Raw genomic sequence first — 56,789 nt, forward strand, 5'->3', positions numbered from 1 at the left:
CACCGGGCACCGCTTCCGCCACGGCCTTGGCGATCGCCGCAGCCAGGGACGGGTACAAGGATGCCACCGCCTTGGCTATGGCTGCCGCGGCATCGGGAACAGCCAAGGCTACGGCCTTGGCGATGGCGACGGCTGCTGCGGGCACCGCCGACGCGACTGACGCGGCAATATCAGCGGCAGCGCCGGGATTGGCCAGAGCGGCCGCGGCCGCGATGGATGCCGCCTGTTCCGGATTGCCAGCGGCAAGCGAAGCGACCGCATCCGGATCTTTGGCAGCATTGGCTACGGCTTGCGCAAGCGTCGGTGACAGCTCCTGCGCATAGGCAACGGTCGGTATCAAGATAGTTGCAGAGGCCAATAGCGAAAAGCAGATGGCCAGCGAAACCAAGGTCTTGCGAATATGCCTCATCGGGGGGGGCCTCATCTAGCAGCGCTTTTCAAAAAATGAACTTCAGCCCAATTTATCAACACCGCCCTGAGGGGTGCATGAAATAACCTGCCACCGTACACTAGCGTTATGCCGTATAGCACAACTCATGTTGCGGCGCGAAGCGAAACCTTGATTCCGCTGCCAGAATCTCGCGGCATTGTCAGGTCTCTTTTGATATCCCGGTAGAATTCACGTCAAACTGTCAGAGTCTGAAATATTCCGGGATCGGCCGGAGGCGATTGCTTGGAGTAACGCGCAAGCGGTCAACCCGATGGATTGCAGCCCGCACAGATGATAAATGCTTGTTCGAATGAATGAATGAAGCATAATTCATAGTATTGCGCTATGAATTATGAACAACCCAGAGGCGGTGACCCCGCGGAAAGATGTGATTCAGTTTTTTCGGCGGCCGGACCGCGGTCGCGCAGCAAGTGCCACGGCAATCGAGGCGGTGGCACTGCAGGCCCATGGGCGAGTAGTGGTGCGAGCTACGGCTACAGCGCGCAGGACGGCCTTGACCCGCAGGGTGCCGGCGCAGCCAGCACCCAATCTGTCGATCCCGCCCTACCGGCAGGCCGTCTGTCAGTTGACCCAGCCGCCATCGATGATGTGCATCTGGCCGGTCGTGTAGGTGGCGGTGGCGAGGTAGATGGCGAGGTCGGCGATTTCTTCCGGGGTACCGATGCGCCCGATCGGCTGGCGGGCGATGAAGGCGGCGCGAGCGGCTTCATAGTCGCCCTGGGCCTTGAGTCGCTCCTGCAGGGAGGGGCTTTCGACCGTGCCCGGGCAGATTCCATTGCAGCGGATGCCCTTGGTCACATAATCGGCCGCGACCGACTTGGTGAGGCCGACCGTAGCGGCCTTGGTCACGCCATAGGCAAAGCGGTTCGGCACGCCCTTGATGCTGCCGGCGACGGAACAGATGTTGACGATCGAGCCGTCGCCCTGCGCCAGCATGCCGGGCAGCGCGGCCCTGATCGTGCGCCACATCGATTTGACGTTGAGGTCATAGGCGAAGTCGAGATCGGCCTCTGTCGCCTGCTCGATCGTGCCGGCATGGACGATGCCCGCGCAATTGAACAGCACGTCGATCGTACCGATCTCGGCGACGAGCGCGTCGACATCTTCGGCCTTCAACACGTTGAGCGGACGGGTCGTGATCCGGTCGACACCGGTCAGTTCGGCAAGCTTGGCTTCATTGACGTCCGTAGCCCAGACCGTTGCGCCGGCGGCCGCGGCCTGCTCGGCGATCGCGCGTCCGATGCCCTGTGCCGCCGCCGTGACCAGCGCGACCTTGCCTTCGAGCTTTCCGCTCATCGTCACTTCCTTCACTTTCCAACCGCAAATGTGGAGCCATCGACCGTCTGGCGGTCGATGGCCTCGAAATCCCAGGCAATGCCGAGCCCTGGTTCGGCGCTCGGCACGGCATGGCCATCCTCGATGGTCATTCCCTTCGTCGTGAGGCTGTCCAACTGCGGGATATATTCAACCCAGCGCGCATTGGGCACGGCCGAACAGAGGGCGACGTGGAGTTCCATGAGGAAATGCGGGCAGACCGAAACGTTGAACGTCTCGGCGAGGTGCGCGACCTTGAGCCAGGGGGTGATGCCGCCGATCCGCGCGACGTCGACCTGCACGATGGAGCAGGCGCGCCGCTGCAGATAGTCGCGGAAATGCGGTGGTGAATAGAGGCTCTCGCCGACGGCGATCGGGATCGATGTCGAAGCCGACAGGCGGATATGGCCGTCAACATCGTCGGCCGTCAGCGGCTCTTCCAGCCAGCCTATATCGACGGCTTCATAATGGCGGGCGCGCCGGATCGCCTCGTCGACGGAAAAGGCCTGGTTGGCGTCGGTGAAGATCTCGAAGCCGGCGCCGACGGCGTCGCGCACGGCGGTGAGCCGGGCCACATCCTCATGGATCGGCCGGCCGACCTTCATCTTGGCGCCGCCGAAGCCGCTTTCCTTGGCCTTGAGCGTGTCCTCGACGATCGCCGCGGTGGGCAGGTGCAACCAGCCCCCTTCGGTGGTGTAGAGGCGGATCTTCTCCTGCGCGCCGCCGGCCAGAACATGCAGCGGCAGGGCCGCCTTGCGCGCCTTCAGGTCCCACAGCGCCGTATCGATCGCGGCGAGCGCCAGCGAGGTGATGGCGCCGACCGAGGTGGCGTGGGTGAGGAACAGCAGGTCGCGCCAGATCTGCTCGATCATGCCGGCTTCGCGGCCGATCAGGGCCGGTGCCAGGGTCCGCTCGATCAGCGACATGATCGCCGGCCCGCCGGTCCCGATCGTGTAGCTGTAGCCGGTGCCGACCGCGCCATCAGCGTCGATGATGCGGATGATTGGCGTTTCCTGGCTGACGAAGGACTGGATCGCGTCGACCCGCTTCACCTTCGGCTTCAGATCGACCATCAACCCTTCGACGCGAACGATTTTCGCCATGCTTTCCTCCCTCCCTGTCACGGAGCGCGTGGCGACCCGGACCGGGCGACAGCCCAGGTCCCGGGAACGGCATCGATACCCCCGGTCCACACCCTAGCGGGCCTCCTCCGAGACGCCCCGCCAACAAAATCGGATTGGAGCCCTCAGCATCCACTATTGAATGGAGTATTCGTATATAAGCGAATTTGACTGAATCAAGTCAACGTCTAACTTGCCGGAACGGCCCGGGAGGACAAGGGACGATCATGCTCGACGACAATAACGACCGCTACCGCGCGCCTGCCCTCGACAAGGGGCTCGACATACTGGAACTGCTCGCGGCCACCGACCAGAGCATGACGCAGGCGGAGATCGCCAAGGCGCTCAATCGCTCGCCTAACGAGATTTATCGCATGCTCGACCGGCTGGTGCGGCGCGGCTATGTCGCGCGCGTCCTCGGCGATCGCTACGAGCTAACCCTACGGCTGTTTGCCCTCGCCCATCAGCATGCCCCGGTGCGTCGTCTGGTCAGCCAGGCGCTGCCGGTCATGCGCAATTTCTCCAAGGATGCCGAGCAGGCCTGCCATCTCGCCGTCTATGATCGGGGACGCGTCGTCGTCGTGGCCCAGATGGATGCACCGAGCTATTGGAGCTATTCGATCCGCGTCGGCGCGCATGTGGGGCTCTATAACACCGGCTCGGGTCACGTGTTGCTGGCCTTCGCCACCCCGGCGCTCCGCGCCATGATGGAGGCTGAGCGGGAGCGGGAGGGGCGCATGGATGACGAGGCGCGCCCTGACGGGCTGGACGAGCGCCTCGCCCTCATCCGGCTGCAGGGCTACGAACTCATGCCGAGCCTGCAATCCGAGGCGGTCTATAATCTCTCCGTCCCCGTGCTGGGCGCCAACGATACCGCGCTTGGCGCGCTCACATGCCCGTTCCTGCCGCGTATCGATCGATCGAACGTGCCCGACATGATGGAAGCGCTCGGCATATTGCGCGGCGCGAGCCGGGAACTGTCCCAGGTGCTTGGTCGGGGCGACGAGCAGGCTCCAGACTGATCAGCGCCGATCGCAGCGTCTGCTGCTGGACCAATCGGCCTCTTGCGCCTGCCGTGCTTATATGAATGATACGCTCACCTGTGAACGGACTGCATGACTCGGTGTGGGGGACAAATCTTGCGGATCATCGATACTCACCTGCATCTCGTCTATCAGGAGCGCCTTCGCTATCCCTGGCTTGCGGGCGCGCCGGCGCTGAACCGCAATTTCACGCTCGATGATTACCTGCCCCAGGCCGAGGCGCTCGGCATCAGCGCGATGCTCCATATGGAGGTCGATGTCGCCGAGGAGGACATGGAGGTCGAAACGGCGTTCGTGACCGGTCTCGGCCGTGGCGTGGTTGGCGCCATCGCCGCCTGTCGTCCCGAAAGCCCCGATTTTCCGGCCTTGCTGGAGCGCTATGCGCAGAATCCCAAGGTGAAGGGGCTGCGGCGCATTTTGCATCAATCGCCGGATGAACTCGGCCAACGGCCGATCTTCACGGAAAATCTGAAGCGCCTCGCCGCCTATCCCATCAGCTTCGATTTCTGCGTGTTGCCGCACCAGATTCCGATCGCCATCGCGATCGCCAAGGCGGCACCCGATGTTCAGTTCATCATCGATCATTGCGGCGTGCCGAACGTCAAGGACGAGGCTTTCGAGCCATGGCGGACAAACATGTCGGCGATTGCCGAATTGCCGAATGTCGCGGCGAAGATCTCCGGCGTCATCGCCTATGGCGATCCTGTCAATTGGACGGTCGATGATCTCAGGCCCTTCGTCGAGCATACGATTACGGCCTTCGGCTGGGACCGCGTGGTCTGGGGCTCGGATTACCCGGTCTGCACGCTGACCGCCGATCTCGGACGCTGGGTTGCGGCGACGCATGAGATCATCAAGGGTGCGAGCGAGACCGAGAAGGCCAAGCTTCTGCATCAGAACGCCGAGCGGATCTATCGGCTCGGCTGATCGACAGGCGAGGGGAGGGCGACATGCAGCGCATGGGACAGGTTCTGGCTCTGAAGCCGGACGCAATCGACGAATACAAGCGCCTTCACGCCGATGTCTGGCCGGGCGTCTTGGCCAAGATCGCCGAATGCAATATCCGCAACTATTCGATCTATCTGCGAGAGCCGGAAAACCTGCTCTTTGCCTATTTCGAATATCACGGCAGTGATTTTGCCGCCGACAGCGCGAAAATGGCGGCCGATCCCCTGACGCAGAAATGGTGGTCGGTCTGCGGGCCGTTGCAGCAGCCATTCGAGAGCCGCGCCACGAGCGAGTGGTGGGCGTCGATGGAAGAGGTATTCCATACGGACTGACACCGTCGCCACCACATCACGGCTCGAGCAAGACCGCAGGACGATCGCAAGAAGAAGCGCGCGCATGGCTGATTTTGAATTGCCGCTGGAGGGCCTGCTCGTCGTTGATCTGAGCCAGTTCCTGTCCGGCCCCTATTGTGCGCTGCGCCTGATGGATCTCGGCGCGCGGGTCATCAAGATCGAGCGACCCGATGGCGGCGATCTCTGCCGGCGCCTCTATTTGACCGATACCGAGATCGGCGGCGATTCCACGCTCTTCCACGCGATCAATCGCAACAAGGAGAGCTTCTCGGTCGACATGAAGAACCCGGCCGAACTGGAGCAATTGAAGAAGTTGCTCGCCCGGGCCGATATCGTCATGCAGAATTTCCGCCCCGGCGTGATCGAGCGCCTCGAGCTCGACTATGAGGCCGTCCGGGCGATCAATCCCGATGTCGTCTATGGCTCGATCACGGGCTATGGCCGGGAGGGCCCATGGGTCGGTCGTCCGGGACAGGATCTGCTGGCGCAGGCGCGCTCCGGCATCACATGGCTGAATGGCGATGAAGGGCAGGGGCCGGTGCCGTTCGGGCTCGCCATTGCCGATATGCTCGCCGGTGCCGCCCTCTGCCAGGGCCTCCTGGCGGCGCTGGTCCGGCGCGGGATTTCCGGCAAGGGAGCCCATGTCGAGACCAGCCTGATGGAGGCGCTGATCGACGTCCAGTTCGAGGTGCTGACGACCCATTTCAACGATGGTGGGCGCCGGCCGCGCCGTTCGAGCTCCCGCAGCGCCCACGCCTATCTCGCTGCGCCTTATGGCATCTATCCGACAGCCAATGGCTATCTCGCCATCGCGATGACGCCGATCCCCAGGCTCGCCGATCTGCTCGGCATGCCGGAACTCGATCCCTATCGCGACGAGCCGAAGAGCTGGTTTTCGGAGCGCGACGCCATCAAGGCGCTGCTCGCGGACCGTCTCGCCCTCGAGACGACCGAATACTGGCTGGCGATCCTGGAACCCGCCGACATCTGGTGCGCCAAGGTGCTCGAATGGCCGGAATTGCTGCAGAGCCAGGGCTTCACCGCGCTCGACATGCTGCAGACAGTCGAGCGCGCTGACAATGTGCGGGTGACCACGACGCGCTCGCCCCTTCGTGTCGACGGCCATCGCGCGATCAGCGCCAGCGCGGCGCCGCGGATCGGGGAACATACGGAAGCGATCAAGGCTGAATTCGGACTCTGAAAGGACACCATGCCGACCCATCCGATCACGCTCAAAGGCATGACCTGGAGCCATCCGCGCGGCTATGACCCGGTGGTCGGCTGCGCGGCGATCTATCAGGAGAAGACGGGTATCGCGATCGAATGGGAGCAGCGCTCGCTGCAGGACTTCGAGAGCTTTCCGGTCGAGGATCTGGCGCGGAATTTCGACTTGATCGTCATCGATCACCCCCATGTCGGGCAGGTGACGAAAGAAGGCTGCCTGACGCCGCTCGACGTGCCGGGCCGCGACGATGAACGCCTCGCGCTCGAGGCGGGCTCCGTCGGTCGCTCCTATGAAAGCTATCATTGGCAGGGCCGCCAATGGGCCTTTCCGATCGACTCGGCGACACCTGTGCTGGCATTCCGGCCAGACCTTGTCGCCTCGCCGCCTTCGAGCTGGGACGAGGTCTTCGCGCTTGCCGAGGCAGGCCATGTGCTGGCGCCGCTCCGCTCGCCTCATGCGCTGATGATGTTCTTCACGCTCAGTGCCCATCTCGGCACACCGTGCAGTGTGGTGGGACCAGAGCTGATCGCGATCGATGCGGGTGCGCGCGTTTATGAGCTGATGCATCGGCTGGCGCGGTCCATGCCCTCGGTCGCCTTCGAACTCGATCCGATCGGGGTATTCGAGCGCATGGCGGAGGCGGGCTCGACGGTCGCCGTGGCTCCCTTGCTCTATGGCTATGTGAATTATGCGATCGACGGGTTTCGTCCACATCGCCTGGGCTTTGCCGACATGCCCGTCGTGGATGACCTGCCGCCGCATGGTTCGGCGCTGGGCGGCACGGGGATCGCGGTTTCAGCCTATTCCACGCAGAAGGACGCGGCGATCGATTTCGCCTATTGGCTGGCGAGTGCCGATGTGCAGCGTGGGCCCTATATCGCTCATGGCGGGCAGGCGGGACATGCGGCAGCCTGGGCCGATGATGCGGCCAACCGGCTGACGCATGATTTCTATCGCGCGACACGGGCCACGCTCGAAGGTGCCTGGGTGCGGCCGCGCCACAATGGCTATATGCATTTCCAGGAGGAGGCTTCGCAGCGGATTAGCCTCGGATTGAAGGCCGGCGAGCACGGAGAAACCGTGATCGCCGACCTTAATGCCTTGTTCCGGCGTAGTTTTTCTCACGCCTGACCGGTCTGCTCCCAGACGACCAGCGAACGGCCCGGCATGGTCCAGTGGCCGTTCGCGACCAGCGTCTTGCCCTCGGCCGCCTCGGCCGTATCGAGCACCGCGCGCCAGCGTCCGCCTAAGCCCGGTGCCACGAAATCGACGTCAACATGGGAGGCGTTGAGCATGACGAGCATGGCCGGCTCGTTCTTGCGGGTCGGCGCGAGGCGGACGGCGAGGCATTTCACATGCGGATCGGCCCATTCCTGGTCGGTCATGCGGGCGCCGCCGGTTCCGAACCATTGCACGTCGCGCTGTCCGAGCTTTGTTCGTGCGCCGGTCAGGAACTCCGCCCGGGCAAAGGTGCTGCGTCCCTTGCGGAGCGCGATCACCTTGGCGACGAATGCCGTCAGCTCCGGATCGTCCCGCGTCCAGTCGACCCAGCCGATCTCGTTGTCCTGGCAATAGGCGTTGTTGTTGCCGCCTTGCGAGTTGTCGAGTTCGTCGCCGGCGAGCAGCATGGGGACGCCCTGCGATAACAACAGCGTTGCGATCAGATTGCGTTTCTGGCGCTTTCGCAGTGCCAATATTGCCGGATCGTCGGTCGGGCCTTCGGCGCCGCAGTTCCAGCTGCGATTGTCGTCGGCGCCGTCGCGATTGTCCTCACCATTCGCCTCATTGTGCTTGTCGTTGTAGGAGACGAGGTCCTCGAGCGTGAAGCCGTCATGGGCGGTGACGAAGTTGACGCTCGACCATGGCCGTCGCCGCCCCTCGTTGAAGAGATCGCTCGAGGCCGCGAAGCGGGAGGCGAAGCTCGGCAGCAGGCCTTCCGCGCCCATCCAGAATTCGCGCACGACATCGCGGTAGTCGCCGTTCCATTCGGAGAAGCCGGCCGGGAAATTGCCGAGCTGGTATCCGCCCGGTCCGACATCCCAGGGCTCCGCGATCAGCTTCAGCTGGCCGAGCACGGGATCCTGCAGGATCGCATTGAAGAAGGCGTGGCGCGGATTGAAGCCATCCGGCTCACGCCCGAGCGTCAGCGCGAGGTCGAAGCGGAAGCCGTCGACGCCATAGACATTGGCCCAGAGGCGCAGGCTGTCGAGCACCATCTGCAGTACGCGCGGATGGTTGGTATCGACCGCATTGCCGGTCCCGGTCAGGTCGTCATAGTAGCGCTTGTCGTCCGGCATCAGTCGGTAATAGGAGTAATTGTCGATGCCCTTGAAGGAGAGCGTCGGGCCGAGATGATTGCCTTCGGCGGTATGGTTGTAGACGACGTCGAGGATCACCTCGATACCGGCCTCGTGCAGCCGGTCAATGGCGCCGGCGATCTCCGGCAGCCCGCCGCCATCGATGTAGCGGCTCTCCGGCGCGAAGAAGCCGATCGTGTTGTAGCCCCAGAAATTGGAGAGGCCGCGTTCGAGCAGATGGCGATCCTGCACATAGGCGTGGATCGGCAGGAACTCGACCGTCGTGACGCCGAGCTTCTGCAGATGTTCGATCGCCGCGGGATGGCCGAAGGCCGCGAATGTGCCGCGAATATCCTCGGGGATCAGCTTGTGCCGCATCGTCCAGCCGCGGACATGGCTCTCATAGATCACCGTCTGCGGCCAGGGCGTGCGCGGCCGCTTCGACCTGGTGAAGGGCTCGGGCGAGATGATCCGCGCCTTGGGCATGAACAGCGCGCTGTCGCGCTCGTCGAGCACCAGATCGGCCTCGCCTTCGGCCCCGATTGTGTAGCCGTAGAGCGCATCGTCCCATTTGAGCTCGCCCACCAGCTCGCGGGCATAGGGGTCGAGCAACAGCTTGTTGGCGTTGAAGCGATGGCCGTTCGCGGGGTCCCAGGGCCCGTAAACGCGGTAGCCATAGAGCTGGCCCGCCTTCACGTCGCCGACATGGCCGTGCCAGACGCCGTTGGTGCATTCCTGCAGATCGATGCGCTCCGTCTCCTTCGAGCCGTCGGCCGAGAACAGGCAGAGCGTCACGCCATCGGCATGATCGGAAAAGAGCGCGAAATTGGTGCCCTTGTCGTCCGGCTGGGCGCCAAGGGGAAAAGGTGATCCGACATCCAGTTTGCTCATGCTGCGGAAGCCCTTGCCTCACGCGCCGGCGCCGCCAGCGTCTTGCGGGCCAAAGGGAGCGACACCGGGCGGACGACCGCGATCCCGGTCACCTCCTCATAGAGCCGTTCATAGGCGGCCGCCGGCTCGTCCCAGTCGAACACCTTCCGCATCGCCGTGCGGCGCATCGCATCGAGCCGCCCCTTGTCGGCGAAGGTCTCGAAGGCGCGATTGCAGGCTCCGAGGAAGTTGTCATAGGAGAAATCCTTGAACAGGAAGCCGGTCTCCCCATCCTCGATCGTGTCGGCAAGGCCGCCGGTTGCATGCGCAACTGGCAGAGCGCCGTAGCGTTGCGCCTGCATCTGCGTCAGTCCGCAGGGTTCGAAGCGCGACGGCATCAGGAAAAAGTCGCTCGCCGCAACCAGGCGGTGCGCCATTGTGTCGCTGAAGCCGGCGATGAGGCCGATCGATCCGCGATGGCGGCGCGTCAGGTCGAGCAGCATGCGCTCGACGCCCGGATCGCCGGTGCCGAGGATCGCGATCTGGCCGCCCTGCTCGACGATATGGCCGGCGATCTCGGCGACGAGGTCGAGGCCTTTCTGGTGCACGAGACGGGAGACGACACCGAACAGCGGACCGTCGGAGGCGGAAAGACAGAGCGACGTGCGGATGAAATCCGTGTTCGCCCGCTTGCCCTTCAGGTTTTCGGCCGAGAACGGAAAGGGCAGGTGCTTGTCGGAGCTCGGGTCCCAGCCCTCTTCGAGCCCGTTCACGATGCCCGAAAGCCGCCCCTCGGCGGCGAGGCCGCGCGTGACGCCGTGCAGGCCGGAGCCGAGATGGTCGGAGGTGATCTCGTCGGCATAGGTCGCACTCACGGTTGTCACACGATCCGCGTAAATCAACCCGGCCTTCATGAATGAGATGTAGCCGTGGAACTCGACGCCGTCGGTCCGATACGCATCATGCGGAATGCCGAGCGCGTCCAGCCGGTCGGCGGGAAAGACGCCCTGATGCGCGAGATTATGGATCGTCAGGATGGACGGCATTTCAAGGCCCGTCCATTGCATGTAGCCGGGGGTGAGCGCCGAGGTCCAGTCGTTGACGTGGACCAGATCGGGCTTCCAGTCGAGGCCTTCGATGCCGCGCGCGATCTCGGTCGCGGCGAGGCAGAGGCGGGCAAAGCGAAGATCGTTGTCGCCCCAGTCATAGCCTTCCGGCGTCGTGTAGGGGGTGCCCTGCCGCTGATAGAGCGAGGGTGCCAGCACGAGATAGACGGGGATGCCGTCATGGGTCTGGCTCTCGCCGATCAGGCAGGGCTCGATCGCGGCATGGCCCGGCAGCGAGGCGACTACGGACAGCGAACTGATCTTGTCGAACACACCCTGATAGGCCGGCATCAGGATGCGAACATCGATGCCTCTCTGCTTCAGGGCCCTGGGCAGGGCGGCGGACACGTCGGCCAGTCCACCGGCCTTCGCAAAATCTGCAAACTCGCTTGTTACGAATAGCGCCTTCATGGACCGGCCTGCACCCTTTGAAGATGATCAATTGAGAATGGGTTCGATAGATGATCGGCCGGCCGGTTTCGCCACTGAGGGGACGTCCGCTAGCCTGAACAGCAAACGCAACGTCAAGGGCTTTGGTTGCGGCGTGGTCATGCTCTAATTTGCGCCAGCGCGCGGGTGCCTGCAAAATGGGCGGCATCCTTGTTGCATGGCATTTCGGACTTATCGGCATGGCGCCTTCGCCAGCATGCCGATAACGGGATGAGACAATCGGGCGACCGGGGACGAGGCTTAACGATGAGAGACGCCGCAATGACGACAGAAGCTGTGATCCAGTCGACCCAGCCCACGCCACCCTCGCCGGTGTTCGAGGCCGAGGTCGCCGCCGTGCGCGCGGCGATTACCGCCAAGCTCACCTACTCGGTCGGCAAGAACGCAGTAACCGCCAGCGACCGCGACTGGTTCCTCGCCACCGCGCTCGCCGTGCGCGACAAGATGGTCGATCCCTGGATCGCGTCCTCCAAGGCGACCTATGCCGAGGGACTGAAGCGCGTCTATTACCTGTCGCTCGAATTTCTCATCGGTCGTCTGCTCTTCGACGCGATGAACAATCTCGGCCTGACCGAGAGCTTCCGCGCCGCGCTCGGCGATCTCGGCGTCGATATCGACCGTCTGCGCACCGTCGAGCCCGATGCGGCGCTCGGCAATGGCGGTCTCGGCCGCCTCGCCGCCTGCTTCATGGACTCGATGGCCTCGCTCTCCATCCCAGCCTATGGCTATGGCATCCGCTATGATCACGGCCTCTTCCGGCAGGTGGTGAAGGGCGGCTGGCAGCAGGAATATCCCGAAAACTGGCTCTCCTTCGGCAATCCCTGGCAGTTCGAGCGTCCCGAGGTCGTCTATGACATCCAGTTCGGCGGCTCGGTCGAGGCCCAGATGGGGCCGACCGGCATCGCCCGCTATATCTGGCATCCCTCCGAGACGATCGAGGCGGTTGCCTATGACACGCCGATCCCCGGCTGGCGCGGCCGCCACGTCAACACGCTGCGCCTCTGGTCGGCGCGGGCGGTCGATCCGCTCCGCCTCGACGCGTTCAATTCGGGCGATCACATCGGCGCGCTGGTCGAGCAGGTCCGGGCCGAGGCCATTTCCAAGATCCTCTATCCGAGCGACGAGAGCGCGGCCGGCCAGGAACTGCGCCTGCGCCAGGAGTATTTCTTCGTCTCCGCCTCGCTGCAGGACCTGATCTATCGCCACGTCCGCACCTATGGCGACATCCGCTCGCTGCCGGACAAGGTCGCGATCCATCTGAACGACACGCATCCGGCGATCAGCGTCGCCGAACTGATGCGCATCCTCGTCGACGTCCGCGACATTCCGTGGGACGAGGCCTGGGGCATCACGGTCAGGACGCTCGGCTACACCAATCATACGCTCCTGCCGGAGGCGCTCGAGACATGGCCGGTGCCGCTGCTCGAGCGGCTGCTGCCGCGCCAGATGCAGATCATCTACCTGATCAACGCGATCCATCTCGAAAAGGCCAAGACCGTCTCGCCCGAGGGCTCGTTCCTCTCCTCTGTTTCGCTGATCGACGAGAATGCCGGCCGTCGCGTGCGCATGGGGCATCTCGCCTTTGTCGGCTCGCATTCGATCAACGGCGTCTCGGCGCTGCATTCGGATCTCGTCAAGGAGACGATCTTCCGCGATCTCGACGCGGTCTATCCCGGCCGTATCAACAACAAGACCAACGGCATCACTTTCCGCCGCTGGCTCCACGAGGCCAATCCCGGCCTGACGCGCTTGCTGGTCGAGAATTGCGGGCCGGCCATCCTTGATGATCCGACCGGCCTCGACCGGCTGATGCCGCATGTCGGCGATCCCGGCCTGCATGCCGAATTCGGCGCGGTGCGTCGCCACAACAAGGTCGCGCTCGCCAAGCTGATCCGCGACCGGCTGGATATCCGTGTCAATCCGAACGCGCTGTTCGACGTCCAGATCAAGCGCATCCACGAATACAAGCGCCAGCTCCTCAACATATTGGAGACGATCGCGCTTTATCAGGCGATGAAGGCCCAGCCGCACAAGGACTGGGTGCCGCGCGTCAAGATCTTCGCCGGCAAGGCGGCGGCGAGCTACCATCAGGCCAAGCTGATCATCAAGCTCGCCAATGACGTGGCGCAGGTGGTCAACAGCGATCCGACCGTGCGCGACATGCTCAAGGTCGTCTTCCTGCCGAACTACAATGTGAGCCTCGCGGAAATCATCATTCCGGCCGCCGATCTCTCCGAGCAGATCTCGACCGCCGGCATGGAGGCCTCGGGCACGGGCAACATGAAGCTCGCCCTCAACGGCGCGCTGACGATCGGCACGCTCGACGGCGCCAATGTCGAGATCAAGGAGCATGTCGGCGACGACAACATCTTCATCTTCGGCCTGACGACGGCCGAAGTCGCCGCGCGGCGCGCGCAGGGAATCGACGCGAGCGGCACGATCGCCAATTCGCGCCGCCTGGCCGATGTGCTCGAATCGATCGAGAACGGAATTTTCTCGCCGGGCGAGCCCGCCCGCTTCGCCGCGCTGACCACGGCTTTGCGCCATCACGACTACTTCCTGGTGACGGCGGATTTCGATTCTTACTACGCAGCTCAACGAGACGTTGACGCGTTGTGGTTGGACAGAGCAGCATGGTGGAAAGCGAGCCTCACGAATACGGCTCGGGTCGCCTGGTTCTCCTCCGACCGCACCATTGCGGAATATGCGCGGGAGATCTGGAACGTACCCGTGACGCCGGCGGGATGAGGACGCGTTAGGGAGTTGCAATGAAGAGTTGGCGCGCTGACGAAGCCGATGTTCAGAGTTTGGTAGCAGCTCGCCACGGAGATCCATTCTCCCTTCTTGGTTTGCAGGAGACCCCGGACGGGCTTGCCGTCCGGGCCTTTGTTCCCGATGCCGAGGCCGTCGAGATCGTCGGCCTCGATGGTGCGCGCATCACCGTGCTCGAACGGCGCGGACACACCGATTTCTTCGAGGCGCTGGTCGGCGCAAGGCGGCAGCGCTTTCCCTACCGGGTCAAGGCGCGCAATGCGGGCGGGGAATGGGTTTTCGCCGATCCCTACGCCTTTGGTCCGATTCTCGGGCCGATGGACGATTATCTCCTGGTCGAAGGCACGCACCGCCAGCTCTATGAGCGGCTCGGCGCCCATCCCATGCGGCACGAGAATGTCGAGGGCGTGCATTTTGCGGTGTGGGCTCCCGATGCGTTGCGCGTCTCCGTCGTCGGCGATTTCAACGCCTGGGACGGCCGCCGCCATCAGATGCGCAAGCGCATCGACAGCGGCCTCTGGGAAATCTTCGCGCCCGCTCTTGCCGAGGGCACGATGTACAAATTCGAGATCGTCGGTCCCGACGGCGTCGTGCTGCCGCTGAAGGCCGATCCGTTCGGCTTCGGCAGCGAGATGCGGCCGTCCACGGCGTCCGTCGTGACGCGGACGGACAATTTCAGCTGGAACGACGATGACTATCTCGAGGCGCGGTCGAAGGGCGATCCGCGCCGCAAGCCGATGTCGACCTACGAGGTGCATCTCGCCTCGTGGCAGAAGAACGATGGCTGGAAGTTCCTCACCTATGACGAACTGGCCGACCGCCTCGTGCCCTATGCGGTCGAGATGGGCTTCACCCATATCGAGCTGATGCCGGTCTCCGAGCATCCTCTCGATGCGTCCTGGGGCTATCAGCCGATCGGCCTCTTCGCGCCCACGCGCCGCCATGGCGATCCCGCCGGCTTTGCGCGCTTCGTCGATCGCGCGCATCAGGCCGGGCTCGGCATCATCCTCGATTGGGTGCCGGCGCATTTTCCGACCGACCAGCACGGCCTCGCTCATTTCGACGGCAAACCGCTTTACGAGCACTCCGATCCGCGCCGCGGCTTCCACCCCGACTGGAACACGGCGATCTATGATTTCGGCCGGCGCGAGGTGGCGAATTTCCTGTCGGCGAGCGCGCTCTACTGGCTCGATCGCTATCATGTCGACGGGCTGCGCGTCGATGCGGTCGCCTCGATGCTCTATCTCGATTATTCGCGCAAGCCCGGCGAATGGCTGCCCAATCCCGACGGCTCGAACCAGAACAACGATGCCGTCGCCTTCCTCCAGCGCGTCAACAAGCTCGCCTATGGCGAGCATCCCGGCACCACGACGATTGCCGAGGAATCGACCTCATGGCCGGGCGTCTCGCAACCTGTGCATAGCGGAGGACTCGGCTTCGGCTTCAAGTGGAACATGGGCTGGATGCACGATACGCTCGACTATATGTCGCTCGATCCGGTCTATCGCCGCTATCATCACGACAAGCTGACCTTCGGGCTGCTCTACGCATTTTCCGAGAATTTCGTGCTGCCGCTCAGCCATGACGAAGTGGTGCACGGCAAGCGCTCGATCCTCGGCCGCATGCCGGGCGACGAATGGCAGCAATTCGCCAATCTGCGCGCCTATTACGGGCTGATGTGGGGCCATCCCGGCAAGAAGCTCCTGTTCATGGGGCAGGAGTTCGGTCAGCGGAACGAGTGGAACTTCGACCAGAGCCTCGAATGGCACCTGCTCGACTATCCCCTCCATGCCGGGGTCAAGGATTTCGTTCGCGACCTCAATCGCGCCTATCGCGAGCGGCCGGCGCTGCATGCGCGCGACTGCGAGGGCGACGGCTTCCGCTGGGTGGTAGCCGACGATAAGGACCAGTCGGTCTATGCCTTCCTGCGCTTCGGCGGCCCCGACGATCGGCCGATCGTCGTGATCTGCAATTTCACGCCCATCGTGCGCTATGGCTATCGCATCGGCCTTCCCCATGCCGGGCGCTGGCGCGAGGTGTTGAATTCCGACGCCTCGATCTATGGCGGTTCGGGTCTCGGCAATCTCGGCGCCGTCGAGGCGTCGGCGCTGCCCGCGCACGGATTGCCGGCCTCGGCGGACCTCATCCTGCCGCCGCTCTCCACGCTCTTCCTCGAATATGATCCAGCGGCGAAAGCCGATCTTATCCAGTAGCACCGGCGTTCAAAAAGCGCGTTTGGGAGGAATCAAGGGATGGAACGGTCTGGAACGAATGCGCCGCTCGCGCGCCACGCCATGGCCTTCGTGCTCGCGGGAGGGCGCGGCAGCCGGTTGATGGAATTGACGGATCGGCGCGCCAAGCCGGCCGTCTATTTCGGCGGCAAGTCGCGGATCATCGATTTCGCGCTGTCGAATGCGGTGAATTCCGGCATCCGCCGCATCGGGGTCGCCACGCAGTACAAGGCCCACAGCCTCATCCGCCATCTGCAGCGCGGCTGGAACTTCTTCCGTCCCGAGCGCAACGAGATCTTCGATATCTTCCCGGCCAGCCAGCGCGTCGCCGAGGACCAGTGGTATCAAGGCACCGCCGACGCGGTCTATCAGAACCTCGACATCCTGAAGGACTACGACACGCGCTATTTCGTCGTGCTCGCCGGCGATCACATCTACAAGATGGATTACGAGGGCATGCTGCAGCAGCATGTCGATTCCGGCGCCGATGTGACGATCGGCTGCCTCGAGGTGCCCCGCATGGAGGCGACCGGCTTCGGCGTCATGCATGTCGACGCGACCGACCGTGTCCTCTCCTTCATCGAGAAGCCCAAGGATCCGCCGGCCATGCCGGACAAGCCGGATCGGGCGCTCGCCTCGATGGGCATCTATGTCTTCAGCACCAAGTTCCTGATCGAGGAACTGGAGCGCGACGCCGACGACCCCCATTCGAGCCATGATTTCGGCAAGGACATCATCCCGAACATCGTCAAGAACGGGAAGGCCATCGCCCATCATTTCGAGGATTCCTGCGTCCGCTCGCGCGCGGAATCGATCACCTATTGGCGCGATGTCGGCACGGTCGATGCCTATTGGGAGGCGAACATCGACCTGACCAGCGTGGTGCCGGATCTCGATCTCTATGACCGCGACTGGCCGATCTGGACCTATGGCGAGGTGACGCCGCCGGCCAAGTTTGTCCACAACGAGGAGAACCGCCGCGGCTATGCGCTGTCTTCGCTCGTCTCGGGCGGCTGCATCGTCTCGGGCGCGGCGCTCAACCGGGCGCTGCTCTTCACCGGCGTGCGCTGCAATTCCTATTCGCATGTCGAGAGCAGCGTCATCCTGCCCTATGCGGAGATCGGCCGCTCGGCCCGCCTTCACAACGTCGTCGTCGATTCCAGGGTACAGATCCCCGAGGGGCTGGTCGTCGGCGAGGATCCGGAACTCGATGCGAAGCGCTTCCGCCGCACCGAGAACGGCATTTGCCTGATCACCCAGCCGATGATCGATGCACTCGACAAATGAGGCGTCCGAAGGGAATGAAGGCTCTGAAAGTCCTGTCGGTCGCGTCCGAGATCTACCCCTTCGTCAAGACGGGCGGGCTCGCCGACGTGGTCGGCGCGCTGCCGGCCGCGCTCGCGTCCGAGGGCGTGGCCGTCACGACGCTGGTGCCGGGCTATCCGGCGGTGATGGCGGCGGTCGAATCCTCGACCGAGGTCTATCATTATGCCGATCTCTTCGGCGTCGAGGCCCGCCTGGTGCGGGCCACGGTGCAGGGGCTCGATCTGCTCGTGCTCGACGCGCCGCGCTTCTTCGACCGGGCCGGCAATCCCTATCTCGGCGCGGACGGGCAGGACTGGCACGATAATCCCCAGCGCTTCGCGGCACTCTCCCGCGTCGCCGCCGATCTCGGCCTCGGCCGGGCGCCGCTCTATGTGCCGGATGTCGTCCATACCCATGACTGGCAAACGGGCCTGACCGCCGCCTATCTCCATTATTCCGGCGAGCCGCATGCGCCGACCGTGATGACGGTCCACAATCTCGCCTTCCAGGGCCAGTTTTCCCCGTCGCTCCTCTCCGCGATCGGCCTGCCGCCCTACGCCTTCGGCATGGATGGCGTCGAATATTACGGCACGATCGGCTATCTGAAGGCTGGCCTGCAGCTCTCCGATCGCATCACCACGGTGTCGCCGACCTATGCGGCCGAGATCCGCACGCCCGAGGGCGGCATGGGCTTCGACGGCTTGCTGCGCAGCCGCGCGGCCGTCGTATCCGGCATATTGAACGGCATCGATACGACCACCTGGGATCCGGCGACCGATCCGCTGATCGCGGCGCCCTTCGATCTCAAGCGGATCGAGGCGCGCGCCGCCAACAAGGCGGCCTTGCAGGAACGGCTGGGTCTTGCAATCGACCCGGACGCGCAGCTCTTCGGTGTCGTCAGCCGGCTAACCTGGCAGAAGGGGCTCGACCTGCTCGTCGACCGGCTGGGCATCCTGCTCGGCACGGGCGCGCAGCTCGCCATCCTCGGATCGGGCGATGCCACGATCGCGGAGGGCCTTGCCTATGCCACCGTGCTCAATCCCGGCCGGGTCGCCATGGTCAATGGCTATAATGAAGGCCTCGCCCATCAGATCCAGGCCGGCAGCGACGTGATCCTCGTTCCCTCGCGCTTCGAGCCCTGCGGCCTGACGCAACTCTGCGCGCTGCGCTATGGCGCGATCCCGCTGGTCGCGCGCGTCGGCGGCCTCGCCGATACGATCATCGACGCCAATGAAGTGGCGCGGGCGGCTGGCATCGGCACGGGCATCCAGTTCGGATCGGTGACACCGGCCGGCCTCGAGGCCGCGATCCTGCGGGCGGCCGAGCTCTGGCGCGACAAGCCCTATTGGCAGGCTATGCAGAAGAACGCGATGAAGACGGATGTCTCCTGGAGCCGTCCGGCCGCAACCTATGCCGCGCTCTATCGCTCGATGGTCGCCATTCCGCAGTGAGGGGAGACGAAGCGCTGATGCAGGACGGGGTCGGTATCGGGGCGCCTGGGCCATTGGGTGTCACGCCCGACAATGCCGGGGTCAATGTCGCGGTTCACTCCGCCCATGCCGAGGCGATCCATCTATGCCTTTTCGACGAGAACGGCGCGGAGGAGACCCGGCGCATCCGCCTGCCGGTGCGAACGGGCGATGTCTTTCACGGCCATATTGCCGGCGTGCAGCCAGGCATGCGCTACGGGCTGCGGGCTGAGGGGCCGTGGCGACCGGAGGACGGGCATCGCTTCAACCCCGCCAAGCTGCTCGTCGATCCCTATGCTCTGGCTCTGGATCGGCCGTTCACGCTGGATCACGCGCTGTTCGATGCGCGCCGGCTCGGGCAGCCCTTCGACGCGGTCGACAGCGCGCCCTTCGTGCCGAAGGCGATCGTGACGGCGCCGGCGCCGATCGCCGCGCGCTTGGCCCGCCCGATCACCTGGCGGCGCCAGGTCATCTATGAGCTGCATGTCCGCGGCTTCACCAAGCTCAATCCGGACATTCCGGAAGCGCTGCGCGGCACCTTTGCCGGTCTCGCCCATCCCGCCGCGATCGCCCATCTGAAGGCACTCGGCATCACCATGGTCGAGTTGCTGCCAGTCGCCGCCTGGCTCGACGAGCGCCATCTGCCGCCGCTCGGCCTCAACAATTACTGGGGCTACAACCCGATCGCCTACTGCGCGCCCGATCCGCGCCTGGCGCCGGGCGGATTGGCTGAAATCCGGGATTGCGTCGCGGCGCTGCACGAGGCCGATATCGCGGTGATCCTCGATGTCGTCTTCAACCATTCCGGCGAGAGCGACGAACTAGGGCCGACCGTCTCGATGCGCGGCCTCGACAATGCGAGCTATTACCGGCTGTGGCCGGATGACCGGCGCTACTACACCAACGAGGCCGGCTGCGGCAATGTCCTGGCCGTCGATCGGCCGGCTGTGTTGCGGCTGGTCATGGATGCCTTGCGCATCTGGGTCGAGCGCACCGGCATTGACGGCTTCCGCTTCGACCTCGCGACGACGCTGGCGCGCCGCGCCGATGGCTTCGATCCGGCCGCGCCCTTCCTCGCCGCGATGGAGCAGGATCCGCTGCTGCGCGATCTGATCTTGATCGCCGAGCCCTGGGATGTCGGCATGGGCGGCTATCAGCTCGGCCGGTTTCCGCCGGGCTGGGGCGAGTGGAACGATCGCTACCGCGATACGATGCGCCGTTTCTTCCGCGGTGATGCCGGCATGCTCGGCGAACTGGCGACGCGTGTTGCGGGATCGGCCGATATCTTCGCCGGCCGCCATCGGCCGCTCTCGCGCAGCGTCAATTTCGTGACCGCCCATGACGGCTTCACCCTCGCCGATCTGGTCTCCTATGAGCGCAAGGAGAACCACGCCAATGGCGAGCGCAATCGCGACGGCACCGACGACAACAAGTCATGGAACAATGGCGTCGAGGGGCCGACCGATGATCCGGCCATCATCGCGCGCCGCCGCGCCGACATGGCGGCGCTGCTCGCCGCGCTGATCTTTTCGCGCGGCACGCCGATGCTTTCCATGGGCGACGAACTGGCGCGGAGCCAGAACGGCAACAACAACGCCTACGCCCAGGATGGGCCGATCGCCTGGCTCGACTGGGCGAAGGCCGATCGCGACCTGTTCGACTTTGCGTGCCGGATCATCGAACGCCGCGCCGCCCATCCGGCACTGCACGATCCGCGCCCGCTGACCGGTCGGGCGACCGTGGCCGGTGACGCGCCGGATGTGAGTTGGCTCGATGCGGACGGTGCCGAACTCGACGTGGCGGGCTGGAATGCGGCGGAGGCCCGCACGCTGCTCATCCGTTTCCACGCGGCGGAGGCAGATGATCAGGTGCTCGTCCTGCTCCATGCCGGTGCTGAGGCGAAGCGCGTCACCTTTCCGGTGCCGCGTCCGGGCCGGGCCTGGCATGTCGCGATCGATTCCGCCGTCCTCGTCCCGGTGCCGCGGGAGACCGTGACCAGCCATCTGGCGCAGCCCCGTTCCGTTGTGCTCGTCGAGGAAATCGCGATCCCGCCGATCCTGGCCGGCCCGTGACGGCAAGAGGTCGGGCAAGGCGCCGCACCTTTACCTTAATGCCGCGAATTGTTGGTAATTTCGGTGGAACGGACTTAGTTATCCGGCGACAGATGAAAGGGCCGGGAGAGCCAGATGTCCGACGCCATTCTGCGGAACTGGGATAAGGGCAATGTCGCGCGCTGGGGCAAGGAGCCCCTGCTGATCGAACATGGCTTGCACGAAAATCCGCTCTTCACGCGCCAGGCGCTGGCCGAACTGATCCAGCGTTTCCCCAAGGAACATTATGCCCTCGTCCATACGGGCAATCGCGGCGACGCCAAGAGGACATGGCGCGAGGGCGAAGTCGGCGATCTCAACGGCCAGGAAGTCATCGAGGCGATCGGCGCCGGGCGGATGTGGCTCAACCTGCGCAATGTGAAGACGGTCGATCAGCGCTATGGCGAACTGCTCGATGCGATCTTCGAGGAAATGGCGCGGCGCGTGCCGCGTTTCGACACCTTCAATCGCGGCATGGGCATCCTGATCTCCTCGCCCAACGCGCAGGTCTATTATCACGCCGACCTGCCGGGCCAGTCGCTATGGCAAATCTCCGGCCGCAAGCGCGTCTATCTCTATCCCGCCGCCGAGCCCTATCTGCCGCAGGCGGAGCTCGAGAAGATCGCGCTCTTCGGCGTCGAGGTCGATATGCGCTACGATCCCCTCTATGACCGCGATGCGCTGGTCTTCGACCTGGAGCCGGGGCAGATGCTGACCTGGCCACTCAATGCGCCGCACCGGGTCGAGAATTACGACGTGCTCAATATTTCGGTCACCACCGAGCACTGGACCGACGAGATCCGCCGCTCGCAGATGGTGACGGTCGCCAATGGCATATTGCGCCAGCATTTCGGCATCCAGCCCGGCGGACGGTCGCTTCACGGCCCCGTCTTTCTTGCCAAGGCCGCGTTGCAGGCGGGTTGGCGGCGGAGCCCCTGGATGAAGCGCGAGCGCCGCAAGCGCCGTCCGATCGATTTTCGCCTAGCGCGCGGCGCGCCCGGCACGATCATCGACATCCCCGCTTATGTCGTCCGCTGATCGCGGCCGATGAAGCCAGTCGGTAGAACCGATGCGGGATCGGCGGACTGGCGCGTGAGCATCCATGCGCGCTGGAGCGATGCGGCCGATCTCTGGCGGCCATTGTTCGATGCGCCGCAAGGCTCGCCGTTCCAGTCGGCGCGCTGGCTGGCGCGCTGGTACGAGACCTTCGGCAGCAGGCCGGGCGTCACGCCCGTGCTCGTCCATGTCGCCGATGCGGCGGGCCGGCCGGCGCTCGGTCTGCCGCTCGTCATCCGCAAGGTCGGCGGCCTGCGCCAGCTCGAATTCGCCGATCTGGACGTCTCCGACTACAACGCGCCGCTCGCGGGTATCGCTGCGCCACAGGATCGGCGCGAGGCGTTGGCGCTCTGGGCCGCCATCCGCAAGGCACTGCCGGCGGCAGACTGCGTCCTGTTCGAGAAGATGCTGCCCGAGATGAACGGGCGGCCCAATCCGCTCGCGCTCGCTCTGCCCGTCCGGCCCTCGTCGCTCTTCGGCAGCTATCTGCGCGTCGAGACGGACTGGGAGGGCTGGCTGCGCGCACAGGACAAGCATTTGCGCAAGGAACTCGGCCGTTTCTGGCGTGTCTTCACGCGCGACGAACGCGCCCGCTTCGATGTCATCACCGATCTCGACGAAGCATTGCGCCGCTATGGCCAGCTCGAAATCCAGCAGAGTGCGCGGATCAAGGGGCTCGGTCTGCCCTATCTGCTCGACGATCCGCTCTATGCCGGCTTCTATCGCGCGCTGCTGCGGGACGGCCTCGACGACGGCTCGGTGATTTTCGCCGCGCTGACGGCGGGCGATAAACTCGTGGCGGGCCTGCTCGGTGTCGCCTCCGGCGACCATCTGACCTTCGTGCGCATCTCGGCCGCGCTGGACGAATGGTCGAATTGCTCGCCGGGACGGCTGGTGATCGAGCGCAGCATGGAGGCGCTGTCGCGGGGTGGCTTCCGCACCTTCGATTTCGGGATCGGCGATTATCCCTACAAACGCAGTTTCGGGCCCGAAACCATTCCGCTGGTCGAACTCTATCAGGCGCTTTCCTGGCGCGGGCGGCCGGCCGTGGCCCTTGCCGCGTGCAAGGCGGCGGCGAAGGCCGGCATCAAGCGCCATCCCGCGCTGGAGCGCTTCGTGCGCCGGCTCATGGGGCGCGCCGCCTGATCGGCACGGGGTTTCAGACCGGCGCGGGCATGCGGCGCGACATGAGCCGCATTGCGATGCGGCGGGCATCAGCCTGATAGGCGAGTGCGATCGCGCCGGCATAGATCGCCATGCCGGCGAGGATCGTCGCCACCAGCGCCGCGATCGACTGGGCGGGCGGGATCCAATGGAGGCCGACCGTCATGGCGACGGTCGCGAGCAGGATCTTGCCGATATCGACATACGGGATGACGAAGCCCATCCGCCCGACCGCCAGGGCGGCGCTGACGATCGCCGCGATTGCCGATCCCGCTGCGGCGCCGATCACCGCGCCCACGGGGCCATGGATCAGCAGCCCGGCCGTGGTGAGCGCGACCGTCGCGACGATCTCGACGAGATCGACGATCGTGGCATAGGCGATGCGCTTTTCGAGTACGAAGATCTGGTCCGTGACATGGACATGCAGGAAGCGGATCGCGCCGGCCAGCGCGGAAAGCCCCAAGATGGTTGCCGTCATCTCGCGGTAGAGCGGCGCGATCAGGAGCTGCGTGGCCGGCGCGCCGATCATGATCAGGCCGGCGACGGTGGGCGCCATGACGCCGATCAGCAGGCTCGCATTGGTGCCGAGTTGCTGGAAGGCCTCCTGCCGCCGGCCTTCATTCAGAAGGCGCGCGGCGATCGGGAAGGCGGCCGCCGCAACGAGCATCGCGCCGAATGACGCGCAGCGCCGCCCGAGACCCCAGCCGACCGCCATCAAGCCGAAGGCGGTGGCGCCAGAGACATGCTCGACGATATAGCGGAAATTGTTCTCCGCGATCCATCCGAGCCCGAACAGCATCAGCACGGGGCCGCCATAGGAGAAGGCCGCCCGGACGATCGAGCCGCGCAGGACGCGCGGCAGGACCGCGAAGCCGATCAAGGGTGCGGCCACGAGATGGGCGATCAACTGCGCGATGCCATAGGCGAAGAGCAGCATATTGCTGGTCGGCGCGACCAGCTCGACGAAAGCGAGGCCGAGCGCGAAGCCGAGGATCGGGCCCACGGTCTGCAGGATGGTGTAGGCGCCGATATTCGACTGGGCCCGGGCGCGCTCGGAATAATGGCTGTTGGCGCCACGCGTCACATAGAAGAAGGCGATGATCGCGATCGACTGCCAGTTGAATTCGGCATGGCTCAGCATGAGCGTCGTCGCGAGGGCGGCGACGATGCTGACCGGCACGGAGATGGCGAGGATCGAGGCTTCGGTCTGCAGATAGTCCGCTCGCTCGGCCGCGCCGCGCTCGAACGGCATGAAGCGGAGCGCGTAGATCGAGAACCAGGAAAGCGCGATCAGGTTGACGAATTCCTGCGTCGCGGACACGAGCACATAGGTGCCCATCTCGCCCGGCTGCAGCCAGTAGGTCCACATGATCATGGAGAGCAGCTGGAAGGCCGGCGAGAGCAGTTGGGCCGGCAAGTAGCGTATGGTCTGGCGGATCAGCATGGCAGGAGATGTCCCGCGCCGGCGGGCGCGCGTTGGGGCATGACAGCCGCGATGAAGCGGCGGTCGAGCAGAATGAGCACCATGGCGGTGACGAGCGCGAAGTCGATCGTCTTGTTGGCGATGCCGGTCGAGGTCGAGGAGACGGCGAAATAATAGCCGAGCGGCAGCAGCCCGGCTGGTCCGACGAGGCGCAGGATTTCGGCCACGAAGGCGATGAGCCCGGCGAAGAACAGGACGGTCGTGATCACGCCGTAATAGGCGAAGAAGGCGACGACGAAGCTCTCGATCGCGATGGCGAGGCCGAGCCGGTGCTGGTTGGCACCGATATGGTCGAGATCGGGCGCGAAGATGAAATCGTGCCAGCTCGTGCCGTCAAAGACATGGAACATGGCGACGCGCGTCGCCGCGCTGCCGGAATCATCCTGGAAGCGGCCGATGAAACTGTCGAAGAAGCCGCTCTGGACCATGAACATGCCGAGCAGCCCGACCAGCATGACGGCGACGAGCACTCCGACCATGGAGCGCATGCTGAAACGGCGGCCGGCCAGGATGCCGAGGCCGACAAGGCCGGCCTTCAGCGCCAGGATCGCAAGCAGGCTGACCGTCGCGGCGCGGCCGCCAAAGGCCGTCATGGCGCCGAGATTATAGACGAGCAGGAAGCCGCGCAGCGGCAGCGGAAACCGCCTGCCGCCCGGCCCGGTCAGGATCAGCAGATAGATTCCGGTCAGCATCGCATTGCTCAGCGGATGGCCGAGCAGCGCCGTGGCGCGCCACTCATAGGTCAGGATTTTGCCGTCGTCATAGAAAGGGGTGAGCCGCAGCCCGGTGAAATATTCGAAATAGCCGATGGTCGAATTGAGCAGGAACAGCGCATGCAGGGCGAGCATGAGCCGCTCGGCGATCGGCAATGGCAGGGCCGCGATCGAGATGAACAGCGCCAGCGGGAGCACGAAGGTATCGGCGATCGCGGAAAGCGGCAGGTTCTGCACGGCCGACGCCTGATAGGTCAAAAGTGCGATGGCGAATGCGAAGACGATGAGGCCGGGCCGTTCCAGCGCGATCCGCGCGAGGAGCCGCGAGGGGCCGATCGCCACCGCCCAGAGCGCGAGCGCCGCCAACGCGACGAAAGTCGCGGGATGAAATTTCGCCAGCGCCGACCCACCGCTCGAGGCATAGGGGAGGCCGGCCCATTGCAGCACCTTGGCCGAGATCAGATAGACCAGGGCCACGGCCGCGAGCGTCAGCGCGGTCGCGAGCGTGGCGGCGAGCGGCGTGCGGGCCGCCCTCGGGCGCGGGACGAAGGCGAAATCTTTCGTGGCCGCTCGGATCATGGCGTCGCTGCCTTGGCGGGGAGAGTGGCGGCGACCGGGCGGCCCGGCAGCGGTGCGCGGCGTGGCCGCTTGTCGATGCCGAGCAGCAGCAGTGCTGCCACGCGATGACGGATGACGACCTTGTGCAGTAGGATCGGCAGGCTGATGCCGGCGATCAGGGCAGCGGTGAAGAAGAGGCCGCGCGGCATGTCCGGCCACACGACATGGCCGAGCTTCCGGAGCGCTGCGGTGAAGAAGACGTGAAAGAGATAGATGCTGTAGGAATAGACGCCGATCGCGGCGAGCACCCGCGAGCGCAGCCGCAGGAAGAACAGGAACAGGCAGGCCGTCACGCCGAAGAGGAGGCCGAGGGCCGACTGGCGGGCGAAATCGAGCGTCGCAAGACCTTCAAGCTGCATCAGGTCGAGCACGAACAGCGCCGCGAGCAGCAGGCCGAGCGGCAGCAGGACGCGCCGCCGGCGCGTCTCGACATCGCCGACATGGCTTTCCACGCCCCAGAGCCGCAGCAATTGCCCGAGCAGGAAATAGGGCAGCAGATAGAGCGCCGAGCCGAGCGCGAAGATATCGTAGGGATCGAAGGTCCAGGCCGCGATGAAGACGGCGCAGGCGACCGGGAACAGCACCGTTGCGAAGGCCCGGGCATGATCGCCGATCACGAAATTGCCGACGAGCAGGCTGACCATGATCAGGAGCGTCGCCTGCAGATACCAATAATGCTCATAGGGCAGCAGGTAGATCTGCCACATCGGCGTGGCGAAGCCGCCGCCGGTCAGGCCGAAGAGCAGATAGAACAGGCTCGATACGACCACGAACGGAATGCCGATCCGGCGGAATTTCTTTCCGATCGCGAAATTGAGCGCGGCAAGATCCGGCACGGCGAGCGAAAAGACGTAGCCGGAGAGAAACGAGAAGAGCGGCATGCGGACATGCATGAAGAGCTCGGTGAAGAGCCGCCATGGGCTGCCGTCGCCCACCTGGAGCCCGTGCTCGATATCGTTGCCGATGACGTGATAGGCGACGAGCAGCACGCAGGCGATCCCGCGCAGCGTATCGAGATGCAGTTTTCTGTCGGGAGCGGCGGCGCGCATGCTCATGCGGTGCCACCAAGGCTGATCCGGCGCTGAGGCGCGATGCCGGCAAGAGAAAAGGCGGCGCCCCGGCCGGAAACAGAGGCCAGGACCTGAATAAAATACGACGCGTCTTGGCGCCCGCGCCGGTTCTGGACGTCGAAGGCTTGTCCGGCACTTTTGTTATTGTTGTTGGTCAAAGTAACGTCTCAATATATGTCGAATTCATTGTGTTTAATTTGATCTTAACCGGCAGATCGGGAAGGTTTGCCGCAATCGAACATCGTTTAGGGATCATTAATGCAGTTTCGGCCATATTGGCTCGCCGTTCGGTGCGCCGGCCCATAGACGATGATTGCGCGCCTGTTGACGCCCCCGACGGACCGACATGGCAGCCACGGCCTTCCGCCCGACAGATCGAACGCCGGACCGGGCCGCAGCGCCCGGCGGGCTGTTTGATGCGAGCGCGGATCAGGTCGAGCTTTCCGACGTGCTGGCGCAACTGCGCCGCCAATGGCTCACCATCCTCGTCTGCACGCTGCTGTTTCTGGGTGCCGGCTTTGCCTATGCGACCTTTGCCGACAAGATTTATACCGGCGCCACCCGCGTCCTGCTCGATCCGCGCGACAAGCGCATCGTCGGCACGGACGTCGTGCAGCCGACGCAGGGGACGGATGCCGGCTGGATCGAAACGCAGGTCGATCTCGTCACGGCCTCGGCCACGCTGCGCAAGGTCATCGACCGCGAGCATCTGATCGACGATCCGGAGTTCGGCGGTACGGGCAATGCAAGCGATGCCGATGCCGTGCTGCGTTCCTTTGCCGAGCATGTCCGCGCGGAGCGTTCGGCCGATACCTTCGTGATCGATATCATCGTATCGTCCATGTCGGCCGAAAAGGCCGCCCGGCTCTCCATGGCCGTGGCCGAGGCGTTCATCGAAAGCTCGACCGAGGCCAAGCAGAGCACGGCGCGCCAGGCCAATGCGCTGCTCCTGAAACAGATCGACGAATTGAAGGCGCTGGCGCGCGACGCCGACCAGCGCGTCGAAGCCTATCGCCAGTCGCATGGCATGGTCGATGTCGATGGCCGGCCGCTCGACGAGCAGACGCTGAAGCAGCTGAACGAGGCCTATATCGCGGCGAAGCTGAAGGCCGACAGTGCGGCCGAGCGGCAGAGGACGCTTGCGGCGATCATGCGCTCCGGCGCGGACGGCCTCGCATCGGCGCTCGATACGATCGATTCGCCCGTGCTCGGCCGGCTGAAGCTCGAATATGCGCTCGCCCTGAAGCAGCAGGCCGAACTCGGCCAGACGCTCGGCAACCGACACCCCAAAATGGCGGCGCTTGACGCCGATATCGCCCGCACGCGCAGCCTGATCATGCAGGAGCTGCGCAATCTGGCCGACAAGGCGCGGGTCGATGCCGATCTCGCCACGGCGCAGGCGGCGAGCACGGCTGCGGCCATGGCGGATGCGAAGCGCCGCGTCAGCGACACGAGCGAGGCGAGCGTCGCGCTCCGTGACCTCGAGAGCGAGGCGGGCATGCGGCGCGATGTCTACAAGGCGTTCGTCGCCCGCGCGCAGGAGACCGGACTGCTCGAGAACCTGCAGGTTTCCGATGCGCGCATCGTCTCTCCCGCGCAGGTGCCCCTGGTTCCGACCGCTCCGAAGAAGAAGATCATTCTCGGCCTGGCGCTGATCGGCGGCCTCGGCGTCGGACTTTCGCTCGCGCTCTATCGCGGCCGCGCCCGTATTCTCGCCATGCGGGCCAAGGCCGAGGCGGCCCAAAATGCCGCTGCCGCCGCGCCGCCGCTCGCTCCCGCCGCCGCCGAGGGCGACGATATTCTGGCCGAGTTCGCCATGCCAGTTGGCCTCGTCGAGGGCGACGGCCTGCCGGAGGGCGTTGCGGCCGAGGCGATGCGCGCCTTTGCCGACCAAGCGGCAGACGCGCTGGCGCAGCTTGCCGGCGTGTTGACGCGGCCCGACCAGACGGAAGGGCCTGCTGTCCATGTCGTCTTCGGCACGGCCGCGAGCGGCGCAATCGCCGCCGTGACCTTCGGCCTCGCCCGCGCCATGGCCGAGGGCGGCGTCCAGACGCTGCTGCTCGACGCCAATGACGGTCCCGTCACGGTCGGCGAGGCCTTCATCGACGGCGCGGCGCACGGCATTGTCGATGTCGAGGTCGATGATGCCGACCCGGCCGCGATCGGCACGACCATTCCCGGCACGACGATCGTGCTGCTGCCGGCGGCCTCGGGCGCGCTCAGGCATCGCATCGCCGGATATGGCGCGCGGATCGTCGAGACGATCGATGATGTGGCGGACGGTTTTCAGCATGTGCTCGTCGACCTCGGCCCGTCCTGCCCGCCGGCGCTCTTCCGCTCGCTCGCCGAAATCGCCGACGACATCGTGATGGTGGTCGACGCGGCGGAGGCCAATGCGCCGGAAATCGTCGCCATGTTCGCCGATCTGCGCGATCTCGTGCCCGAACTGCGCGGCATCGTCGCGGCGCGCGCTTTGCCGGCCGGGACGACGGTCGCACGCGACGCGGTTCCCGTCTGATCATGGCCGGCCAGCCGATCATCTATGTCGATGAGAGCCATCTCGGCCGCTTCGTGACGGGGCTCGAACGCATCACGCTCGAACTCTTCTCGCAGGAAGCACTCGCGCCGCTGCCGATCCGCCCGATCCGGGCCAGCGGCACCGCACGGATGATCGCGGCGCAGACGCTCCGCCTTCCCGCGCGGCTCGCCGTCGATCGTCACGCGCTGGCGCTCTGCCCCGGCTTTCCGCCCTCCATCCCGCTGTCGCTCTTCGGCGCCCGCGTCATCCCCTATATTCACGATTGTTTCCTGCTGACGCGGCCGCAGGATCTGAACTGGCGCGCGCGCATCTACATGGCGCCGGCCTTTGCCCATGCTGTGAAGCGCCTGCCCTGGTTCCTCGCCAATTCCGAGACGACGCGCTCCGAGCTGGCGCGCTTCGTCCGGCCCGATGCCGAGATCACACTCTATCGCCCGCGCATCCGCGACGTGTTCGGCGTCGCCGATCCGGCGCGGCCGCCGCGCGTCTGGCGAGCGGGCACGCCCCTCCGCCTGATCGCGATCGGCACGGTCGAGCCGCGCAAGAACCTCGCGGCCTCGGCGGCGATCGTCGCCGCGCTCCGCGCGCGCGGGATCGATGCGCATCTCGACATTGTCGGCCGTTTCGGCTGGGGCGACGAGACGACGGCGCTGCAAGCGGACCCGCATGTGACGCTGCACGGCTATCAGGAGGCTGAGGCCGTCCGCGCGCTGATCGGCTCCGCCCACGCGCTGATTTCCACCTCGCACGATGAAGGGCTCGGCCTGACGCTGCTGGAGGCGCAGCATGGCGGCCTCGATGTCATCGCCTCCGATCTTCCGGTCTTCCGTGAGGTGCTGGGCGCCTCCGGCCTCTTGGTCGATCCGGCCCGGCCCGGCGAGGCGGCGGATGCGATCATCGCCCGGGCGGGCGATCTCGAACGCGCGGCCGCGCTCGCCGCCGCCAATCTGGCGCGCTGGAACGCTTCGGCCGATCAGGATCGGCTGGCGCTGGTCGAGCGGTTGCAGCGGCATTTCCGGGTGCTCGCCTAAGCCGGCCGGCGCGCGGTGAAGGCCGCGCTCATTGCGCCATGCGCGGGCTTCGGCGCGAAATGCGCGTCGAAGGGAAGCGGGCGGGGCAATCGCGTCGCGTCGGGATCGGCTTCCCTCGCCGCGTGATCATACCAGCTCGCGCTGTCGGCGAGCTGCCAGGTGATCACCATCTTGACCGCCGGAACAGCCAGCACGGCCGTGAGGAATTGCCGGTAGTGCTCGGCTACGGCCGCATCCCGCGCGCCGATATCATCGGGAAAGACCGTGTCGTCGACATCGAGTTCGGTGATGTAGATGTCGATCTTGCGGGTCGCGAGCTCGGCGACGAAATCGGCGAAGGCCGCGTCGTCATGGGGCTTTTGCGGCAGCAGATGGCCCTGCAGGCCGACCGCGTCGAGCCGCGCGCCGTCATGCTGCAGCCGGTCGACGAGACCGAGCAGGCTCTTGCGGATCAGCGCGCCGTCCTCGGTCCAGGCCTCCGTCATTGCCTCGTTCAGCACGAGCCGCGCGGCCGGATCGGCGGCTGCGGTCCGCTTGAACGCGCGGGTCACATAGTCCTCGCCAAAGGCATCGAGCCAGGGGCCATCGCGAAAATGGCCGGGCAGGCGGTGGCCGGGCCAGAACGGCTCGTTGACCACGTCCCAGGAATGCAGCTGGCCGGCGAAATAGCCGACCGTCTCGTCGATATGCCGGTCGAGCGCGGCGCGCATCTCGGCAGTCGAAAGCGCCATCAGCCAGTCGGGCCGGCTTTCGTTCCATGCCAGCGTATGGCCGCGCACGGGGATGGCGGAGGCCCGGGCAAAGGCCAGGATCGCGTCGGCCTCGCCGGGCTGGAAGCTGTCCGCCGTGGGACGGAGGAAGCCGAACTTCATCGCATAGTCGACGGTAAAGATCCGCGCCTCGCGCCGGTAGAGCGCGGCCTGCGCCGGATCGGCGAGCGTGTCACTGGCGATGGAGGTTCCGAAGAGGAGCCCTTGCTCCGCCGCAATCGCGCCGAGTGATGCCGGCGCGGCAAAGCCCGGCTGTGCCTTTCCGGCAAGGCCGAGTCCCGCTAAGGCAAAAAGTGTTTCACGACGGGACAGTTTCACGGTGGGGCCTTCGAAGTGTTCCGGTTCTGGCCATGTTTCGCAAGTCCCGGGCCACGGTGCCGGACGGCGGGCCAGATTCACGCTCGATCGCGCGCAGCGTTGATTTTCCATGAGGAATTCGACGCCGGGCCGCTCATGGCTTGCGCCGGCCATGCCATCGGCGGGGCGCGTCGCGCCGTTCCGCCGGTCATGGCACGAGCCTTGCGGCTGGGTGACCCGACACAAAGAAGGGGGCGCCTCGCGCCAACGATCATGCCCCAGTATGGACATAACTCCTATCAGCCCCTGAACGATCTCGTTCGCATGGCCGAAGGCAGGCTCAACATTCGCGACCAGGACGAACTGGTCTCCCATGTCGTCGACGACGCGCTCGCCGGTCGCGGCGGCACGGTCTTCACGCTCAATCTCGATCATCTGGTAAAATTGCGCGACGAGCCGCGCTTTCGCGCCGCCTACCAGCGCGCCTCCTATGTCTCGGCCGATGGCGCGCCCGTCGTCACCATGGCCAAGGGTCTGGGCGAGCCCGTCGACCGCGTAACGGGCGCCGATCTGGTGCTGCCGCTCAGCCGCGCCGCTGCCGCGTCCGGCGTGCCGATCTACCTCTTCGGCACGGCCGACGCGGTGCGTGACAAGGCGGCCGCGCGCCTCATGAAGGAGATTCCGGGGCTCGCGATCGCCGGCTCGGAATCGCCGCCATTCGGCTTCGATCCCGAGGGCGAGGCGGCGCGCGTGGCGGCGGAGCGCATCGCGGCATCCGGCGCGCGGATCTGCTTCGTGGCGCTCGGCGCCCCGAAGCAGGAATACTTCGCCAATCTGGCTGTCTGCCGCGTGCCCGGCGTGATGTTCATCTGTGTCGGCGCGGCGCTGGATTTCATCGCCGGCGAAACCCGCCGTGCCCCCGTCGTCTGGCAGAAAGCCGGTTTCGAATGGGCCTGGCGGCTGCTACAGGAGCCGCGCCGCCTGGTCCGGCGCTATACGCGCTCGCTGCTTTATTTCTTCAACTATCGCCTTCGCGGCGCCGACGATCGTATGCTGAGGGTTGATCGACGACGGAATGGCGACGGTCGGCAGACCGGCTGGTTTGCGTGATTGCGGGATAGATCGATGGTCCATCGCCTCACAATGCTGCACCCGATCGATCCGCGCGGCCGCAAGGTCGGCGGGATCGAGACGCATGTCCGCCTGATGTACGAACGCCGGCCGGCCGATTTCTCCGTCCTGCTGGTCGGCATAGACGAGCGGGGCGATCTGGAGCTCGGCCGTCCCGTCAAGCTGCAGCTCGGCGATCACAGCGTCGATTTCCTGCCCGTCGCCCGCATTCCCGACAGCGAGATCCACACCGCAGCGAAGAAGCTCGGCCAGTCGGTGACGCTGCGCTTCGCGCTTGGCGCCCTGCGCTATCTGCCCACGATCCGCCGCCTCGGCGACGCGCCCGAGGCCACGACCGAATTGCAGCGCTTCGAGCTCGGCCTGATCGGGCGGCTGATCGGCCGGCCAGTCGTGCAGATCGTGCATGGCGAGGGCAGCCGCAAGGACAAGATGGATTCACTGATCCGCCGCTTCTGGTATCTGAATCTTGTCAATGAGCGCATCGCGCTGTCGCTCGCGAGCCGCATCGTCTGCGTCAATGCCAGCATCATCGAGCGCTTCAAGAAGATCGCGCCGCGGCTCCTGTCGAAATCGGAGCTGCTGACCGTTTCCGTCGACATGGACCGATTCACGGCGGCGCCGTTCCCGGACGACGACATATTCCGCATCGTCTTCGCGGGGCGGCTCGACAGCTTCAAGGATCCGGGGCTGATGTTCCAGACCATGCGGCGCCTGCACTGGTCGCTCGGCGGAAAGTTCGAGTTCCACTATGTCGGCACCAGCGATCCGCATCGCTTCCCCGAATTCCAGGCGATCGCACCCTATACGGTGCTGCACGGCTTCCAGGATTCGGCCGGCGTCGCCGCCGTGCTGCGCCACTGCCATGCCGGTGTCCTGACCTCCTATTTCGAGGGCATGCCGTGCTTCCTGCTCGAATTGCTGTCGAGCGGCCGCCCGATCGGTGCTGTCCGCCTGCCGCAGTTCGATTCGCTCGTCATCAATGGCGAGAGTGGGTTCCTGGTCGATCGGTCCGAGAGTGCGGCGGAGACGGCCGAGCGGCTGAGGGAGGGCTTTCTCGCGCTCCGGCAGCAAATGAGCGAGCGCAAGCTCGATCCGGCCGCGATCCGAAAGAAGGTGCTGCCCTATTCGACGCGCACGCAAATGCCGCGACTGTTCGACCGCCACCGCCGCCTCGCCCGCAAGGCGGCGCCGCCACGCACCGAGGCGCTGCGCGACGGTTCGTCCTGAGCGTGTTCAGCGCTGGGCGAGGACTTCGTCGAGCAGGTCCGCCCAAGCGTTGAACCCGGCTTCGACGGAGAAGATGCGCGCGCGCTCGATCCGAGGTGCCGGGTCGCCGGGCATCGCCAGTGCGGCATCGATCGCGCGGGTCATCGCCGCCGTGTCGCCGATCGGCACGATCGTGCCGAAATGGCCGCCATCGACGATTTCGCGCGGGCCGTCGCAATCGGTCACGACCAGCGGCAGGCCGGCGGAGAGAGCTTCCACGGCGACGAGGCCGAACGCCTCGGAGCGCGAGGCGATGACGCAGAGCCTGGCCATTCCATAGAGCGTCGCGGGGTCGACGAAGCCTGCGAGCTCGATGCGGTCGGCGAGGCCGAGACGGTCGATCTGGGCCTGGAGCCGGTCGTGTTCGGCGCCCTTGCCGGCGATGATCAGACGGGCGCCGGGCGTGGACACCGCGCCGAACGCCGTGATGAGGAGGTCGAAGCCCTTGTCGCCCGAGAGGCGTCCCAGCGCGACGACAATGGGCCGGCGGGCCAGAAGTGCCTGCGCGTCGGCCACCGGCTGTTGCGCCGGCACGGGATTATAGATCCGGACGGTCCGCGCGGGATCGGCGCCCCAGCGCTCGATCATGGTGCGGGTGAGCCCGTCGGAAACGCAGACGATCCGGCTCGCGAGCCGGCTGAGCAGCGGCAGGCCGTAATGGCCGGCGGCGGAGAGCATGCCGGTTTTGTATTCGAGGAAGCCATGAAACGAGATGATCAGCGATGTCCGGCTCCCGACGAGAAGCTTCGCCGCGGCGAGCTTGACCGCATTGCCGGTGATCGCCGTCAGCGTGGCGTCTGGCTTGAACGAGCGCAGCAATCGGGCGGCGGCGAGCGTGCTGCGGGCATTGCCCGTGCCGAGAATTTCGAGCCGGACGAGGGGGCTCAGAAGCGCGGACCCGTCGCCTTCCTCGTCGATCGCGAGCACGACTTCGTCGCCGCGCTCGGCAAAGAGCGAGGCGAGCAGCGCCCAGATCGGTTCGGCGCCACCACCGGAGAGGGAGCGCGTATAAAAGAGATACTTACGCTTTTGCATTAGTCGATCAGAGTTCGAGATCGTCTCGGCGTCATTTGGGGCCAGAGCCGTAAAGTCCATCCTAACCGGACGCCGGAATATCATGGCCATGCGCATCGCGGTGAAGCTCGATCCGGCCCGTCTGCGAGCCTGGCAGGTCCATGTGGTGGAAAGCCTCGCCACGGCTGGCCATGCCGTCACGGTCGTTGCTCATTCAGTCCCCGATCCATGGCCGGAAAGCGCCAGCCTGCTCCTGCGGCTTGAGTCATTGCTCTTCGGTATTCCCTCTGACAGCGCCATGGCCGAAAGGGCGTGGTCGGCGCTCGATCGTCCCGGGGGCGATAGCGGGAAAGCCGATCTGGTCGTCGATCTGGCGAATGGTACGGCTGATCCGCCGCAATCGGATCCGACGCTCGGCCTCACCTGCGATGGCGGCCCGTTCGAGACGGGCATCCTCGCCGCCATCCTCGATCGGCGCACGCCTGTGCTCGCGACCTCGCTATCCGATGAAGGCGGCCGGCGCGACCTGACGCAGGCGCGGCCTGCGGTCGAAAGTCCGGATAATGCGGCCGCCGCGCTCGGCATGCTCTATGGCCGGGCCGCTGCCATGCTGCTGCGCGATGTGGCACGGCTGGAGCATGGCATGCCAGCGGGGCTGGCACCGGTGGCCGGGATCTCCGGCGGGCGAGGGCCGGCGGCGTTTCTGGTCGATAGCCTCCGACGGCGCGTCGTCCGCCGGCTCGATCGCCTGCTCGGCCGCGGGCCGACATGGCATGTGGCGCTTCGAACCCGACAAGGCGCAGCGGGCTTTCCCGCCCTCGGCCCGCATGGCTTTCGCAGGCTCGCCGATGACGGCGCCCGCTTCTATGCCGACCCCTTTCTCTGGCAGGCGGAGGGCCGAACCTTCCTGCTGGTGGAGGAGTTCCCCTATGCCACCGGCAAGGGCGTGATCTCCTGCGCCGAGATTTCCTCCGATGGCACGGTCTCGCCGCCACGGATCGTGCTGGAGACGGATTGCCACCTCTCCTATCCCTTCGTCTTCGCCCATGACGGCGCAATCTGGATGATCCCGGAAACGTCGGGCCGGCGGACGGTCGAGCTCTATCGCGCCGACCCGTTTCCCGCCTCCTGGACGCTCCATGCCGTGCTCATGGACGATATCGATCTCTCCGATGTGACGATCGAGCAGATCGGTGATCGCTGGTGGATGTTCGGGGCATCGCGGGCGCGCTGGACGTCGAGCTGGGATGCGCTCTCGCTCTTCCATGCGCCGAGCCCTTTCGGTCCCTGGACGGCGCACCTGGGCAATCCCGTCAAGGTCGATCTCACCGCCGCGCGGCCGGCGGGGCGGCTGATGCGGATCGATGGACAATGGATCCGCCCGGCGCAGGATAGCGCCGGCGGCTATGGCGCAGCGCTCGCCTTTACAGCGATAGAGCGTCTCTCAGAGACGGACTTTGCCGAACGCGTGCTGAGCAGGGTGCGGCCCTGGGGCGACAATACCGGACTGCACAGCTATGACCGGACGGGAGCGGTCGAGGCGATCGACCTGTTTGGTCCGCGATCGGCATAGCGAGCCGCGTCCGCTCCGTGCCCGGCCTACGAAGGAGAAGACGGAAGGCAGAGAGACCTATCCGCCGTGCTTCTCAAGAAAGGCCTCGATCGGCAGCGCGCGGAAATCGGGCAAAGCGAGGCGCAGCCGCTCATGGTCCCAGTCCCACCAGCCGAGCGCCAGCAGCCGCTCCGCGATCGGCTCGGGAAAGCGCCGCTTGACCGGCTTTGCCGCCACGCCGACCGCTATCTCATAGGGGCCGACATCCTTGCTGACGACGGCGCCGGCGCCGATGATCGCGCCGGTTCCGATCGAGATGCCGGCGAGCACCGTCACGCCATGGCCGATCCAGACGTCATGGCCGATCGTGACGTGGTGGTCACGGCGCCATTCGAAAAATGAGTCCTCATCCGCTTCGCCGTCGAAATAATACGAGGCACGGTAGGTGAAGTGGGATTGCGAGGCGCGCCAATGTGGGTGATTGCCGGGATTGATCCTGACCGACGCGGCGATCGAGCAGAACTTGCCGATGGTCGAGTAGATCACGTCGCCATTCTCGGAGATGTAGGAATAATCCCCCATCTCCGTCTCGGTCAGCGACGTGCGCGCGCCGACCTGCGTGTAGCGGCCGAGGGCGGAACGGGTGATCTTGGCTGTCGGGTCGACGGTCGGCGTGAGGCTCAATCGCATGGTTCTATCCGGATCTGATGGGCGCCGGCGAAGGTGCAGAATCGTCATGACGCAATGATGAATGAGCCGGCGAATGAATAATTCGCAGGGCTGACAGGTCCTTACGGGTTTGTCCCCGGATGGTGTGGACTGTCACATCAGATTTGCATGGATCGGGGAGTATCGCCTCGCCCAGGAGATGCTCATGCTCGTTCTGAACGACGTTGCACGTCAGTACAATAACAAGGCCGCTGTTTCGGCCGTCAGCCTCACAGTCGATCGCGGCAGCTTTGTCGGCGTGATCGGACGCTCCGGCGCCGGTAAGTCGACGCTGCTGCGGATGATCAACCGCCTCGTCGATCCGACCGCCGGAACGATCGCCTTCGACGATATCGACGTCACGCGGCTTTCCGGCAAGGCGCTGCGCGATTGGCGCGCGCGCTGCGCCATGATCTTCCAGCAGTTCAATCTCGTCGGTCGTCTCGACGTGCTAACCAATGTGCTGATGGGCCGGCTCAACAAGGTCTCGACGCCCCGCGCCCTGCTGCGGCTCTGGAGCGAGGAGGACCGCGCGATCGCGCTGTCCGCGCTCGAGCAGTTCGACATTGCCGGCCTCGCCGCGCAGCGTGCCGACAGCCTCTCGGGCGGGCAGCAGCAGCGCGTGGCGATCGCGCGTGCACTGGTGCAGGAGCCCGACGTGATCCTGGCGGACGAGCCGATCGCCTCGCTCGATCCGCGCAACACCAAGGTCGTCATGGATGCGCTGCTGCGCATCAACAAGCACTACGGCATCACCGTCATGTGCAACCTCCATTCGCTCGAACTGGCGCGTGGCTATTGCGACCGCCTGATCGGCATGTCGGCCGGACGCGTCGTCTTCGATGGCGCCCCGGAATTGCTGACCGACGACGTCGCGCGCGGCCTTTACGGACTGGAAGCCGACGACGTCATCGAGACGGCGCCTGTCGCCAAACCTGAGCTTTCGCCCGGCGACGCCGTCGCCGTGGCGCTTTGATGCCCGTGCATCGGCATCCCAATCGGCGCCATGACGGCGTCGCCAACCACCGGAGAGACCCCATGTTCAACCGCCGTACCCTGATCGGTGCCGCCGTCGCCACGCTGGCGCTGGCCGGTGTCGCCCATGCCGAAGACTGGAAGGCCCAGTATCCGGAACTGACGATCGCCGTCATCCCGGCCGAGAATGCCTCGACCACCACCGATCGTTATCAGCCGCTGGCCGACTATCTCGGCAAGCAGCTCGGCGTTCCGGTCAAGCTCGCTGTGGCGACCGACTATGCGGCCGTAATCGAGGCGCAGCGCGCCGGCAACGCGCAGATCGCCTTCTACGGCCCGGCCTCCTATGCCCGCGCCGTGCTGACCGGCGTCGCCACCGAGCCGGTTGCCGTCTCGCGTCATTCGAACGGCCTGACCGGCTATTATTCGGTCATCTACACGCTCGCCAACAGCCCGAACAAGTCGATCGACGATCTGAAGGGCAAGAAGCTCGCCCTCGTCGACCCGAACTCCACCTCGGGCAACAATGCGCCGCGCTTCTTCCTGCATCGCGACGGCAAGGATGTCGACACGTTCTTCGGCGAGGCGATCTTCGCCGGCAGCCATGACAACGCCGTTCTCGCGCTCGCCCAGGGCACGGTCGACGCCGCCGCCAATTCCTGGAATTCGGAAGACGATTCCAACCTGACGCGCATGCTGACCAAGGGCATCCTCAAGGACGCCAATGGTAATCCGATGAAGAAGGAAGACTTCCGCATCGTCTTCAAGTCGGACTTCCTGCCCGAGGGCCCGTATTCGGTCCTGTCGTCGCTGCCGGACGATCTGAAGAAGCAGATCACCGAGGCTTTCCTTTCCATGCCGAAGAACGACAAGAAGGCCTTCGACGGCCTGTCGGACGGCAAGGACATCGAGTTCGCGCCGATCACCGCCAAGGACTATCAGCCGATCGTCGACATGGTGAAGTTCAACGACGAGCAGCGCAAGAAGAGCTCGTAAGCTCCTTCTACGCCTGAAATCGGAGGCGGCCGTCCAGCGGCCGCCTCTTCTTCGTGATGCGCGATCGACAGCGATCGGAGGCCCCCTTGGCGACAGCCATTCCCGTTCTGCCGGCCGGCCAGGCCAAGGCTCTCGACGATGCCTACCAGGCCGCCGTCTCCGCGCGCCGGCTGCGCACGCTGATGGTGCTCGGCATCATCGTCGTCCTGATCCTGATCAGCGCCAATCTCGCCCATGTCCGCCCGCTGACGCTCTTCGGCAATATCGGCAATTTCGGCAGCTTCATCGGCAAGACCATTCCGGTCCTGACCTTCGGCAATTTCTTCGCCGACATGCGGGAATGGTACTGGAATTTCCCGAAATGGCTGGGCCTGCTCGGCCAGACGATACTGATCGCCTATCTCGGCACCTTCATGGGCGCGATCGTCGCCTTCTGCCTCTGCTTTCTCGCCTCGGCCAATCTCGCGCAGAGCCGCTGGACGCGCATCGTGGCGCGCCGCTTCCTCGAATTCTGCCGCACGGTGCCGGACATCGTCTTCGCGCTGATCTTCGTCATCGCCTTCGGCCTCGGCCCGATGGCCGGCGTCTTCGCGCTCTCGATCCACACGGTCGGCGCGCTCGGCAAGCTCTTCGCCGAAGTGGTCGAGAATATCGACATGAAGCCCGTCGAGGGCATGTCGGCGGCCGGCGCCAACTGGTTCCAGACGATCCGCTTCGCCGTGCTGCCCCAGGTTCTGCCGGGCTTCGCGTCCTATTCGCTGCTGCGCTTCGAGATCAATGTGCGCGGCGCGGGCGTGATGGGCTTCGTCGGGGCGGGCGGTATCGGCCAGGAGTTCCTCGTTGCGATCCGCAACTTCTATTACACCGACGTCAGCGCGATCCTGTTGATGATCATCGCGACGGTCATCCTGATCGATCTCGGCACGGAGCAGGTCCGGCACAGGCTGATCGGCATCGGAGAGCATCGATGAGCGTCAACGCACCTGAAATCGCTCCGTCCGCCGGGCGGCTGCGTGCCGCGGCCCTCGCCGATCTCGGCGGATTGAGAGACCGTCACGGCGTGCACTTCCGCCCTTCCATGCGCCGGCGCATCCTGGCCATCGGTATCCCGCTGGTCCTGATCGCGCTGGCGATCTTCGCGATGGTCGTGCTGAATTTCTCGCTCGTCCGCATCCTGAACGGCCTGCATCGGCTCGGCCAGTTCGCCATCCTCATGATGCCGCCCGAGCCGCAGGGGCGCTTCGTCGCCTTCTCGATTGCGCTCGGCGAGACGCTCGGCATCGCCTTTCTCGGTACGCTGGTTGCCGCCGTGCTGGCCTTCCCGGTCGCCTTCCTCGCGGCCAAGAACGTCATCCCGAACATATTCGCCCATTTCGCGGTCCGCCGCGCCTTCGACGTGATCCGCTCGGTCGACACGCTGATCTGGGCGCTGATGTGGATCAACGTGGTGGGTCTCGGCCCCTTCGCCGGCGTGCTCGCCATCGCCTGCTCGGATTTCGGCTCGTTCGGCAAGCTGTTCTCGGAGGCGATCGAGGCGACGGACGGCAAGGCGGTCGAAGGCGTCACGGCCTCGGGCGGCAGCAAATTGCATCAGGTCCGCTTTGGCCTGTTGCCGCAGGTGCTGCCCGTCATCGCGAGTCAGGTGCTCTATTTCTTCGAATCGAACACGCGTTCGGCGACCATTATCGGCATTGTCGGTGCCGGCGGCGTCGGCGCCTATCTGACGGAACTGATCCGCGTGCTCGAATTGCAGCAGGTCGCGTTCCTGATCCTGATGATCCTGGTCACGGTCGCCATCATCGATTTCATTTCGTCGAAGCTGCGGCTCGCCATCATCGGCAAGGCCAAGATCGTCTGAGGCGCGAAGGCGCGCCTCAGCTTTCCACGACCAGTTCCGTTCGATCGGCCGAGAACGCCGCGCGCGTGAACTGGATGCGCATGCCGGTGGCATCGACATTGATGCTGTCGACGGTGAGCAACAGCCGACCCGGCGCAAGATCGAGCTTCGCCGCTTCCTCCGCATGGGCCGGTCGCGCGGAAATCCGTGTCTCGAGGCGCCGATAGTCCGAGACACCGCGCGATTCTAGCGCGCGGGTGATCGTGCCATAGGCGCGATAGGCATCGCCCAATCGTTCGAAACGCGGCAGCGGGAAGAAGCCGTGGCCGTAGGAGATCGGCGAGCCGTCGGCGAGGCGGACCGTGTCGAGGCGGATCACCGGCGCGCCGAGGGGAATGGCGAGCGCCGCCGCCACCATGGCATCGGCGGTCATGACGACGGCATCGAGCAGCTTGCCGCTCGCCTCGCGGCCGGCGCGCGAAACATTCTCGGAAAAACGCGTGCGGGCGCTGATCGGATAGGCGAGGGGGCGCGCCTCGACGAAGGTGCCCCGGCCCTGCGTGGCGCGGACGAGGCCGCGGGTCGCGAGTTCGGCCAAAGCGCGGCGGACGGTATGGCGGTTGACCGCGAAGCGCGCCGCGAGCTGGCTCTCGGTCGGTAGCTGCATTCCGGGCGTGAGCGCGCCGGAGGCGATGTCGGCTTCGATATCGTCGGCGATCTGCCGCCAGGCCGCGATGCCGCCGCCGCGCGCGATCTCGGTCACGCCGGCATCGTCGAGAACGCTCATATCATTTGTCATCAAATCGTCACTGGACCTTTTCATCGTATTGTCTATACCATTAGACAAATCGGATGAAAACCCTCCCGGTGAACGGTTCCAGAATGACAGAACCTGCAAGACATCTTCATGACGCCGCCGAGATCGCCGCCCGTCAGGCGTTGATGGCGGCCTGCACGGCGGCCTCGCCCGACGAACTGGCGGCGACGCTGGCGGGCGTGCCGCATCCCTCGGAAATCGTCGATCTGCGCGCCACCGAAAGCGGCCTCGTCATGCTGCGTGGCCGGATGGGCGGCGATGGCCGGCCTTTCAATCTGGGCGAGGCGACGGTGACACGCGCCGCGGTCCGCCTGCCCGATGGGCGCACCGGCTTCGCCTATCAGCTCGGCCGCGACGCCGCCAAGGCGCGCAACGCCGCCATTCTCGATGCGCTGTGGCAGGGTCCCGAGCGCGCGGCCGTCGAAGCCGCGATCGCGCCGGTCCGGGCACGGATCGAGGCCGAAGCCGCCGCCAGGGCGCGGCGCGTCGCCGCCACGCGCGTCAATTTCTTCACCATGGTCCGCGGAGAAGACTGATGTCCGCATCGACTGCGCAAACGTCCACGATCGCCACCGGCTTTGCCGATCCCGTCATCGCGGCGCAGGCTAATTTTCATGCCGCGATGACGGCGCTCTCGCGTCCGGGCACGGTCACGACGCTTTCTGCCGGGCTGATCGCGCCGGAGCCGCTTACGGCCGAACTCGCCGCCGTCGCGCTGACGCTGGCCGATCATGAAACGACGCTCTGGCTCGATCCCGCGCTCGCCGCTTCGGCTGAGGTCGTCGCCTATCTCCGCTTCCATACCGGCGTGCGCATCGTCGCGAAGCCTCGGGATGCGGCCTTCGCGCTGGTGGTCGATCTTGCCGGGATGCCGGCCCTGTCGGCCTTCGCGCAGGGCACGGACGAATATCCCGACCGCTCGACGACCATCATCGCGGCTGTCCAGAGCCTCGATGCTGGACGCCATCTCGAACTGGCCGGCCCCGGCATTGCGGAGCGCGCGTCGCTTTCGCTCGATCCCTGGCCGTCCAACCTGACCGCCGAGCTCGCTGCCAACCGGGCGCAGTTTCCGCGCGGCATCGATCTCGTCTTCGTCAGCGCCGGCCGCGTTGCTGCGCTGCCGCGCACCACAAGCGTCTCGGAGGGTTGAGTCATGTATGTCGCCGTCAAGGGTGGCGAAGGGGCGATCGACAACGCCCACGCCCTGCTCGCCCATGAGCGTCGCGGGCCGACCCATATCGCCGATCTCGCGCCGGAGCAGATCGAAAGCCAGCTGGCGCTCGCCGTCGATCGCGTGATGGCCGAGGGCTCGCTCTACGATCCGGCGCTCGCCGCCCTCGCGATCAAGCAATCGCGCGGGGATCTGATCGAGGCGATCTTCCTCGTCCGCGCCTTCCGCACGACATTGCCGCGCTTCGGCGCCTCGCAGCCGCTCGACACCAGCGCCATGGCGATCGAGCGCCGCATCTCCGCGACCTTCAAGGATCTGCCGGGCGGGCAGGTGCTCGGCCCGACCTTCGACTACACGCACCGCCTGATCGACTTCATGCTCGCGGCCGGTGTCGCGCCGCCTCCGCCGGTGGAAGCGCCGGCCGAGACCGAACCGACGCCGCGCGTGACCGATCTCCTCGACGGCGAGGGTCTGATCGAGGCCGAGACCGCCACCGGGAACGAGGATGTCGGCGATCTGACGCGCACGCCGCTCGATTTTCCGGCGAACCGCGATCTGCGGCTGCAGGCGCTCGCCCGCGGCGATGAGGGCTTCCTGCTCGCGCTCGGCTATTCGACGCAGCGCGGCTATGGCCGCACGCACCCCTTTGTCGGCGAGATCCGCTTTGGCGAGGTCGAGGCCGAATTCGTGCCGGAGGAGCTCGGCTTTGCCGTGCCGCTCGGCCCGGTCGCCGTCACCGAATGCCAGATGGTCAACCAGTTCCATGGTTCGGCCGAGGTGCCGCCGCAATTCACCCGCGGCTATGGCCTCGTCTTCGGCCAGAGCGAGCGCAAGGCGATGTCGATGTCGCTGGTCGATCGCGCGCTTCGGACGCGCGAATTCGGCGAGGACGTGGTCGCGCCGGCGCAGGACGAGGAATTCGTCCTCTCCCATTGCGACAATGTGCAGGCGACCGGCTTCGTCGAGCATCTGAAGCTACCGCATTATGTGGATTTCCAGGCCGAACTCGGTCTCGTCCGCCAGATGCGGACCGAATATTTCGCGCGTCAGGAAGAGTTGAAGGAGGCGGCGGAATGAACGCGGCAGCCAATGCGCAGTCGACCGGCTACAACTTCGCCTATCTCGACGAACAGACCAAACGGATGATCCGCCGCGCGATCCTGAAGGCGATCGCGATCCCCGGCTATCAGGTGCCGTTTGCCAGCCGCGAAATGCCGATGCCCTATGGCTGGGGCACGGGCGGCGTGCAGGTGACGGCCGCGATCATCGGGCCGGACGACGTGCTCAAGGTCATCGACCAGGGTTCGGACGACACGACCAACGCCGTCTCGATCCGCAAGTTCTTCGCCAAGACCGCCGGCGTCGAGACGACGACGGAAACGAAGCGCGCGACGATCATCCAGACGCGCCACCGCATTCCCGAGCGGGAATTGACGGCGAAGCAGACGATCGTGTTCCAGGTGCCGATCCCCGAGCCGCTGCGCTTCCTGGAGCCGCGCGAGACCGAAACGCGCAAGCTCCATGCGCTGGCCGATTACGGCCTCATGCATGTGAAGCTCTATGAGGATATCGCCCGCCACGGCCATATCGCGACGACCTATGATTATCCGGTCGAGGTCGCGGGCCGCTATGTGATGAACCCGTCGCCGACGCCGAAATTCGACAATCCCAAGATGGACATGTCGCCGGCGCTGCAGCTCTTCGGCGCGGGTCGCGAAAAGCGCATCTATGCCGTGCCGCCCTTTACCAAGGTGCGCAGCCTCGATTTCGAGGACCACCCGTTCAAGGTGCAGACCTTCGACACGCCCTGCGCGCTCTGCGGCGTGGAGAATGTCTATCTCGATGAAGTCGTGCTCGATGATCGCGGCGGGCGGATGTTCGTCTGCTCCGACAGCGATTTCTGCGAGGAGCGGCGGGCGGAAGGGCATCGGGGTGAGTTGTCCGGCGAAGAACCGGCCTTCCTGAAGACGGCGCCGGCCGTCGAGGGCGAGGCGACATGAGCGAGCTCTCGATCCGCAAGGCGACGGAGGCCGATCTGCCCGTCCTGCTGGCGCTCTACGGCCAGCCGAGTTTCAACAATGGCCGAGTCGTCACGCTGGACGAGGCCAGGGCGATCTTCGCCCGCATGGCGCTCTATCCCGATTTCGCGGCCTATCTCGCCGAGATCGAGGGCGTGGTCGTCGGCACTTTCGCGCTGATGGTCATCGATAATATCGCCCATTGGGGCACGCCGACCGCGCTCGTTGAAAATGTCGTCGTCGCCGAGGGCCGCCAAGGCGGCGGCATCGGCCGCGCCATGATGCGGGCCGCGTTCCAGATTGCGGAAGCGAAGGGCGCCTACAAGGTGGCGCTGTCGTCGGGCATGCGGAACGAGAAGGCGCACGCCTTCTACGAGAGCCTCGGCTTCGAGAAATATGGCTTCAGTTTCCGGCTCGATCCGCCACCGGCCGCTCAATCGGCCGAGCCGGGTCTGGCCGTGGACCTCATCGAGGAGCGCGCATGATGAGCGCACATCTGAACGATCTTCCGCTTCTCTCCGCCCGCAATCTCGGCAAGCATTATGGCGCGCGGCTCGGCTGCGCCGATGTCTCGTTCGATATCTATGAGGGCGAGGTTCTGGCCGTCGTCGGCGAATCCGGCTCCGGCAAGTCGACACTGCTCGGCCTGCTCTCGACCGAGCTGCCGCCGACCTCCGGCTCGCTCGACTATCGCATGCGCGATGGCGAGACGCGGAACCTCTTCGATCTTTCCGAGGCCGAGCGTCGCTTCCTGCTCAGGACCGATTGGGGCTTCGTGCGCCAGGATGCCCGCGATGGCCTGCGCATGAGCGTTTCGGCCGGCGGCAATGTCGGCGAGCGGTTGATGGCGGTAGGCGCGCGCCATTATGGCCGCATCCGCGATACCGCCACCGACTGGCTGACCCGCGTCGAAATCGAGGCCGAGCGCATCGACGACCTGCCGAAGAGCTTTTCCGGCGGCATGCGCCAGCGGCTCCAGATCGCGCGCAACCTCGTGACGCATCCCCGTCTCGTCTTCATGGACGAGCCGACGTCGAGCCTCGACGTGTCGGTTCAGGCGCGCCTGCTCGACCTGATCCGTGGCCTCGTCGCCGAACTCGGCCTCGCCGTGATCATCGTCACGCACGATCTCGCCGTGGCGCGGCTGTTGTCGCACCGGATCATGGTGATGCGCCATGGCCGCGTGATCGAGACCGGCCTGACCGACCAGGTGCTCGACGATCCGCGCGAAGCCTATACCCAGCTCCTCGTTTCATCGGTGCTCGCAGCATGACCGACCAACCGCGCCTCACGCTCGAAAGCGTTTCCAAGACCTTCACGCTGCATCTGCGCGAGGGCATGAAGATCGGCGTCGTCGAAAATGTCGGCTTCTCCGTCATGCCCGGCGAATGCGTCGTGCTCGGCGGCCCGTCGGGTGCGGGCAAATCGTCGATCCTCAAGATGATCTACGGCAATTATCGCTGCGACGAAGGCCGCATCCTGCTGCGCGACGGCGAGGAGATGGTCGATGTGGCGAGCGCCGCGCCGCGCCGCATCCTCGCGCTCCGCGCGTCCGTCATGGGCTATGTCAGCCAGTTCCTGCGGGTCATCCCGCGCGTCTCCGCGCTCGATATCGTCGCGGGCGCCGCGTCGGAGGGCGGGGTCGGGCAGTGCGAGGCTTGGGCGAAGGCCGAGCGCCTGCTGACCCTGCTCAACGTGCCCGAACGGCTCTGGAGCCTGCCGCCGGCGACTTTTTCCGGTGGCGAGCAGCAGCGCGTGAACATTGCCCGTGGCCTTGCCGCCGAACGCCCTTTATTGCTGCTGGATGAGCCGACCGCCTCGCTCGACGCGGTCAACCGCGCCGTCGTCGTGCGGCTGATCGAAGAGAAGAAGAAGGCCGGCGCGGCGATCGTCGGCATTTTTCACGACGAGGATGTTCGTGACCTTGTTGCGGACCGCATCGTCGATGTGACGCAATTCGCGGGTAAAGAAGCGGCCTGAAGCGCGATTCGGCCGGCCCTTTTGTGCCGCGCAGCCATGCCGAATGTCTGGATGAGAGAGAGAACGATGTACGATCCGCGGGAATATGTCCTGACCAATGCCACCATGGTGCTCCCCGATCTGGTCGTGGAGAATGGGTGGGTTGCCGTCGCGGACGGCAAGATCGTCGAGACCGGCGAGGGCACCGCGCCGGAGCGGGGCTTCGATCTCGAGGGCGACTATCTCGTGCCGGGCCTGGTCGAGCTGCACACGGACCATCTCGAAAGCCATTTCTCGCCGCGCCCGCATGTGCGCTGGCACGCGCTCGCTTCCGTCATGGCCTATGACGCGCAGATTGCTGCGGCCGGCATCACCACCGTGTTCGATTCGCTCCGCGCCGGCTCGGATGTCGACGTCAAGACGATCGGCGCCGATCTGCTGACGCTCGCCGATGCGATCGACGCTGCCCGTGCCACCGGGCATCTGCGCGTCGATCATCGCACCCATATTCGCTGCGAGATCGCGACCCCCGATGTGATCGAGCATCTGGAAGCCTTCACGGCGCGCTATCCTGTCCACCTGATGTCGCTGATGGACCACACGCCCGGCCAGCGCCAGTTCCAGGATCTCGAGACCTGGCGCAAGTTCTACCTGCGCAACAAGGGCGTCACCGAGGCGCAGGCCGAGCGGATGATCAGCGGTCGGCTCGAATTGCACCGGCTGCACGCCAAGGACAATCGCGCGCGGCTGATCGAGATCGCGGAAGAGTTCGGCGCCGTGCTGGCGAGCCATGACGACGCGACCGCGGCCCATGCCGAGGAAGCGGCGGAAAATGGCGTCGCGCTCGCCGAATTCCCCACGACGATTGCAGCCGCCGAGGCGCTGCGCGATGCCGGCATCGACGTGATGATGGGCGGCCCCAATATCGTGCGCGGCGGGTCCCATTCGGGCAATGTCGCGGCTGAGGAGCTGGCGCGCGCCGGCCTGCTCGACATTCTCTCGTCCGATTATGTCCCGGCGAGCCTGCTGATGTCGGCCTTCGAGCTGCCGCGCCGCGCCGCCAATATCGACCTGCCGACGGCGATCCGCACCGTGACGCTGACGCCCGCTGAGGCCACCGGACTCGATGATCGCGGCGCGATCGCTCCGGGCCTGCGCGCCGACCTCGTGCGCGTCAAGCTCGCCGATACCACACCGATCGTGCGCCAGGTCTGGCGCGAGGGCCGCAGGGTTTCGTGAGGCGAATATGGGCACGGGCTGCTTCGTCGCCATTGTCGGGCCAAGCGGCGCCGGCAAGGATACGCTGATCAATCATGCGCGCCGGGCGCTTGCCGGGGAGCAGGAGTTCCTGTTTGTCCGGCGGCTGGTGACGCGGGCGGCCAACGCCTTCGAGGATCACGACACGATCGATCTGGCGCGCTTCGAGGCTGGCGAGGCTTCAGGCGCGTTCGCGCTCTCCTGGCGCGCCCATGGCCTCGGCTATGCGCTGCCGCTGGAGACGATCGCGGCGACGGAGGCGGGCACGATCGCGGTCTGCAACCTGTCGCGCGGCGCGATCCACGCGGCGCGGGCGCGCTTTGCCCGCGTCTTCATCGTGAGCGTCACGGCGCCGGTGGACGTTCTGGCCGCGCGGCTCGCCAAGCGCGGACGCGAGACGGCCGAGGCGGTGGCCGAGCGGCTCGGCCGCGAAGCCGCCTGCATGGATGGAATCGTGCCGGATCTCATCATCCAGAACGATCGCCCGATCGCGGAGACCGGGGCCGCGCTGGTCGATTTCCTGCGCGCCCTGCATGTCGGCTCGCCGGCCGGATAATCCTGCTCAGGGCAGGAAGCGCTTGACCATGATCACCGTGTCCGCTTCTTCGGCGAGCGGATATTCCTGAAGGCCAAGCGCACGATAGAAGGCCTGCGCCTTCTCGTTGGTGCGTCCGACACCGAGATGGACGCCCGGCGAACCGGCATCTTCAAGGCGCTGCATGACGGTTTCAAGCGCCATCCGTCCCCAACCGCCACCGCGCGCCTCGCTCAGCAGGTTGATGTGGACATGCGAGGGGTAGCGCTCAAGGAGCGCCGCGGGCGCGGTGCGACGCTGATGGATCTGCGAGCGACGGCGGTCGCTGCCCTGCCAGAGCGCTTCATCGGTTCCGGGATGACGGATCCGCCCGCGCAGCACCGGAAGCCAGTCCCGCTCCATGCGATGATAGAACGAGACCGTGTCCAGCGCCCCGACCGCATAGCCGACCACGCCGGACGCGCCATCGAGCACGACGGCATGTTCCGGCTCCAGCGCCACATAGGGGCCGACATAGAGATGGCCCGGCGCATCGGGATCATCCTCGATGTCGGTGCCGTCGAGGCCGGAATTCGCGGTCTTCAGGCAGATGCTGTAAACTGCCGGCAGGTCCGAGAGATGGGCCTGCCGGAGGTTGTATGCGCGCGGCGTATCGGTCAACGCCTGCTCCTTCATGCAAAATGTTTCGGCATGCTTTGGAGCGCATCACGGCGTCGGCGTCAATCTCAGGCGAGCGTGCGTCCACCATTGACCGCGATCGTCTGGCCGGTGATGAAATCGGCCTGCGGCGAGGCCAGGAAGCCCACCGTGGCGGCGATCTCCTCCGGCACGCCCATGCGCGCCAGTGGCACATCCCGGCGGTAATCCTCGATATCGTCGGCAGTCGCCGTCGCATGGCGCTCGACCGGAACGAAGCCGGGCGCGACGAGGTTCACATTGATGCCATAGGGGCCGAGCTCGCGCGCCCATGACCGTGTCAGGCCCACCATCGCTGCCTTGGCCGCGACGTAGTGGCCGAAATCCGGATTGCCGATATCGACCACTTCGCTGCCGATATTGATCACCCGTCCGACCTTGCGCGTCTTCCAGTCCGGCAGCACCGTCTGCAGCAGCAGGAGAGGGGCTTTCACGAAGAAACGCAACTGGTCGAGATGATCGTCCCAGCTCTGGTCTTCGATCGGCATCATCGGCTGCGGGCCGGTGGCGTTGTTGACGATCAGCTCCACCGGGGCCAGTTCGTGGGCGATCGTCGCGATGCCGTGGCGCACGCTGGCCTTGTCGGTCACGTCGAACTTGAAGCTGGCCGCCTTGCCGCCGAGCATGGCGATGTCGTCGACGACGCGGGCGGCGCCGGCATCGTCATGGGCATAGTTGACGGCAACGGCCCATCCCGCCGCCGCAAGCGCCTTTGCCATCGCAGCGCCGAGCCCGCGCGATGCGCCCGTGACGAGTGCAGTCTTCATCTGATCCTCCCGATAGCGGTCCTTCTGTGCGAAATGCGCGGACCTTGATCCGATCGAACCATAGCCGCCTTCGATTGTCTCCCCAATTCAAACGGCGGAGAGGATCGGCCGGCGCCTTCCGGCGGCATGGCATGGTTGCGGGACGCGGTCCGTGGGCCTAGCGTCGGCGCAGTGCGGCGCTCGAGACGGAATCAGGGCATGGGGCGATCGAACTGGACCGCGCATTGGCCCTGGCTGAAGCGGGTCATCGGGCCGCTGATCCTCTTCGAGGCCGGCATCGGGCTGGTCATGCTGCTGGTGCTCGACCCGCTGGTCTTCGCGCTCCTGCAGGCAATCATCGCGCTCGCCGACGATCCCTTCACCGGCAATGATGCGCTGATCGGCTTCTTTCTCTCGCCCTTGGGCTTCCTGACGCTGGCGACGGCGGCGATCGTGACAATCGCGTTGCTGGCGGTCGATTATGGCGGCGCCAGCCTGATCGTCAGGGCTGGAATAGAAGGCGAAAGGCTGCGGCCGGCCCGGATCGCAGCACGGCTGGTGCGGCGCCTGCCGGTGCTGATCGGCATCGCGGCAATCCTGTTCATATCGGCGCTCGGTCTGTTCCTGCCCGTTGCCGCGACGGCCTTTGCCGCCAAGGCGCTGCTGCTCTCCGATGCCGATATCTATTTCTACGTGACGGTCTGGCCGCCACGCTTCGTCGTCGCGGTGGCGCTGGTCGGTTTCATCGCGCTCCTGGCCACAGCGGCGGCATTCTGGCTGGCGTTGCGCTGGTGCCTCGCCGTGCCGATCGCGCTCATGCATGACGTTTCGCCGGTGCGCGCGCTCGCGCTCTCCGCCGTGGCCTCGGCCGGCCGGAGGCGGCGTCTCGCTCTGCGCCTTTTGGGCTGGGGCGCGGGCTGGCTCATCGTCTCCATGCTGGTGGCGAGCCTCGTCGCCTTTGTGAATGACCTGATGCTATCGCCGCAGAATTCGCTCGCGTCACTGGCGCGGACCGGCATGGCGCTCGTTCTGGTCAATGCCGTGGCGATCAGCCTGGTGGCGAGCCTCGCGCGCGCCGCGCTCGCCGTGATTGCGACCCATTTCTATCTGGCGGACGGCCGCCGCGCGGTGCCCTCAGCCGAGGACCATGATCCCCTGCCGGCCCGGTTCCGCCCGCTTCGATGGGCGGTCATTGCGGCCCTGTGCCTGGCCTTGCCGGTGATATCCGCTCTGCAACTGGTGTGGACCGTCCGGTTGCTCGATGTCGACAAGCCGGTCAGCGTTACCGCCCACCGCGCGGGCTCGATCGGCGCACCGGAGAACACGCTGGCGGCGCTCGAGAAGGCGATCGCCGCGGGTGCGCAATATGCCGAAATCGACGTGCAGGAAACGCTGGATGGCGAGGTCATCGTGCTGCACGACACGGATCTGCGCCGTGTCGCCGGCCTTCCGCGCTCGATCTGGCAACTGCGCTATGACGAGATACGCGATCTCGATGTCGGATCATGGTTCGATCCCGCCTTTGCCGCCGAGCGCGTTCCGACGCTGCGCGCCTTTGCGCTCGCCGCCAAGGGGCGCATCAAGCTCAATATCGAGATGAAGGCTAATGGGCACGGCGTGGACCTCGCCGGGCGGACAATTGCGGTGCTCCGGGAGACGGGTATGGAGGACGAGGCGGTCGTCTCTTCGCTCGACCTTCGGACGCTGCAGTCGGTCCGCCGCATCGATCCGGTACTCCCCGTCGGCTTCATCGTGGCGACGGGCCTCGGCAATCTCGCCGCGCTCGATGTCGATTTCTACGCGATCGCCCAGCGCTTTGCGACGCCGGGACGGATCAAGGGGCTGAACCAGATCGGCCGCGCCGTGCATGTCTGGAAGCCGGATACGGCGGAGGCGATGGTCTCCGCCATGCTCGATGGCGCCGACAATCTGATCACCGACGATCCCGGACTTGCCATCGAGACGATCCGGGCCTTTCACGCGCTTGGCCCGGCGGAGCAGGCCTTCCTGCGCGTAAGGAGCGCGCTGCTGCGCGGTCGTCAGGTGCTCGATCCCGCCCGCTGGGCGCCAATGGCCGATTATTGAGCGCTCCGCGTGACGGAACGACGCAATCAATGGGCCGATAGTGTTTCAGTGTGCAATGCAGCAAAGTTGATGCTCTCCTGCGGATGAGCAAGATCGAAGTTCGCGCCCATCCGGCTCCTGATCGCCGCTGTGCTGTCTAGCCATGGTCTTTTCGCCCTGAACACTGCCCGATTGTGTCGACTGTTCGTCATGCGATGTCCACTATGCAGCCGAATGATACGATATGCACAGCGTTGAGACGGATAGAATAGGCCAATAGATACAATATTATATCGGTGATTGGCATGTTGATGCATCAATGTTGCTTTATAGGTCGGCTGAAAGGTCTTGTCGGGCATCCCGAATTGAAGCGCCGAAGACGAATTTGCTTGCCTGACATGGTAAATTCATCGACCGTGGCTTATCTGGCTCTGCCCTATGGCGAGAGTGCCAGCAGCCCATGAGGTCCTATGTCGAGCCAAGACGCAGCCCCCGAAGCGGGCGTGAACACCTCATCCACCCGCGAGCCCGTTCTCGTCGATCTCGCACTGCAAGGTGGCGGCTCGCATGGCGCTTTCACCTGGGGCGTGCTCGATCGCCTGCTGGAGGAGCCCTGGCTGAAGATCGACGGCATATCCGGTACATCCGCCGGCGCGATGAATGCCGCCGTCCTGGCCTCCGGCTATGTCAAGGGCGGGGCGGAAGGTGCGCGCGCAGCGCTCGAAACCTATTGGCGGACGGTGTCGGATTCGGCGCGTTTCAGCCCGTTCCAGCGCAGCCCGCTCGATATCCTGCTCGGCGAATGGACCCTCGACAATTCGCCGCTCTTCGTCACCATGGATATCATGTCGCGGCTATTCTCGCCCTATGATCTCAATCCCGCCGGCAAGAACCCGTTGAGCGCCATTCTGGAGAAGACGATCGATTTCGAGTTGCTGAAACAGTCGCCGATCAAGCTCTTCATCACGGCCACCAATGTGCGCACCGGCCGCGTCCGGCTCTTCAAGAACGAGGAGGTCACGCCCGACGTGCTGATGGCGTCTGCATGCCTGCCGACCATGTTCCAGGCGGTCGAGATCGATGGCGAGAGCTATTGGGATGGCGGCTATTCGGGCAATCCGACGATGACGCCGCTGGTGCGCTATCTCGAGTCGGACGATACGATCCTCATCCCGATCAACCCGATCGAGCGGGCCGGCACGCCGAAGACCGCGCGCGACATCCTGAACCGCCTCAATGAGGTGTCGTTCAATGCGGTTCTGCTCAAGGAACTGCGCATGATCGCGCTGTTGCGACAGGTCGCCGATGCCGGCCACACCGAGGGCGCGCAATGGGCGAAGATGCGCATCCACATGGTCCCGAACGAGATCATGGGCAAGCTCGGCTATTCCTCGAAACTCAATGCGGAATGGACCTTCCTGAGCATGCTGCGCGACGAGGGCCGCAAATCGGCAGACACGTTCCTGGCCGAGCACGGCGACAGCATCGGCAAGAAGTCCTCGCTCGACCTCGACCAAATGCTTGAAGGTGTCTGACGCATGGGTCTCCTCGGCATTCTCGTCGGCCTCGGCCTCCTCATCGCGCTCGCCTTTCGCGGCTGGAGCATCCTGCTGCTGGCGCCGATCGGGGCGCTGATCGCGGCGCTGTTTTCAGGCGAACCGCTGCTCGCCCACTGGACGCAGACCTTCATGTCGAGCGCTGCGGGCTTCCTGGCGCAGTTCTTCCCGATCTTCCTGCTCGGTGCGCTGTTCGGCAAGCTGATGGAGGATAGCGGCTCGGTCACGGCGATCGCGAATTTCATGGTCGACAAGCTCGGCGAGCGCCGCGCCATACTGGCGGTCGTCCTCGCCGGCGCGATCGTCACCTATGGCGGCGTCAGCCTGTTCGTCGCCTTTTTCGTGCTGGCGCCGATGGCGATCGCGCTGTTCCGCGCCGCCGGCGTGCCGCGGCGGCTGATGCCGGCCGCGATCGCGCTCGGCACATCCACCTTCACCATGTCGGCCCTGCCGGGAACGCCCGCGATCCAGAACGCGATCCCGATGCCGTTCTTCGGCACGACGCCCTTTGCGGCGCCCGGCCTCGGCATCATCGCCTCGGCGATCATGCTCGCCTTCGGCCTCTGGTGGCTCGCGCGCGCCGAGGCCTCGGCGCGCAAGGCCGGCGAGGGCTTCGGCGACGAGGCGGCCACAGTGACGGTGGACGAGGCGGCGGACGATCCGCTGATCCGCGAGCGGGCCGGAACCGCACATGAATTCGATCCGGCCGAAATCCATCATGGCGCGCTGAGCCCCGCCGCGCCGCCGATCTGGGCGGCCGCGCTGCCGCTCGTCGTCGTGGTCGTAGTCAATCTGATCATGAGCTTCGTCGTCCTGCCGCGCATGGACACCAGCTATCTCGCCGAAGCCGCCTGGGGCGGCACCTCGATCACGGCCGTCGGCGGCGTCTGGTCCGTCATCGTCGCCCTGACGGCGGCGATCCTGACGGTGCTCGCGATCAGCGGCCGCAAGCTTCCCGCGATGCGCGCCACGATCGATGCCGGCGCCAACGCATCCGTGCTGCCGGCCTTCAGCGTGGCGAGCCTCGTCGGCTTTGGCGCCGTCGTCGCCGCCTTGCCGGCCTTCGCGCTGGTCAGGGATTGGGTGCTTTCGATCGATGGCGGGCCGCTGGTCTCGCTGGCGATCGCGACCAACATCCTCTCCGCGCTGACGGGCTCGGCCTCGGGCGGCCTCACCATCGCGCTCGACGCGCTCGGCGGGACCTATATGAAGCTCGCGGCCGAGCAGGGCATCGACCCGGCGCTCCTGCACCGCGTCGCCGTCATCGGCGCGGGAACGCTCGACAGCCTGCCCCATAACGGCGCTGTCGTCACGTTGCTCGCCGTCTGCGGCTCGACGCATGGCAAGAGCTATTTCGACATCGTCATGGTCGGCATTGTCGGCGCGATCATCGCCCTGGTCGCGGTGATCGGGCTCGGCACGGTGTTCGGCTCGTTCTAGCGGGGAGGCGGCGGCTCAGGCCGCTGCCCAGCCCTTGCGCATCAGCTTGATCGCGCCCTGATAGACGTCGGCGGGCTTGTCGAAGAGCGGCCGCCAGACCCGGGTGGCGGCAGCGAGGTCGGGCAAGGCCGAACCGAAGGCCTCGACCGTCATCCAGCCATCATAGCCGGCCGCCTTCAACGCCCAGAATACGGAGCCGAAGTCGATCGGCCCGGTGCCCGGCGTGCCGCGATCATTCTCGGATATATGGACATGGTTGATGGCCGAGGCGGTGGCGTGGATCGCCTTGGGCTGGCTCTTCTCCTCGATGTTGAAGTGAAACGTATCATAGAGATAGCCGTAATTCGGCTCGTCGACCGCCTCGACCAGCGCTTTCGCGGCGCGGGCCGTATTGAGGAAATAGCATTCGAAGCGATTGAGCGGCTCGATCGAGAGCTTGAGGTCGGCCTTGGCCGCATAGCGCGCCGCCGCCTTGTGCACCTCGGCGCAATCCGCCTTCTCGGCTTCGGTCGGGCCATGTCCCGAGAACAGGCCGAGCGGCTGGTGGAACGGGCCGCAGAGCACTTCGGCGCCGAGCGCCTCCGAGCAGTCGGTGGCCCAGTTGATGTGATCGAGCGCGCCGCGACGCTCGGCCGGATCGGCGGAGATGGCGTTCTTGCCCCCGCCCGGCATCACCATCACCGTCGTGCAGTCAAGGCCGGCATCCTCCAGATACCGGCCGAGTTTCTGATAATGCGCCACCGTTCCTTCGAAGACCGGTATTTCCACGCCATCATAGCCCGCGGCCTTGAGGCGGTCGAAGATTGGCAGGTGGTCTTCGGTGACATAGGTGGTCCATAGAAGAAGGTTGAAGCCGAGCTTCATTTGACCTTCCTCCCCTTTTTCGAGGCCTTGGGCGTCTTCTCTGCCGCAGGCGCCTTGACCTTGTCGGCCTTGACCGTTGCGGCCGCAACCTTGCCGCCCGTCTTCGCCTTGCCGGCTGAGGCTTTGGGCTTGGCCTCTACCTTCGCCGGCTTGTCGGCCGCAGCCTTTGTCGCCGCAGGCTTGGTCTTGGCGACTACGGGCTTTTCGGCAGCAGTCTTTTCGGCAGCCTTGGCGCCTGACGGCTTGCGCTTCGCAGTCTTTCCGGCTCCGACCGCGTCGGGATGCTCGACGTCGACCCATTGGCCGCTATTGCCCGAATTGATGATCGCGTCGCAGACCATCGTCGTCGCCAGCGCATCGCGGAAGGTCGGCGCGGCCGGCACGCCATCGGCGAGACCCCG

General features: G+C 65.5%; 50 protein-coding genes (2 of these 50 running past the window's edge). 33 read left to right on the forward strand and 17 right to left on the reverse strand.

The features are described 5' to 3' along the window. The 3 genes from QO014_RS14655 to QO014_RS14665 form a co-directional block, all read right to left on the reverse strand. Positions 1-409 carry the 5' portion of a hypothetical protein gene (locus tag QO014_RS14655; RefSeq protein WP_266349468.1) on the reverse strand. Its footprint begins 233 nt before the window's first position, so the window shows 409 of its 642 coding nt (coding positions 1-409); its start codon is at positions 407-409; its stop codon lies beyond the left edge, outside the window. Positions 410-1,012: 603 nt separating this feature from the next. Then, on the reverse strand, positions 1,013-1,747 hold the full coding sequence (locus QO014_RS14660; protein ID WP_266349469.1) for an SDR family oxidoreductase: 735 nt from the start codon (positions 1,745-1,747) through the stop codon (positions 1,013-1,015). An 11-nt stretch (positions 1,748-1,758) separates the two neighbouring features. Then, the gene (locus QO014_RS14665) at positions 1,759-2,868 is read right to left on the reverse strand and encodes a mandelate racemase/muconate lactonizing enzyme family protein (protein ID WP_266349470.1); all 1,110 of its coding nucleotides are present in this window, start codon (positions 2,866-2,868) and stop codon (positions 1,759-1,761) included. A gap of 245 nt (positions 2,869-3,113) precedes the next feature. Here QO014_RS14665 and QO014_RS14670 point away from each other — a divergent pair, with 245 nt between their 5' ends. The 5 genes from QO014_RS14670 (at position 3,114) to QO014_RS14690 (ending at position 7,586) form a co-directional block, all read left to right on the forward strand. Next, entirely contained in the window at positions 3,114-3,908 is a 795-nt protein-coding gene (locus tag QO014_RS14670; RefSeq protein ID WP_266349471.1) for an IclR family transcriptional regulator, read from the forward strand. Between the two features lie 117 nt (positions 3,909-4,025). Then, a complete protein-coding gene (locus QO014_RS14675) occupies positions 4,026-4,856 on the forward strand; it encodes an amidohydrolase family protein (RefSeq protein WP_266349472.1) in 831 nt (276 codons plus the stop codon). A gap of 23 nt (positions 4,857-4,879) precedes the next feature. Continuing rightward, a complete protein-coding gene (locus QO014_RS14680) occupies positions 4,880-5,209 on the forward strand; it encodes an L-rhamnose mutarotase (protein WP_266349473.1) in 330 nt (109 codons plus the stop codon). A gap of 64 nt (positions 5,210-5,273) precedes the next feature. Continuing rightward, a complete protein-coding gene (locus QO014_RS14685) occupies positions 5,274-6,431 on the forward strand; it encodes a CaiB/BaiF CoA transferase family protein (protein WP_266349474.1) in 1,158 nt (385 codons plus the stop codon). Positions 6,432-6,440: 9 nt separating this feature from the next. Continuing rightward, complete coding sequence (locus tag QO014_RS14690; protein WP_266349475.1) at positions 6,441-7,586, forward strand: ABC transporter substrate-binding protein; 1,146 nt, start codon at positions 6,441-6,443, stop codon at positions 7,584-7,586. Here QO014_RS14690 and glgX (QO014_RS14695) read toward each other — a convergent pair. After that, positions 7,577-9,643 (reverse strand): glycogen debranching protein GlgX, encoded by a 2,067-nt coding sequence (gene glgX, locus QO014_RS14695; protein WP_266349476.1) that lies wholly within the window; start codon positions 9,641-9,643, stop codon positions 7,577-7,579. The two genes, QO014_RS14690 and glgX (QO014_RS14695), sit on opposite strands and share 10 nt — an antisense overlap. Continuing rightward, on the reverse strand, positions 9,640-11,139 hold the full coding sequence (glgA, locus tag QO014_RS14700) for a glycogen synthase GlgA (RefSeq protein WP_266349477.1): 1,500 nt from the start codon (positions 11,137-11,139) through the stop codon (positions 9,640-9,642). Before glgA (QO014_RS14700) ends, glgX (QO014_RS14695) begins: the two co-directional genes overlap by 4 nt. A gap of 300 nt (positions 11,140-11,439) precedes the next feature. Between glgA (QO014_RS14700) and QO014_RS14705 the strand changes: the two genes are divergently transcribed. The 7 genes from QO014_RS14705 (at position 11,440) to QO014_RS14735 (ending at position 23,247) form a co-directional block, all read left to right on the forward strand. Then, on the forward strand, positions 11,440-13,926 hold the full coding sequence (locus tag QO014_RS14705; RefSeq protein ID WP_266349478.1) for a glycogen/starch/alpha-glucan phosphorylase: 2,487 nt from the start codon (positions 11,440-11,442) through the stop codon (positions 13,924-13,926). 20 nt (positions 13,927-13,946) lie between these two features. Beyond that, positions 13,947-16,163 carry a 1,4-alpha-glucan branching protein GlgB gene (glgB, locus tag QO014_RS14710; RefSeq protein WP_266349479.1) on the forward strand — a complete coding sequence of 739 codons (2,217 nt, stop codon included), beginning with the start codon at positions 13,947-13,949 and terminating at the stop codon, positions 16,161-16,163. A 39-nt stretch (positions 16,164-16,202) separates the two neighbouring features. Beyond that, on the forward strand, positions 16,203-17,468 hold the full coding sequence (gene glgC / locus QO014_RS14715) for a glucose-1-phosphate adenylyltransferase (RefSeq protein ID WP_266349480.1): 1,266 nt from the start codon (positions 16,203-16,205) through the stop codon (positions 17,466-17,468). 14 nt (positions 17,469-17,482) lie between these two features. Beyond that, positions 17,483-18,937 carry a glycogen synthase GlgA gene (glgA, locus tag QO014_RS14720; RefSeq protein ID WP_266349481.1) on the forward strand — a complete coding sequence of 485 codons (1,455 nt, stop codon included), beginning with the start codon at positions 17,483-17,485 and terminating at the stop codon, positions 18,935-18,937. A gap of 17 nt (positions 18,938-18,954) precedes the next feature. Further along, positions 18,955-21,027 carry a glycogen debranching protein GlgX gene (glgX, locus tag QO014_RS14725; protein ID WP_266349482.1) on the forward strand — a complete coding sequence of 691 codons (2,073 nt, stop codon included), beginning with the start codon at positions 18,955-18,957 and terminating at the stop codon, positions 21,025-21,027. A 114-nt stretch (positions 21,028-21,141) separates the two neighbouring features. Further along, positions 21,142-22,083 (forward strand): hypothetical protein, encoded by a 942-nt coding sequence (locus QO014_RS14730; RefSeq protein ID WP_266349483.1) that lies wholly within the window; start codon positions 21,142-21,144, stop codon positions 22,081-22,083. Positions 22,084-22,137: 54 nt separating this feature from the next. After that, the gene (locus QO014_RS14735) at positions 22,138-23,247 is read left to right on the forward strand and encodes a GNAT family N-acetyltransferase (RefSeq protein WP_266349484.1); all 1,110 of its coding nucleotides are present in this window, start codon (positions 22,138-22,140) and stop codon (positions 23,245-23,247) included. Between the two features lie 13 nt (positions 23,248-23,260). On the opposite strand, the gene QO014_RS14740 is transcribed toward QO014_RS14735, so the two are convergent. From QO014_RS14740 to QO014_RS14755, 4 genes are read right to left on the reverse strand one after another with little or no spacing between them, the layout of a single operon-like run. Next, positions 23,261-24,709, reverse strand: a complete 1,449-nt coding sequence (locus QO014_RS14740) for a lipopolysaccharide biosynthesis protein (protein WP_266349485.1) — start codon at positions 24,707-24,709, stop codon at positions 23,261-23,263. Continuing rightward, positions 24,703-26,040, reverse strand: coding sequence for a VpsF family polysaccharide biosynthesis protein (locus tag QO014_RS14745; protein ID WP_266349486.1), 1,338 nt, complete (start codon positions 26,038-26,040; stop codon positions 24,703-24,705). Before QO014_RS14745 ends, QO014_RS14740 begins: the two co-directional genes overlap by 7 nt. Beyond that, on the reverse strand, positions 26,037-27,134 hold the full coding sequence (locus QO014_RS14750; RefSeq protein ID WP_266349487.1) for an acyltransferase family protein: 1,098 nt from the start codon (positions 27,132-27,134) through the stop codon (positions 26,037-26,039). Before QO014_RS14750 ends, QO014_RS14745 begins: the two co-directional genes overlap by 4 nt. Then, positions 27,131-27,307: a hypothetical protein gene (locus tag QO014_RS14755; RefSeq protein WP_266349488.1), complete on the reverse strand. Its 177-nt coding sequence runs from the start codon at positions 27,305-27,307 to the stop codon at positions 27,131-27,133. The genes QO014_RS14750 and QO014_RS14755 overlap by 4 nt, the downstream gene beginning before the upstream one ends. Before the next feature lie 188 nt (positions 27,308-27,495). Between QO014_RS14755 and QO014_RS14760 the strand changes: the two genes are divergently transcribed. Together QO014_RS14760 and QO014_RS14765 are read left to right on the forward strand one after the other, a co-directional pair. Further along, the gene (locus QO014_RS14760) at positions 27,496-29,667 is read left to right on the forward strand and encodes a Wzz/FepE/Etk N-terminal domain-containing protein (RefSeq protein WP_266349489.1); all 2,172 of its coding nucleotides are present in this window, start codon (positions 27,496-27,498) and stop codon (positions 29,665-29,667) included. 2 nt (positions 29,668-29,669) lie between these two features. Further along, the gene (locus QO014_RS14765; protein WP_266349490.1) at positions 29,670-30,719 is read left to right on the forward strand and encodes a glycosyltransferase; all 1,050 of its coding nucleotides are present in this window, start codon (positions 29,670-29,672) and stop codon (positions 30,717-30,719) included. On the opposite strand, the gene QO014_RS14770 is transcribed toward QO014_RS14765, so the two are convergent. Continuing rightward, positions 30,716-31,807 (reverse strand): endo-1,4-beta-xylanase, encoded by a 1,092-nt coding sequence (locus tag QO014_RS14770; protein ID WP_266349491.1) that lies wholly within the window; start codon positions 31,805-31,807, stop codon positions 30,716-30,718. The two genes, QO014_RS14765 and QO014_RS14770, sit on opposite strands and share 4 nt — an antisense overlap. 303 nt (positions 31,808-32,110) lie before the next feature. On the opposite strand from QO014_RS14770, the gene QO014_RS14775 reads away from it, so the two are divergent. After that, positions 32,111-32,896: a WecB/TagA/CpsF family glycosyltransferase gene (locus QO014_RS14775; RefSeq protein WP_266349492.1), complete on the forward strand. Its 786-nt coding sequence runs from the start codon at positions 32,111-32,113 to the stop codon at positions 32,894-32,896. A gap of 15 nt (positions 32,897-32,911) precedes the next feature. Then, positions 32,912-34,144, forward strand: coding sequence for a glycosyltransferase (locus QO014_RS14780; RefSeq protein ID WP_266349493.1), 1,233 nt, complete (start codon positions 32,912-32,914; stop codon positions 34,142-34,144). Positions 34,145-34,150: 6 nt separating this feature from the next. Here QO014_RS14780 and QO014_RS14785 read toward each other — a convergent pair whose 3' ends face one another. Beyond that, positions 34,151-35,218, reverse strand: a complete 1,068-nt coding sequence (locus QO014_RS14785; protein WP_266349494.1) for a glycosyltransferase — start codon at positions 35,216-35,218, stop codon at positions 34,151-34,153. Between the two features lie 82 nt (positions 35,219-35,300). Between QO014_RS14785 and QO014_RS14790 the strand changes: the two genes are divergently transcribed. After that, on the forward strand, positions 35,301-36,770 hold the full coding sequence (locus QO014_RS14790) for a glucosamine inositolphosphorylceramide transferase family protein (protein ID WP_266349495.1): 1,470 nt from the start codon (positions 35,301-35,303) through the stop codon (positions 36,768-36,770). 57 nt (positions 36,771-36,827) lie between these two features. Here QO014_RS14790 and QO014_RS14795 read toward each other — a convergent pair whose 3' ends face one another. Then, entirely contained in the window at positions 36,828-37,439 is a 612-nt protein-coding gene (locus QO014_RS14795; RefSeq protein ID WP_266349496.1) for a DapH/DapD/GlmU-related protein, read from the reverse strand. A gap of 184 nt (positions 37,440-37,623) precedes the next feature. Between QO014_RS14795 and phnC the strand changes: the two genes are divergently transcribed. From phnC to phnE (QO014_RS14815), 4 genes are all read left to right on the forward strand, one after another. Further along, complete coding sequence (phnC, locus tag QO014_RS14800) at positions 37,624-38,433, forward strand: phosphonate ABC transporter ATP-binding protein (protein WP_266349497.1); 810 nt, start codon at positions 37,624-37,626, stop codon at positions 38,431-38,433. 62 nt (positions 38,434-38,495) lie between these two features. After that, positions 38,496-39,428: a phosphonate ABC transporter substrate-binding protein gene (gene phnD / locus QO014_RS14805; RefSeq protein WP_266349498.1), complete on the forward strand. Its 933-nt coding sequence runs from the start codon at positions 38,496-38,498 to the stop codon at positions 39,426-39,428. Positions 39,429-39,514: 86 nt separating this feature from the next. Continuing rightward, positions 39,515-40,399, forward strand: coding sequence for a phosphonate ABC transporter, permease protein PhnE (phnE, locus tag QO014_RS14810; protein WP_266349499.1), 885 nt, complete (start codon positions 39,515-39,517; stop codon positions 40,397-40,399). After that, entirely contained in the window at positions 40,396-41,286 is an 891-nt protein-coding gene (phnE, locus tag QO014_RS14815) for a phosphonate ABC transporter, permease protein PhnE (RefSeq protein ID WP_266349500.1), read from the forward strand. The genes phnE (QO014_RS14810) and phnE (QO014_RS14815) overlap by 4 nt, the downstream gene beginning before the upstream one ends. Positions 41,287-41,302: 16 nt before the next feature. Here the strand turns inward: phnE (QO014_RS14815) and phnF are convergent, their stop codons facing one another. Then, positions 41,303-42,052, reverse strand: coding sequence for a phosphonate metabolism transcriptional regulator PhnF (phnF, locus tag QO014_RS14820; RefSeq protein ID WP_266349501.1), 750 nt, complete (start codon positions 42,050-42,052; stop codon positions 41,303-41,305). Positions 42,053-42,147: 95 nt separating this feature from the next. Between phnF and phnG the strand changes: the two genes are divergently transcribed. The 9 genes from phnG to phnN all read left to right on the forward strand — a co-directional run bounded on the left by phnG (position 42,148) and on the right by phnN (position 49,043). Continuing rightward, positions 42,148-42,618, forward strand: coding sequence for a phosphonate C-P lyase system protein PhnG (gene phnG, locus QO014_RS14825; protein ID WP_266349502.1), 471 nt, complete (start codon positions 42,148-42,150; stop codon positions 42,616-42,618). Continuing rightward, positions 42,618-43,232: a phosphonate C-P lyase system protein PhnH gene (phnH, locus tag QO014_RS14830; protein WP_266349503.1), complete on the forward strand. Its 615-nt coding sequence runs from the start codon at positions 42,618-42,620 to the stop codon at positions 43,230-43,232. Before phnG ends, phnH begins: the two co-directional genes overlap by 1 nt. 3 nt (positions 43,233-43,235) lie before the next feature. Beyond that, a complete protein-coding gene (locus QO014_RS14835) occupies positions 43,236-44,330 on the forward strand; it encodes a carbon-phosphorus lyase complex subunit (protein ID WP_266349504.1) in 1,095 nt (364 codons plus the stop codon). Further along, a complete protein-coding gene (locus QO014_RS14840; protein WP_266349505.1) occupies positions 44,327-45,253 on the forward strand; it encodes an alpha-D-ribose 1-methylphosphonate 5-phosphate C-P-lyase PhnJ in 927 nt (308 codons plus the stop codon). Before QO014_RS14835 ends, QO014_RS14840 begins: the two co-directional genes overlap by 4 nt. Continuing rightward, positions 45,250-45,756, forward strand: coding sequence for a GNAT family N-acetyltransferase (locus QO014_RS14845; protein ID WP_266349506.1), 507 nt, complete (start codon positions 45,250-45,252; stop codon positions 45,754-45,756). Before QO014_RS14840 ends, QO014_RS14845 begins: the two co-directional genes overlap by 4 nt. Beyond that, a complete protein-coding gene (phnK, locus tag QO014_RS14850) occupies positions 45,756-46,544 on the forward strand; it encodes a phosphonate C-P lyase system protein PhnK (protein WP_266349924.1) in 789 nt (262 codons plus the stop codon). The genes QO014_RS14845 and phnK overlap by 1 nt, the downstream gene beginning before the upstream one ends. Then, positions 46,541-47,251: a phosphonate C-P lyase system protein PhnL gene (phnL, locus tag QO014_RS14855; RefSeq protein ID WP_266349507.1), complete on the forward strand. Its 711-nt coding sequence runs from the start codon at positions 46,541-46,543 to the stop codon at positions 47,249-47,251. The genes phnK and phnL overlap by 4 nt, the downstream gene beginning before the upstream one ends. Positions 47,252-47,317: 66 nt before the next feature. Further along, positions 47,318-48,469: an alpha-D-ribose 1-methylphosphonate 5-triphosphate diphosphatase gene (locus QO014_RS14860; protein WP_266349508.1), complete on the forward strand. Its 1,152-nt coding sequence runs from the start codon at positions 47,318-47,320 to the stop codon at positions 48,467-48,469. 7 nt (positions 48,470-48,476) lie between these two features. Continuing rightward, positions 48,477-49,043, forward strand: a complete 567-nt coding sequence (gene phnN / locus QO014_RS14865; RefSeq protein WP_266349509.1) for a phosphonate metabolism protein/1,5-bisphosphokinase (PRPP-forming) PhnN — start codon at positions 48,477-48,479, stop codon at positions 49,041-49,043. A gap of 6 nt (positions 49,044-49,049) precedes the next feature. On the opposite strand, the gene QO014_RS14870 is transcribed toward phnN, so the two are convergent. After that, positions 49,050-49,682 (reverse strand): GNAT family N-acetyltransferase, encoded by a 633-nt coding sequence (locus tag QO014_RS14870; RefSeq protein WP_266349510.1) that lies wholly within the window; start codon positions 49,680-49,682, stop codon positions 49,050-49,052. A 65-nt stretch (positions 49,683-49,747) separates the two neighbouring features. After that, positions 49,748-50,485 (reverse strand): SDR family oxidoreductase, encoded by a 738-nt coding sequence (locus tag QO014_RS14875; RefSeq protein WP_266349511.1) that lies wholly within the window; start codon positions 50,483-50,485, stop codon positions 49,748-49,750. 198 nt (positions 50,486-50,683) lie between these two features. Between QO014_RS14875 and QO014_RS14880 the strand changes: the two genes are divergently transcribed. From QO014_RS14880 to QO014_RS14890, 3 genes are all read left to right on the forward strand, one after another. Beyond that, a complete protein-coding gene (locus QO014_RS14880; RefSeq protein ID WP_266349512.1) occupies positions 50,684-52,549 on the forward strand; it encodes a glycerophosphodiester phosphodiesterase family protein in 1,866 nt (621 codons plus the stop codon). 449 nt (positions 52,550-52,998) lie between these two features. Then, complete coding sequence (locus QO014_RS14885; protein ID WP_266349513.1) at positions 52,999-54,063, forward strand: patatin-like phospholipase family protein; 1,065 nt, start codon at positions 52,999-53,001, stop codon at positions 54,061-54,063. Between the two features lie 3 nt (positions 54,064-54,066). Then, on the forward strand, positions 54,067-55,524 hold the full coding sequence (locus tag QO014_RS14890; RefSeq protein ID WP_266349514.1) for a GntP family permease: 1,458 nt from the start codon (positions 54,067-54,069) through the stop codon (positions 55,522-55,524). Positions 55,525-55,539: 15 nt separating this feature from the next. Here the strand turns inward: QO014_RS14890 and QO014_RS14895 are convergent, their stop codons facing one another. Together QO014_RS14895 and QO014_RS14900 are read right to left on the reverse strand one after the other, a co-directional pair. Continuing rightward, entirely contained in the window at positions 55,540-56,388 is an 849-nt protein-coding gene (locus QO014_RS14895) for a sugar phosphate isomerase/epimerase family protein (RefSeq protein ID WP_266349515.1), read from the reverse strand. Next, positions 56,385-56,789, reverse strand: the final stretch of a protein-coding gene (locus QO014_RS14900; RefSeq protein ID WP_266349516.1) for a Gfo/Idh/MocA family protein. Its footprint extends 1,017 nt past the window's final position; only the last 405 of its 1,422 coding nucleotides appear in the window; its start codon lies beyond the right edge, outside the window; it ends in the stop codon at positions 56,385-56,387. The genes QO014_RS14895 and QO014_RS14900 overlap by 4 nt, the downstream gene beginning before the upstream one ends.

The organism is Kaistia dalseonensis, from assembly GCF_030814715.1.
In the GTDB taxonomy this organism is placed as follows: Bacteria; Pseudomonadota; Alphaproteobacteria; order Rhizobiales; family Kaistiaceae; genus Kaistia; species Kaistia dalseonensis.

Excerpts from the sequence above, each read along its gene's own strand:
- QO014_RS14660 (WP_266349469.1), bottom strand. The coding sequence starts at position 1,747 with ATGAGCGGAAAGCTCGAAGGCAAGGTCGCGCTGGTCACGGCGGCGGCA.
- QO014_RS14665 (WP_266349470.1), bottom strand. The coding sequence starts at position 2,868 with ATGGCGAAAATCGTTCGCGTCGAAGGGTTGATGGTCGATCTGAAGCCG.
- QO014_RS14670 (WP_266349471.1), top strand. The coding sequence starts at position 3,114 with ATGCTCGACGACAATAACGACCGCTACCGCGCGCCTGCCCTCGACAAG.
- QO014_RS14680 (WP_266349473.1), top strand. The coding sequence starts at position 4,880 with ATGCAGCGCATGGGACAGGTTCTGGCTCTGAAGCCGGACGCAATCGAC.
- QO014_RS14685 (WP_266349474.1), top strand. The coding sequence starts at position 5,274 with ATGGCTGATTTTGAATTGCCGCTGGAGGGCCTGCTCGTCGTTGATCTG.
- QO014_RS14690 (WP_266349475.1), top strand. The coding sequence starts at position 6,441 with ATGCCGACCCATCCGATCACGCTCAAAGGCATGACCTGGAGCCATCCG.
- glgX (WP_266349476.1), bottom strand. The coding sequence starts at position 9,643 with ATGAGCAAACTGGATGTCGGATCACCTTTTCCCCTTGGCGCCCAGCCG.
- glgA (WP_266349477.1), bottom strand. The coding sequence starts at position 11,139 with ATGAAGGCGCTATTCGTAACAAGCGAGTTTGCAGATTTTGCGAAGGCC.
- QO014_RS14705 (WP_266349478.1), top strand. The coding sequence starts at position 11,440 with ATGACGACAGAAGCTGTGATCCAGTCGACCCAGCCCACGCCACCCTCG.
- glgB (WP_266349479.1), top strand. The coding sequence starts at position 13,947 with ATGAAGAGTTGGCGCGCTGACGAAGCCGATGTTCAGAGTTTGGTAGCA.
- glgC (WP_266349480.1), top strand. The coding sequence starts at position 16,203 with ATGGAACGGTCTGGAACGAATGCGCCGCTCGCGCGCCACGCCATGGCC.
- glgA (WP_266349481.1), top strand. The coding sequence starts at position 17,483 with ATGAAGGCTCTGAAAGTCCTGTCGGTCGCGTCCGAGATCTACCCCTTC.
- glgX (WP_266349482.1), top strand. The coding sequence starts at position 18,955 with ATGCAGGACGGGGTCGGTATCGGGGCGCCTGGGCCATTGGGTGTCACG.
- QO014_RS14730 (WP_266349483.1), top strand. The coding sequence starts at position 21,142 with ATGTCCGACGCCATTCTGCGGAACTGGGATAAGGGCAATGTCGCGCGC.
- QO014_RS14740 (WP_266349485.1), bottom strand. The coding sequence starts at position 24,709 with ATGCTGATCCGCCAGACCATACGCTACTTGCCGGCCCAACTGCTCTCG.
- QO014_RS14745 (WP_266349486.1), bottom strand. The coding sequence starts at position 26,040 with ATGATCCGAGCGGCCACGAAAGATTTCGCCTTCGTCCCGCGCCCGAGG.
- QO014_RS14750 (WP_266349487.1), bottom strand. The coding sequence starts at position 27,134 with ATGAGCATGCGCGCCGCCGCTCCCGACAGAAAACTGCATCTCGATACG.
- QO014_RS14760 (WP_266349489.1), top strand. The coding sequence starts at position 27,496 with ATGGCAGCCACGGCCTTCCGCCCGACAGATCGAACGCCGGACCGGGCC.
- QO014_RS14765 (WP_266349490.1), top strand. The coding sequence starts at position 29,670 with ATGGCCGGCCAGCCGATCATCTATGTCGATGAGAGCCATCTCGGCCGC.
- QO014_RS14775 (WP_266349492.1), top strand. The coding sequence starts at position 32,111 with ATGGCCGAAGGCAGGCTCAACATTCGCGACCAGGACGAACTGGTCTCC.
- QO014_RS14780 (WP_266349493.1), top strand. The coding sequence starts at position 32,912 with ATGGTCCATCGCCTCACAATGCTGCACCCGATCGATCCGCGCGGCCGC.
- QO014_RS14785 (WP_266349494.1), bottom strand. The coding sequence starts at position 35,218 with ATGCAAAAGCGTAAGTATCTCTTTTATACGCGCTCCCTCTCCGGTGGT.
- QO014_RS14790 (WP_266349495.1), top strand. The coding sequence starts at position 35,301 with ATGGCCATGCGCATCGCGGTGAAGCTCGATCCGGCCCGTCTGCGAGCC.
- QO014_RS14795 (WP_266349496.1), bottom strand. The coding sequence starts at position 37,439 with ATGCGATTGAGCCTCACGCCGACCGTCGACCCGACAGCCAAGATCACC.
- phnC (WP_266349497.1), top strand. The coding sequence starts at position 37,624 with ATGCTCGTTCTGAACGACGTTGCACGTCAGTACAATAACAAGGCCGCT.
- phnD (WP_266349498.1), top strand. The coding sequence starts at position 38,496 with ATGTTCAACCGCCGTACCCTGATCGGTGCCGCCGTCGCCACGCTGGCG.
- phnE (WP_266349500.1), top strand. The coding sequence starts at position 40,396 with ATGAGCGTCAACGCACCTGAAATCGCTCCGTCCGCCGGGCGGCTGCGT.
- phnF (WP_266349501.1), bottom strand. The coding sequence starts at position 42,052 with ATGAGCGTTCTCGACGATGCCGGCGTGACCGAGATCGCGCGCGGCGGC.
- phnG (WP_266349502.1), top strand. The coding sequence starts at position 42,148 with ATGACAGAACCTGCAAGACATCTTCATGACGCCGCCGAGATCGCCGCC.
- phnH (WP_266349503.1), top strand. The coding sequence starts at position 42,618 with ATGTCCGCATCGACTGCGCAAACGTCCACGATCGCCACCGGCTTTGCC.
- QO014_RS14835 (WP_266349504.1), top strand. The coding sequence starts at position 43,236 with ATGTATGTCGCCGTCAAGGGTGGCGAAGGGGCGATCGACAACGCCCAC.
- QO014_RS14840 (WP_266349505.1), top strand. The coding sequence starts at position 44,327 with ATGAACGCGGCAGCCAATGCGCAGTCGACCGGCTACAACTTCGCCTAT.
- QO014_RS14845 (WP_266349506.1), top strand. The coding sequence starts at position 45,250 with ATGAGCGAGCTCTCGATCCGCAAGGCGACGGAGGCCGATCTGCCCGTC.
- phnK (WP_266349924.1), top strand. The coding sequence starts at position 45,756 with ATGAGCGCACATCTGAACGATCTTCCGCTTCTCTCCGCCCGCAATCTC.
- phnL (WP_266349507.1), top strand. The coding sequence starts at position 46,541 with ATGACCGACCAACCGCGCCTCACGCTCGAAAGCGTTTCCAAGACCTTC.
- QO014_RS14860 (WP_266349508.1), top strand. The coding sequence starts at position 47,318 with ATGTACGATCCGCGGGAATATGTCCTGACCAATGCCACCATGGTGCTC.
- phnN (WP_266349509.1), top strand. The coding sequence starts at position 48,477 with ATGGGCACGGGCTGCTTCGTCGCCATTGTCGGGCCAAGCGGCGCCGGC.
- QO014_RS14875 (WP_266349511.1), bottom strand. The coding sequence starts at position 50,485 with ATGAAGACTGCACTCGTCACGGGCGCATCGCGCGGGCTCGGCGCTGCG.
- QO014_RS14880 (WP_266349512.1), top strand. The coding sequence starts at position 50,684 with ATGGGGCGATCGAACTGGACCGCGCATTGGCCCTGGCTGAAGCGGGTC.
- QO014_RS14885 (WP_266349513.1), top strand. The coding sequence starts at position 52,999 with ATGTCGAGCCAAGACGCAGCCCCCGAAGCGGGCGTGAACACCTCATCC.
- QO014_RS14890 (WP_266349514.1), top strand. The coding sequence starts at position 54,067 with ATGGGTCTCCTCGGCATTCTCGTCGGCCTCGGCCTCCTCATCGCGCTC.
- QO014_RS14895 (WP_266349515.1), bottom strand. The coding sequence starts at position 56,388 with ATGAAGCTCGGCTTCAACCTTCTTCTATGGACCACCTATGTCACCGAA.